The following is a 57,671-nucleotide window of genomic DNA, read 5'->3' as shown; positions in this document are numbered from 1 at the left end:
ACGGTGAGGTGGGCGAGGTAGCCGTCGAGGGCGACGCGCAGCGCCGGCGGGACCTCGGGCGCGGGGCGGGCCGGGGCAGGACGGGCCGGCGCGGGCGCGGACGTGCCGCTCTCCCCCATGGCCGTCCTCCCGGTCCGCCGTCCGCCTACAGCGGGAGGAACACGTCCACGGCCACCGCGACGGACAGCAGCGACAGGTACGTGATCGACCCGTGGAACACCGACATCGCGCGCAGCCTGCCGCGGCTCGGGTCCTGCGCGCGACGGTACAGCGCGATGGTCGACCAGAGGAACCACCCGCCGAGCACCGTCGCGACGACGGCGTACACCCAGGTCATGCCGGCGACCGGCACCAGCAGCAGCGAGCACGCGATCATGGCCACGGTGTACGCGATCATCTCCCGCGCGACCTTCGCCTCGGCGGCGACGACCGGCAGCATCGGCACCCCGGCGGCGGCGTAGTCCTTGCGGAACTTCATGGACAGCGGCCAGTAGTGCGGCGGCGTCCAGAAGAAGATCACCCCGAACAGCAGCACCGCGGCCCACGACACGCCCCCGGTGACCGAGGACCACCCGATGAGCACGGGCATGCACCCGGCCGCGCCGCCCCACACGATGTTCTGCGGGGTCCGGCGCTTGAGGATCATCGTGTAGCCGACGACGTAGATGAGGATCGCGCCGCCGGTGAGCAGCGCGGAGGGCACGTTCACCAGCAGCGCCAGCCACGTCAGCGACGCCACGCCGAGCGCGAGGCCGAACACCAGCGCAGCGCGCGGCGTGATCTCCCCGGTCACGAGCGGCCGGCGCTTCGTGCGGTTCATGACCTGGTCGATGTCGCGGTCCAGGTAGCAGTTGAGGACGTTCGCCGAGCCCGCGGCCGCCGCCCCGCCGACGAGCGTCGCGAGCACGAGGCCGATCGGGGGGAACGTGCCCTGGGCGAGGATCATCGTCGGCAGCGTGGTGACGAGCAGCAGCTCGATCACGCGCGGCTTCGTCAGCGCGACGTACGCGCCGACGCGGCGACGCAGCGTGCGGGGAGCGGCGCCGGCGCCGGCCGGCCGCACCGGCGGGCGGGAGGACCCGGCGGGAGCGGCTGGGCTCATCGTGCGCACGCTCCGGTCCTCCGCCCCTGTCGCTCGGCCCCGCGGCGGTCCGCCTGCGGATGGTTCCGGCCATCGTACGGCCCTTTCGGCAGCAGAGGGGGCCGTCACGCGCATGGGACCTCGGTCCCAGAGGTGTGACGTCCGTCGCCCTGGCCCCCTCCCTGCTGTGGACGGACCGGCGATCGCCCGTGCGCGGGTCTAGGCTCGAAACCGCACGCCAGGCGCGGGTGACCACCGCCCGGCGTGAGCGGCGCCCGGCCCCCCGACCGGGCACCCGTCCGTCGACGTCCCGCGGTCCGTGCGGGACGAGAAACGAGGTGGCACGACGATGACTCAGGGCACCACGCCGCTCGACCAGGTGGCCGACGCGGGCGTCGCCGTCTGGCTGGACGACCTCTCCCGGGAGCGGCTGCGCACCGGCAACCTCGAGCAGCTCGTGGCCGAGCGCCGCGTCGTGGGGGTGACGACCAACCCGACGATCTTCGCCGGCGCCCTCGCGAAGGGCGACGCCTACGACGAGCAGCTCCGGCAGCTCGCCGCGCAGGGCACCGACGTGGACGGCGCGGTCTTCGCGATCACCACCGACGACGTGCGGGACGCCGCGGACGTGCTGCGCCCGGTGCACGACCGGACGGACGGCGTGGACGGCCGCGTCTCCATCGAGGTCGACCCGCGGCTGGCGCACGACGCGCAGGCCACCGCCGACTCCGCCCGGGCGCTGTGGTCGACCATCGACCGCCCGAACGTCTTCATCAAGATCCCGGCGACGCTGGACGGGCTGCAGGCGATCTCCGACGTGCTCGCCGACGGCATCAGCGTCAACGTCACGCTGATCTTCTCGCTCGATCGCTACCGGGCGGTGCTCGACGCGTTCCTCGACGGCATGGAGCGCGCCCGCGCGAACGGGCACGACCTGGCCCCGATCGCCTCGGTGGCGTCGTTCTTCGTCTCGCGCGTGGACGCCGCGATCGACCCGCGCCTCGACGAGATCGGCTCCCCGGAGGCGGCGGCGCTGCGCGGGCAGGCCGCCATCGCCAACGCCCGCCTCGCCTACGGCGTGTACCAGGAGGTCGTGGCGGGCGAGCGCTGGCAGTCGCTCGCCGCCGCCGGCGCGAGGCCGCAGCGGCCGCTCTGGGCGTCCACCGGCGTCAAGGACAAGGCGTACCCCGACACGCGCTACGTCGACGAGCTGGTCGTCGCGGGCGTCGTCAACACGATGCCGGAGGCCACCCTCCACGCGGTCGCCGACCACGGGAACTTCCGCGGTGACACGGTCACCGGCACGCAGGCCGAGGCGCAGCGCGTCGTCGAGGGCCTCGCCGCGCTGGGCATCTCGATCGACGAGGTCACCGACCAGCTCGAGCGCGAGGGCGTCGAGAAGTTCGAGAAGTCCTGGACGGAGCTCCTCGAGACGGTGCAGGACGGCCTGGGCCAGGTGACCGCGTGAGGCCCGCGAAGGTCACGCCCGAGCACAACCCCCTGCGCGACCCGCGGGACCGCCGGCTCCCCCGGATCGCCGGCCCGTCCGGCCTCGTGATCTTCGGCGTCACCGGCGACCTCGCCCGCAAGAAGCTCATGCCCGCGGTGTACGACCTGACGAACCGCGGCCTGCTGCCGCCCGGCTTCGCGCTCACCGGGTTCGCCCGGCGCGACTGGGAGGACCAGGACTTCGCGCAGATCGTCCACGACTCCGTCAAGGAGCACGCCCGCACCCCGTTCCGCGAGGCGACGTGGCGGCAGCTCTCCGAGGGCATCCGGTTCGTCCAGGGCTCCTTCGACGACGACGACGCGTTCGACCGGCTCCGCACGACGGTGGAGGACCTGGACGTCTCGCGGGGCACGGCGGGCAACCACGCGTTCTACCTGTCGGTGCCGCCCAGCGCGTTCCCGGTGGTCTGCAAGCAGCTCGCCCGCTCCGGCCTGTCGCAGCCGGTCGAGGGCGCGTGGCGGCGCGTGGTCATCGAGAAGCCGTTCGGGCACGACCTGCAGTCCGCCCGCGAGCTCAACGACGTGGTGTCCCAGGTGTTCAGCCCGGACGACGTGTTCCGCATCGACCACTACCTGGGCAAGGAGACCGTCCAGAACCTGCTGGCGCTGCGGTTCGCGAACCAGATGTTCGAGCCGATCTGGAACGCCAACTACGTCGACCACGTGCAGATCACGATGGCCGAGGACATCGGCGTCGGCGGTCGCGCCGGGTACTACGACGGCATCGGCGCGGCCCGCGACGTCATCCAGAACCACCTGCTGCAGCTCCTCGCCCTCACGGCGATGGAGGAGCCCGTCACGTTCGACGCCAAGGACCTCACCGCCGAGAAGATCAAGGTCCTGTCCGCGGTCCGGCTCCCCAAGGACCTCGGCAAGCACACCGCGCGCGGGCAGTACGCCGCGGGCTGGCAGGGCGGCGAGCGCGTGGTCGGCTACCTCGACGAGGGCGGCTTCGACCCGAACTCGACCACCGAGACGTTCGCCGCCATCCGCGTCGACGTCGACACCCGCCGCTGGGCGGGCGTGCCGTTCTACCTGCGCACCGGCAAGCGCCTGGGCCGGCGCGTCACGGAGATCGCGGTCGTGTTCAAGAAGGCGCCGCACCTGCCGTTCGAGTCCACCGCGACCGAGGAGCTCGGCAAGAACGCGCTCGTCATCCGCGTGCAGCCGGACGAGGGCGTGACCCTGCGGTTCGGCGCGAAGGTCCCGGGCACCGCGATGGAGGTCCGCGACGTCACGATGGACTTCGGCTACGGCCACTCGTTCACCGAGGCGTCGCCCGAGGCGTACGAGCGCCTCATCCTCGACGTGCTGCTCGGCGACCCGCCGCTGTTCCCGCGCCACGAGGAGGTCGAGCTCTCCTGGAAGATCCTCGACCCCATCACGTCCTACTGGGCGGGCAGGGGCCGGCCGGACGCGTACCGCGCCGGGACCTGGGGGCCGGAGTCGGCCGACCGCATGATGGAGCGCGACGGACGAGCCTGGAGGCGACCGTGATCATCGACCTGCCGAAGACGACCACCCGCGACATCAACAAGCGGCTGGTGCAGGAGCGGGACGAGGGCGGCGCCGTCGCGCTGGGCCGGGTCCTGACGCTCATCATCGACGTCGGCCCGCACGACCCGGAGGACGCGATCGCCGCCGCGAACGACGCCTCCCGCGAGCACCCGTGCCGCGTCATCGTCCTGACCGAGGAGGGGCCGGGCGAGGACTCCGAGCTCGACGCCCAGATCCGGCTCGGCGGCGACGCCGGGGCCTCCGAGGTCGTCATCCTGCAGCCCTCGCAGGCGCAGGCACGGCACCTCGACACGCTCGTCCTGCCGCTGCTCCTGCCCGACGCGCCGATCGTGGCGTGGTGGCCGTACGACGTCCCGGAGGACCCGTCGCAGCACCCGATCGGCCAGCTCGCCCGCCGCCGGATCACGGACTCCACGGAGTGCGCGAACCCGTCCCGGACGCTGCACCGGCTGGCGGAGACCTACGCCGAGGGCGACACCGACCTGGCGTGGACGCGCACCACCCTGTGGCGCGGCCTCATCGCCGCGACGCTCGACCAGCCGCCGTTCGAGTCCGTGCAGCGCGCCGTCGTCGCCGGTGAGAGCACGCACCCGTCCGTCGACCTCATGGCCGCGTGGCTCGGGTGGGCGCTGAACTGCCCGGTGGAGATCGAGCGCCAGGCCGACGCCCCGGCGATCACCCAGGTGCGGCTCGAGCGCCGGTCCGGGCCCATCGTGCTGGACCGGCCCGACGGCAAGACCGCCGCGCTGCGCCAGCCCGACCAGCCCGAGCACCGCATCGCCCTGCCCATCCGGCAGCTGCGCGAGTGCCTGGCCGAGGAGCTCCGGCGCCTCGACGCCGACGAGGTCTACGGCGAGGTGCTCCGCAAGGGCCTGACGAAGGTGGGCGCGTGACGGCCGGCGCGGGCGCCCCGCGCACCGTGCTGGTCCACCCGGACGCCACCGTCCTCGCCGAGGCCACCGCCGCGCGGCTCATCACCCGGCTGGTCGACCTGCAGTCCGCGGCCGCCCCCGTGCACGTGGTCCTCACCGGCGGCACGGTCGGCATCCGGACGCTCGCGGCCGTCGCCGCGTCACCGGCCCGCGACGCCGTGGACTGGTCCGGCGTGCACCTGTGGTGGGGCGACGAGCGGTTCCTGCCCGACGGCGACGCCGACCGCAACGAGACCCAGGCGCGTGACGCGCTGCTCGACGCGCTCGGCGACGCCCTGCCCGCGGCGAACGTCCACCCCGTGCGCCCGCTGGACGAGGCCGCCGGCGTCGCGACCCCGGAGGACGCCGCCGCCGCGTACGCCGCCGAGCTCGCCGCCTTCGCCCCCGAGGGCGCCGACGTGCCGGCGTTCGACGTGCTCATGCTCGGCATGGGCCCGGACGGGCACGTCGCGTCGCTGTTCCCCGGCCACGAGGCGCTCGACGTCACCGGCGTCCCCACGGTGGGCGTGCACGGCTCCCCCAAGCCGCCGCCGCTGCGCGTGTCGCTGACGTTCGAGGCCCTGCGGGCGGCCCGCGAGGTGTGGGTCGTCGCGGCCGGCGCCGAGAAGGCGGGCGCCGTCGCGTCCGCCCTGTCGGACGCCCCCGTGGAGCGGACCCCCGCCGCCGGTGCACGGGGCACCGACCGCACGCTGTGGCTCGTCGACGCCGCCGCCGTGTCGGAGGTCGGCGCGGGCTGAGCCCCGCCGCGCACGAGGTCGTCCCCCTCGCGCCCTGCCGTCGGCGCACGAGGTCGTCGCCTCTGGCCGAAGTCGTCACGTCTGGCCGAGGTCGTCAGCTCCACGGGACGACCTCGGCCGGAAGTGACGATCTCGCAAGGACCGGGCGCCGCGCCGGGTCACCGGGCGCCCCGCTGGACCGGGCGCCGTGCCCGGTCAGCAGGGCGCCTCCCCGCGCCGTGGACGGGAACGGCCCCGCAGCATCACGCTGCGGGGCCGTTCTCCTCGGTCGTGCGGTGCCGGCTGCCTCAGCGCAGCCGGCCGCCGCGCCGCGCGCGCAGGGCGGCGAGGGCCTCGTCGAGGATCGCCTCGCCGTCCTCGGCGGACCGGCGCTCCTTCACGTACGCGAGGTGCGTCTTGTACGGCTCGTTCCGGACGGGCGACGGCGGGTTCGCCTGGTCCTGCCCGGCGGGGAACCCGCAGCGCGGGCAGTCCCAGGTCTCGGGTGCCTCCTCGGCGGCCTCCTCGGCGAACGAGGGCCGCGTCTCGTGGCCGTTCGCGCACCAGTAGGAGATCCAGATCCGAGGGGCGGCGTCGCCGCGCTCGGCCTCGCCCATGGGGCCCGCACCGACGCGGGACCCCCGGATCGCGCTTCCGCTCGCCATGTCCGCCCCCTCAGCTCACGCGCTCGACGAGGCCGAGCAGCACGATGGCGACCGCCCACACCAGGCTGACGCCCACGGTGATGCGGTTCAGGTTCCGCTCCGCGACGCCCGAGCTGCCGGCGCTGGACGTGATGCCGCCGCCGAACATGTCCGACAGGCCACCGCCCTTGCCCTTGTGCAGCAGGACGAGCGGGACGAGCAGCAGGCTCGTGACCACCAGGAGGACCTGGAGGGCGATGGTGAGGGCTGTCACGACGGTGTCTGACTTCCTTGCTCGGGATGCCGGGCCGCGGGACGGCCTGGTCGGGTGTGGACCGCGGTCCAGGGTAGGCGACGCGCAGCCGGGGAATCCAGCGACGCGGTGCCGGGCCGGGGGTGTGTCCCCCGGTCGGTGCCGGGGCGGACGGGGTGACGACCCCGTCCGCCCCGCCACCGGGTGGCTCAGGCGCCGGCGTGCGCCTTGAACCGGGCGATCTTCGCGAACTCCTCGGCGTCCAGCGAGGCGCCGCCCACGAGGGCGCCGTCCACGTCGGGCTTGCCGATGATCTGCGCGGCGTTGCCCGACTTCACGGAGCCGCCGTACAGCACGCGCACGGCGTCGGCGACCTCGGCGGAGTACAGCTCGGCGAGCTTGCCGCGGATGGCCTCGCAGACCTCCTGCGCGTCCTCCGGGGTGGCGACCTCGCCGGTGCCGATGGCCCACACCGGCTCGTAGGCGATGACGACCGTCTTCGCCTGCTCCTCGGTGACGCCCGCGAGCGAGCCCTCGAGCTGCGCCAGCGTGTAGGGCACGTGCTCGCCGGCCTTGCGGATGTCGAGGCCCTCGCCGACGCAGACGATCGGGACGAGGCCCGCCCCGAACGCGGCGACGGCCTTCGCGGCCACGGTCGCGTCGGACTCGGCGTGGTACTCGCGCCGCTCCGAGTGGCCGACGGCCACGTAGGTCACGCCGAGCTTCGCGAGCTGCGCGGCGGAGACCTCACCGGTGTACGCGCCGGACGCGTGCTGCGACACGTCCTGCGCGCCGTAGCGGATGTCGAGCTTGTCGGCGTCGACCAGCGTCTGCACGGAGCGGATGTTGGTGAACGACGGCAGGACCGCGACCTCGACGTCGGAGAAGTCGTGCTTGGCGTCCTTGAGGGTCCACGCGAGCTTCTGCACCAGGTGCACGGCCTCGTGGTGGTCGAGGTTGAGCTTCCAGTTGCCCGCGATCAGGGGGGTGCGTGCCATGGGTTCAGTCCTCCAGGACCGCGATGCCGGGGAGGGTCTTGCCCTCCAGGAGCTCCAGCGACGCGCCGCCGCCGGTCGAGATGTGGCCGAAGCCCGCCTCGTCGAAGCCGAGCAGGCGCACGGCCGCGGCCGAGTCGCCGCCGCCGACGATGGAGAAGCCCTCGGTGTCGACGAGCGCCTGCGCGACGGCCTTGGTGCCGCCGGCGTAGGCCGCGCGCTCGAACACGCCCATCGGGCCGTTCCAGGCGATCGTCCTGGCGCCGAGGATCGCGTCGCGGAACAGCTCGCCGGACTTCGGGCCGATGTCGAGGCCCATCTTGTCGGCGGGGATCGCGTCGACGGCGACGACCTCGAAGTCGTCCGAGCCGAACTCGGGCGCGACCAGGGTGTCGACGGGCAGGACGATCTCGACGCCGGCCTCCTGGGCCTGGGCGAGGTAGCCCTTGACGGTCTCGACCTGGTCCTCCTCGAGCAGTGAGGAGCCGACCTCGTGGCCCTGGGCCTTGAGGAAGGTGAACATCATGCCGCCGCCGATGAGGAGCTTGTCGGCCTTGGTGATGAGGTTGCCGATGACGCCGAGCTTGTCGGAGACCTTCGCGCCGCCGAGCACGACGACGTAGGGGCGCTCCGGGTCCTCGACGGCCTTGCGCAGCGCCTCGACCTCGGTGAGGACGAGCGTGCCCGCGGCGTGCGGCAGGCGCAGCGCGACGTCGTAGACCGACGCCTGCTTGCGGTGCACGACGCCGAAGCCGTCGGAGACGAACGCGTCGGCCAGCTGGGCCAGCTCGTCGGCGAGCTCGCCGCGGACGGCGTCGTCCTTCGAGGTCTCGCGGGCGTCGAAGCGGATGTTCTCGAGCAGGGCGATCTGGCCGTCCTCGAGCGCCGCGACGGTGGCCTTGGCGGAGTCGCCCACGACGTCCTCGGCGAGCGCGACGGGCCGGCCGAGCAGCTCGCCCAGGCGGGCCGCGACGGGCGCCAGCGAGTACTTCGGGTCCGGCTCGCCCTTCGGGCGGCCGAGGTGCGCGGTCACGACGACCCGGGCGCCCGCGTCCAGCAGGGTGGTCAGGGTCGGGAGCGCGGCGCGGATGCGGCCGTCGTCGGTGATGGTCGTGCCGTCGAGCGGCACGTTGAAGTCGGAGCGGACGAGCACGCGCTTGCCGCGCAGGTCGCCGAGGTCCTCGATGGTCTTCATGCTCTCCTACCTTGCTGGGGAGGCCACCGCGGCGCGGCGACCGAGGGGGGCCGGCAGGGCCCGGTCACAGCAGCGTCCGCGTACGCCGGGGCCGTAGGACCCGGGCGTACGCGGACGCATGACCGTTGCTACCGGTGCGGGGCTGACGTCAGAGACGCGCGCCGACGTACTCGGTGAGCTTGACGAGCGACGAGCTGTAGCCCCACTCGTTGTCGTACCAGGCGATGATCTTGACCTGGTCGCCGATCACCTTGGTGAGCTTCGCGTCGAAGATGCTCTGGTGCGGGTTGGTGACGATGTCCGAGGAGACGATCTCGTCCTCGGTGTACTCCAGCGTCCCCTTGAGCGGGCCCTCGGCGGCGGCCTTGACCGCGGCGTTGACCTCCTCGACCGTGACCTCGCGCGAGGCGGTGAAGGTCAGGTCGGTGGCGGAGCCGGTGATGGTCGGCACGCGGAGCGCGAAGCCGTCCAGCTTGCCCTTGAGCTCCGGCAGCACGAGCGCGACGGCCTTGGCGGCGCCGGTCGTGGTCGGGACGATGTTCTGCGCGGCGGCGCGGGCGCGACGCAGGTCGCGGTGCGGGCCGTCCTGCAGGTTCTGGTCACCCGTGTAGGCGTGGATCGTGGTCATGAGGCCACGCTCGATGCCGATCGCGTCGTTGAGCGCCTTCGCCACCGGGGCGAGGCAGTTCGTGGTGCAGGACGCGTTCGAGATGATGTGCTGCGTCGCCGGGTCGTAGTCGGTGTGGTTCACGCCGACGACGAAGGTGCCGTCCTCGTTCTTCGCCGGGGCGGAGATGATGACCTTCTTGGCGCCGGCCTCGATGTGCGCCTTGGCCTTGGTGGCGTCCGTGAAGAAGCCGGTCGACTCGATGACGATGTCGGCGCCCAGCTCGGCCCACGGGAGGTTCGCCGGCTCGCGCTCCGCGAGGGCGCGGATCTTCTTGCCGTCGACGATGAGGTTCTCGTCGTCGAAGTCGACGCTCTGCGGGAAGCGGCCCAGCACGGTGTCGTACTTGAGCAGGTGAGCCAGCGTCTTGTTGTCCGTCAGGTCGTTGACGCCGACGATCTCGATGTCGGCGCCCGACGCCACGATGGCACGGTAGAAGTTGCGCCCGATGCGGCCGAAGCCGTTGATGCCGACCTTGATGGTCACTTGCCCTCCTCGGCACGCGCCGGCAAGCGCCGGCACACACTGTTGCGGTGATGGACTGCGCACGCCGGTGTGCGCCGCCCGGAAACCCCGTGGTCACACGAACTTGACCCGCGCGAGGCCTCCGGATGGGTAAGAGCCTATACCCGCGCGCGCACGGGCGCAGGGACCTAGGTCTGCCGGTGCCGTCGCGCGGGCGTGGTTCCCGCGGCCCCGGTCCGCGGCTCCCGCGCGCCCCGGACGGTGGGGGTCAGAGATCCAGCAGGTCGGGGCTCAGACCCGACTCGGTGTCCGGGATCCCGAGGTCGGACGCCCGCTTGTCGGCCGTCGCCAGCAGGCGGCGGATCCGGCCGGCGACGGCGTCCTTGGTCAGCACCGGGTCCGCGAGCTTGCCGAGCTCCTCCAGCGACGCCTCCTTGTGCGCCAGCCGCAGCTCGCCGGCCTCCCGCAGGTGCTCCGGGACGTCGGCCCCGAGGATCTCGAACGCCCGCTCGACCCGGGCCCCGGCGGCCACCGCCGCCCGCGCGGAGCGCCGCAGGTTCGCGTCGTCGAAGTTGGCGAGCCGGTTCGCGGTGCCCCGGACCTCGCGCCGGACCCGCCGCTCCTCCCACACCAGCAGCGTGTCGTGGGCGCCGAGCCGGGCCAGCATCGCGGCGATCGCGTCCCCGTCCCGGATCACGACCCGGTCGATGCCCCGGACCTCGCGCGCCTTGGCGGGGATCTGCAGCCGGCGCGCCGCGCCGACGAGGGCCAGCGCGGCCTCCGGGCCGGGGCACGTGACCTCGAGGGCCGAGGACCGGCCGGGCTCCGTGAGCGAGCCGTGCGCGAGGAACGCACCGCGCCACGCCGCCTCCGCCTCCTGGGCGCCCGCCGCGACGATCTGCGGGGGCAGCCCGCGGACCGGCCGGCCGCGGTTGTCCAGCAGGCCGGTCTGGCGGGCGAGCGACTCCCCGTCCTTGACCACCCGCACGACGTACCGGTTGCCGCGGCGCAGGCCACCGCCCTGCACGACGATGACGTCCGACGTGTGCCCGTAGACCTCGGAGATGGCCGCCCGCAGGCGACGTGCGGCCGCGCCGGTGTCCAGCTCGGCCTCGATGACGATGCGCCCCGAGATGATGTGCAGACCGCCCGCGAACCGCAGCGTGGCCGACACCTCCGCCTTCCGGCAGGACGTCTTGTCGACCTGGAGCCGCGCAAGCTCGTCCTTCACCTGTGCCGTCAGAGCCATGCGGGCCATCCTGCCATCCCGGGCGCGCCGGGACGCCCGGACCGGGAGGTGCCCTCGCTCACGACCGGGTCACGGCCGGGTCGCCGGGGGCGGCGTGCGGCGGCGCGCGGCGCCCACGTCGCCGAGGTACCCCTCCACCACGTCGCTGATCGCCGCGGCCAGGCGCAGGGCGTCGTGGCGCGGCGTGCCATCGCCCCGCCGCACCTGCCGCATGAGCAGCCGCCCGCCGGCCGCGCGGGTGCGCTCCTCCAGCTCGTCGACGTCGTCGACCGAGCCCGGGTCCGCGATGACGGCGTCCACCCGCAGGTCCGGCGCGTGCTGCCGCAGCGCGTCCAGGTGCTCGCACGGCCCCATGCCCGCGGTCTCGGCGTCGGGGCTGAGGTTCAGCACGAGGATGCGCCGGGCGGGCGTCCGGTGCAGCGCCGCCGCGAGGTCGGGCACGAGCAGGTGCGGGATGACCGAGGTGTACCAGGACCCCGGCCCGAGGACGACCCAGTCGGCCTCGTCGACGGCCGTGACCGCCTCCGGCAGCGCCGGGGGCTCCTCCGGGAGCAGCCGCACGTGCGTGATGCGGTCCCGGGAGGACGCGACGTGGCTCTGGCCGCGCACCACGCCCACGGACCCGTCCGGGCGCTCGACGTCGGCCTCGATCTCCAGCGGCACCGCCGCCATCGGCAGGACCCGCCCGCGGGCGCCGAGCAGCCGCCCCACCCAGTCCAGGCCGTCCACGGTGTCGCCCAGCAGCTCCCAGAGCGCGACGATCAGCAGGTTGCCGACCGCGTGCCGGTCCAGGTCGCCGCTGGACGTGAACCGGTGCTGCAGGACGTCGCGCCACGTGCGGCCCCAGTCGGAGTCGTCGCACAGCGCCGACAGCGCCATGCGCAGGTCCCCGGGCGGGAGCACGCCGAGCTCGTCGCGCAGCCGGCCCGACGAGCCGCCGTCGTCGGCCACCGTGACCACGGCGGTCAGCCGGTCGGTGACGCGGCGCAGCGCCGACAGCGTCGCGGACAGGCCGTGGCCCCCGCCGAGCGCGACGAAGGCCGGCTGCCCGTCGCGGACGGGGCTCACCGGCTCACTCCTTGCCGAGGTCGCGCGCGGCGACGGTCACCCGCTGCCCCCGCGCGCGCAGCCGCTCCGCGATGGCCTCGCTGATCGCGACCGAGCGGTGCTTGCCGCCCGTGCAGCCGACCGCGACGGTGACGTACCGCTTCTCTTCCGCCAGGTACCCCGCGAGGACGGGCTCGAGCGCGTCGACGTAGCGCTCCACGAACTCGCGCGCGCCCGGCAGGCCCAGCACGTAGTCCCGCACCGGGGCGTCCCGGCCGGACAGGTGGCGCAGCTCGGTGATCCAGTACGGGTTCGCGAGGAACCGCACGTCCACCACGTGGTCGGCGTCGAGCGGGATGCCGTACTTGAAGCCGAACGAGACCACGTTGACCCGCAGCACGTCGTCCTGCTCGCCGGACGTCACGGCGGACCGCACGATGCGGCCGAGCTCGTGGACGTTCGTCTCCGACGAGTCGATGAGCACGTCCGCCCGCTCGCGGATGTCCGACAGCAGGGTCCGCTCGGCGGCGATGCCGTCGAGGATGCGCCCCTCGCCCTGCAGCGGGTGCGGCCGGCGGACCTGCTCGTACCGCCGCACCAGCACCTCGTCGGAGGCGTCGAGGAACAGGATCCGGTAGTCCACGCCGGACTCCCGCAGCTGCGCGAGCACGGCCAGCAGGTCGGCGAAGAACTCCCGGCCCCGCACGTCGACGACCGCCGCGAGGCGCAGGTCCGCGCTCGGCGGCCCGCCGTGCGTGAGCATCCCCACGAGGTGCGTCAGCATCTGCGCGGGCAGGTTGTCCACGACGTACCAGCCCATGTCCTCGAGGACGGCGCCGGCGCGGGTGCGCCCGGCGCCGGACATGCCGGTGATGATCAGCAGGTGGGGCTGGCGGACGCGCGGCGCCTCCGCCGCCGCCTCGATGGCCGGGATGCCGCTGGGGACCGTGATCGGCGAGGTCTCGTCGCTCATGACCCCAGCATGCCAGCCGGGTCGGTCCCGGCAGCGGGGGCGGGCACCTGCGGCGCGGCGCCGTCGGCGGCATCGGGCGCGGCGCCGTCGGCGGCGGCACCCTCCGGGGTGGCACCGCGCCCGGCCCCCGCCTCCGCCTGCGCGACGGCGCCCGGTCCGGACGGTGCCGCCCCACCGAGCGCGGCCACGACGGCGGCGGCGGTGCGCGCGCCCATCCCCGGGACGGACGCGATCTCCTCGACGCTCGCCGCCCGCAGCCGCTTGAGGGACCCGAAGTGCTTGAGCAGCGCGGCCGACCGGGCGGGCCCGAGACCCGGCACGTCGTCCAGCGCCGACGTCGTCATGCCCTTGCTGCGCTTCTTGCGGTGCGCGTTGATGGCGAACCGGTGGGCCTCGTCGCGAACCCGCTGCAGCAGGTACAGCCCCTCGGAGGACCGCTGGAGGATCACCGGGTACTCCTCCCCCGGCAGCCACACCTCCTCGAGCCGCTTCGCCAGGCCGCAGAGCGCGACGTCGTCGATGCCGAGCTCGGCCAGCGCCGCCGCGGCCGCGGCGACCTGCGGCGGACCGCCGTCGACCACGACCAGGTTCGGGGGGTACGCGAACCGCTGCGGCCGGCCGGTGGTCGCGTCGACCGGGCCCGAGCGCACGGGCCCGGCGTCCGTGTCGGCCAGTGCCTCCGCGACCTGGTCCTCCCCCAGCCCCAGCTCGAGGTCGCCGGACTGCTCGCGCTCCGCCAGGTAGCGCCGGAACCGCCGCGTGATGACCTCGTGCATCGCCGCGGTGTCGTCGCGCGCGCCGTCGCCCTCCGGGCCGCGGATGCTGAACTGCCGGTACTCGGGCTTGCGCGCGAGGCCGTCCTCGAACACGACCATCGACGCCACCTGGTAGGTGCCCTGGTTGTGCGAGACGTCGTAGCACTCGATGCGCAGCGGCGCGGACTCCAGGCCCAGCGCCTCCTGGATCTCCCGCAGCGCCTGGCTCCGGGTGGTGAGGTCGCCCGCGCGGCGGGTGCGGTGCAGGGCGAGGGCGTGCTCGGCGTTCTTCCGGACGGTGCCCGCGAGCTCGTGCTTCTCCCCGCGCTGCGGCACCCGCACGTGCACCCGCGACCCGCGCAGGCCGGACAGCCAGACCTGCACCTGGTCGAGGTCCGGCGGCAGCACCGGGACGAGCACCTCGCGCGGCACGGCGCCCGCGGTCGCGCCCGCCTCGCCGCCCGGCGCGTCGCCGTAGACCTGCTGGAGCAGGTGCTCGACGAGCTCGGCGTCGGTGACGTCCTCGACCTTCTCGACCACCCAGCCGCGCTGACCCCGGATCCGCCCGTCCCGCACGTGGAACACCTGCACCGCGGCCTCGAGCTCGTCGCCGGCGAGCGCGAAGATGTCCGCGTCGGTGCCGTCCGACAGCACGACGGCGTTCTTCTCGGTCGCCCGCTCGAGCGCCGCGATGTCGTCCCGCAGGCGCGCCGCGCGCTCGAAGTCGAGGTCCGCCGCGGCCTCCTTCATCCGCGCGGTGAGCCGCCGCGTGAACCGCGCGGTGTCGCCCGCCATGAAGTCGGCGAACTCCTCCGCCAGCACGTGGTGGTCCTCCTGCGAGATCCGTCCCACGCACGGCGCCGAGCACTTCTCGATGTACCCCAGCAGGCACGGGCGGCCCTGCTGGTGCGCGCGCTTGAACACGCCCGCCGAGCAGGTCCGCACCGGGAACACGCGCAGCAGCAGGTCGACCGTCTCCCGGATCGCCCACGCGTGCGCGTACGGGCCGAAGTACCGGGTGCCGGGCCGCTTCGCGCCCCGCATCACCTGCACCCGGGGGAACTGGTCCGCGAGCGTGACCGCCAGGTACGGGTACGACTTGTCGTCGCGGTACTTCACGTTGAACCGGGGGTCGAACTCCTTGATCCAGGAGTACTCCAGCGCGAGCGCCTCGACCTCCGTGCCGACGACGGTCCACTGCACCGACGCGGCCGTGGTGACCATCTGCTGCGTGCGGGGGTGCAGGCCGGCGACGTCCTGGAAGTAGCTGTTCAGCCGCTGCCGCAGGCTCTTGGCCTTGCCCACGTAGATGACCCGGCCGTGCTCGTCGCGGAACCGGTAGACGCCCGGCGAGTCCGGGATCTCGCCCGGGGCGGGGCGGTAGGTCGCGGGATCAGCCATATGCAGCAGCCTAGTTCGGCCCACCGACACGAACCGCCCCCGGCCGGACCCCGCGGGGCGCCACCCCCGCGCCGGCCCGGGACCTGCTGTGGGCCGGCTGCAGCGCAGCGATGGCGGGCGTCACCTGGTGGCGGAGGCGCCGGGGCTCTCGCCTACGCTGAGGCATGGGCCTGCTGCACACGTACACCGCCGACGTCGTCTGGACGGGGGCCGGCGCGACCGGCACCACGGGGTACGGCGCCTACGCGCGCGACCACGAGGTGCGGGTCGACGGCAAGGCGCCGATCCTCGGCTCGTCGGACCCGGCGTTCCGCGGCGACCCCGCCCGCCACAACCCCGAGGAGCTGCTGGTCGCGGCGCTCGCGCAGTGCCACATGCTGTGGTTCCTGCACCTGGCGTCGGCGGCCGGCGTCGTCGTGGTCGCCTACACGGACCGCGCCGGCGGCACGATGCGCGTGGAGGCGGCCGGGCACGGCCAGTTCACCGAGGTGGTGCTGCGGCCGCAGGTGACGATCCGGCCCGGGGGCGCCGTGCCCGCGGACGAGGACCCGTCCGGCCTGGACGCGCAGCTCGCGGACCTCCACCGGCGCGCGCACGAGCACTGCTTCATCGCGCGGTCCGTGAGCTTCCCGGTGCGCACCGACCCGGCGCCGGCGGTCCTGGAGGCCGCCGGCGCCGCGGACGTCACGCGCTGACGGCCTCGCGCGCCGGCTCGAGCACCTCGGCCAGGAACCGGCCGGTGTGGCTGGCCGGCACGGTCGCCACGTGCTCCGGGGTGCCCTCGGCGACGACGGTGCCGCCGCCGGACCCGCCCTCGGGGCCCATGTCGATGATCCAGTCGGCGTTCTTGATGACGTCGAGGTTGTGCTCGATGACGATCACCGAGTTGCCCTTGTCGACGAGGCCCTGCAGCACGCCCAGCAGCTTGCGGATGTCCTCGAAGTGCAGGCCGGTCGTCGGCTCGTCCAGGACGTACGCGGTGCGGCCGGTCGACCGGCGCTGGAGCTCGGTCGCGAGCTTGACGCGCTGCGCCTCGCCGCCGGACAGGGTGGGCGCCGGCTGGCCGAGGCGGACGTAGCCGAGCCCGACGTCGACCAGCGTGCTCAGGTGGCGGCTGATCGCCGGCACCGCGGCGAAGAACTCCGCGGCCTCCTCGATCGGCATGTCGAGCACGTCGGCGACGGTCTTGCCCTTGAAGTGCACCTCGAGCGTCTCGCGGTTGTACCGGGCACCGTGGCAGACCTCGCACGGGACGTACACGTCCGGGAGGAAGTTCATCTCGATCTTGAGGGTGCCGTCCCCGGAGCACGCCTCGCAGCGGCCGCCCTTGACGTTGAACGAGAACCGCCCGGCCGTGTAGCCGCGCACCTTCGCCTCGGTGGTCTCGGCGAACAGCTTGCGGATCCGGTCCCAGACGCCGGTGTACGTCGCGGGGTTCGACCGCGGCGTGCGTCCGATCGGGCCCTGGTCGACGTGCACGACCTTGTCGAGGTGCTCGAGACCGGAGACGCGCTTGTGGCGCCCGGCCACCCGGCGCGCGCCGTTCAGCTCGTTGGCCATGACCGTGTAGAGGATCGAGTTGACCAGCGTCGACTTGCCGGAGCCGGACACGCCGGTCACCGCCGTGAGCGTCCCGAGCGGGAACGTCACGTCGACGTTCTGCAGGTTGTGCTCGCGCGCGCCGTGCACGGTCACCTGGCGCTTCTTGTCGACCTTCCGGCGCGTGGCGGGCATCGGGATCGACCGCCGGCCGGACAGGTACGCCCCCGTGACCGACTCGCGCGACGCGAGCAGGCCCTTCAGGTCGCCCGAGTGCACGACGCGGCCGCCGTGCTCCCCCGCGCCCGGGCCGACGTCGACGATCCAGTCCGCGGTGCGGATGGTGTCCTCGTCGTGCTCGACCACGATGAGCGTGTTGCCGAGGTCGCGCAGCCGGGTGAGCGTGTCGATGAGGCGGCGGTTGTCCCGCTGGTGCAGGCCGATCGACGGCTCGTCCAGGACGTACAGCACGCCCACCAGGCCGGAGCCGATCTGGGTGGCCAGCCGGATGCGCTGCGCCTCGCCGCCGGACAGCGTGGCGGCGGCGCGCATGAGCGAGAGGTAGTCGAGGCCGACGTCGAGCAGGAAGCCGAGCCGCGCCTGGATCTCCTTGAGCACCTGCTCGGCGATCTGCCGCTCGCGCACCCCGAGCTCGAGGGCGTCGAGGAACTCCTTGGCCTCCCGGATCGGCAGGGCGCACACGTCGGCGATGGACTTGCCGCCGACGAGCACCGCGAGCACCTCGGGCTTGAGGCGCGCGCCCTCGCACACGGGGCACGGCACCTCCCGCATGAAGGCCTCGTACTTCTCCTTGCTCCACTCCGACTCGGTCTCGGAGTGGCGGCGCTCCAGGAACGTCACGACGCCCTCGAAGCCGGTGGAGTACTGCCGCTCGCGCCCCCAGCGGTTGCGGTACTTCACGTGCACCTGGTGGTTCTCGCCGTACAGCACGGCCTTGCGCGCACGCTCCGGCAGGGCGCGCCACGGCTTGTCCATCGAGAACCCGAGGTCGTCCGCCAGCGCGGAGAGCACCCGCTCGAAGTACTCCGAGGAGATCTGCGCCCACGGCGCCACCGCCCCGTCGCGCAGCGAGAGGTCCTCGTCCGGGACCACGAGCTCCGGGTCGACCTCCAGGCGCGAGCCGATGCCGGTGCACTCCGGGCACGCGCCGTACGGCGCGTTGAAGGAGAACGTCCGCGGCTCGATCTCCTCCAGCGTGAGCTGGTGGTCGTTGGGGCAGGCGCGGTTCTCGGAGAACCGCCGCTCGCGCTCCGGGTCGTCCGGGTCCAGGTCCACCATCTCGGCCACGAGCAGCCCGCCGGCGAGCCCGAGGGCCGTCTCCACGGAGTCGGTCAGCCGGCGCTGCACGCCCTCGCGGGCGACGAGGCGGTCGACCACCACCTCGATGTCGTGCTTGAGCTTCTTCTCGAGCGTCGGCGGCGACGCGAGCTGGACCACCTCGCCGTCCACGCGCGCACGGGCGAAGCCCTTCGCCTGCAGCTCCTTGAACAGGTCCGCGTACTCGCCCTTGCGGCCGCGGACCACCGGCGCCAGGACCTGGTACCGCGTGCCCTCGGGCAGCTCGAGCAGCCGGTCGACGATCTGCTGCGGGGTCTGGGCGGTCACCCGCTCCCCGCAGACCGGGCAGTGCTGCGTCCCGGCGCGCGCGAACAGCAGGCGCAGGTAGTCGTAGACCTCGGTGATGGTGCCGACGGTCGACCGCGGGTTGCGGTTGGTCGACTTCTGGTCGATCGACACCGCGGGCGACAGCCCTTCGATGAAGTCGACGTCGGGCTTGTCCATCTGCCCGAGGAACTGCCGGGCGTACGCGGACAGCGACTCGACGTACCGCCGCTGGCCCTCCGCGAAGATCGTGTCGAACGCCAGCGACGACTTGCCCGACCCCGACAGCCCGGTGAAGACGATGAGCCTGTCGCGCGGGAGGTCCAGGTCGACGTTGCGCAGGTTGTGCTCGCGGGCCCCCTGGACCACCAGTCGATCGTTCACGCGCGCCATGCTACGGCGGACCTCCGACAACCGCACATGTGTTCGAACGGTGTGCGACGGCGTGCTCGCGCGACGTCGCAGGTCGCCGCATGATGGGGCGGTGCCCGCGCAGCCCCCCGCCGTGACCGACGCCACGCCCGAGCCGACACCCCGGGCCCCCCTCGCCGCCGGCGCGCCGCCGGACCCGGCGACCCCCCTCGCGGAGTACGCCGTCCTGGGCGACGGCCGCACCGCGGCGCTGGTCTCCCGCTCCGGGTCGGTCGACTGGTGGTGCGCCCCGCGGTTCGACTCCCCCGCCGGGTTCGCGGCGCTGCTCGGCGGCCCGGAGCACGGGCGCTGGCTGCTCACGGCACCGGACGCGACGTCGGTGCGGCGCCGCTACCTCGGCGACTCGTTCGTCCTCGAGACGACGTTCCGGACGCCGACGGGGACGGCGGTGCTGCTCGACGCGATGCCGCTGGGAGACGGCCGGTGCGACCTGGTGCGCCACCTGACCGTGACGGAGGGCACCGTGCGGGTGCGCCACGAGTGGGTGGTCCGCTACGGCTACGGGGCGGTCACGCCGTGGGTGCACCGCGTCACCGACCCCGACGGGCGCGAGGCCGTCCAGGCGGTGGCGGGCCCCGACAGCCTGCTGCTGCGCGGCGACCGGCTGCCCCGGCCGCAGCGCACGGCGGGCGGCCACCGCGCGCACGTCGACGAGGTGGACATGTCCGAGGGCGAGAGCCTCGAGCTGTCGCTCACGTGGGCGCCGTCGTGGCTGCCCGTGCCGCGCGCGCCCCGCCTCGAGCACCGCGTCGAGGCGACCGAGCACCGCTGGGGTGCGTGGGCGCGCGCCGCCCGGTACGAGGGGCGCTACCGGGCCGCGGTGGTCCGGTCCCTGCTCGTGCTGCGCCTGCTGACCGACGCGCAGACCGGCGGCATCGTGGCCGCCGCGACGACGTCCCTGCCGGAGGACCTGGGCGGCGAGCGCAACTGGGACTACCGGTACTGCTGGCTGCGCGACGCCGCGATGACGCTCGAGGCCCTGCTCGAGCACGGGTACCGCTCCGAGGCCCAGGCGTGGCGGCAGTGGCTGCTGCGCGCCGTCGCGGGCGACCCCGAGGACGTGCAGATCATGTACGGGGTGGACGGCTCGCGGGAGCTGCCCGAGCGGACGCTCGACCACCTGCCGGGCTACGCCGGCTCGCGTCCCGTGCGCGTGGGCAACGCGGCCGTCGGCCAGGTGCAGAACGACGTGCTCGGGGAGGTGATGTGCGCGCTGCACCTCGCCCGGGCCGCGGGGGTCGAGGAGAGCGCCGACTCGTGGTCGCTCCAGGTCCGCCTGGTCGACCACCTGTGCGGCGCGTGGCGCCGACCCGACTCCGGGATCTGGGAGGTGCGCGGCGCGCCGCGGCACTTCACGCACTCCAAGGTCATGGCGTGGGCGGCGCTCGACCGGGCGGTCCGCGCCGTCGAGGAGCACGGGCTCCCGGGGCCGGTGGAGCGCTGGCGGCGCGAGCGCGACGCGGTGCACGCCGACGTGCTGGCCCACGGGTGGCACGCCGGCCGCGGCACGTTCGTGCAGCACTACGGCGCCGAGCACACGGACGCCTCCCTGCTCCAGCTCGTCCAGGTCGGGTTCCTGCCGCCCGACGACCCGCGGCTGCTCGCCACGGTCGCCGCCGTCCGCGACGAGCTCGAGGTCGCACCCGGCCTCCTGCACCGGTACCGGACGGACCGCACGGACGACGGCCTGCGCGGCGGCGAGCACCCGTTCCTCGCCTGCTCCGGCTGGCTCGCCGACGCCCTCGCGCGGCAGGGCGACGTGGCGGGGGCGACGGCGGTCCTCGACGTGCTGACCTCGCTGCCGGGGGACCTCGGGCTGCTCGCCGAGGAGTTAGACCCGGGGACCGGGCGGATGATGGGCAACCTCCCCCAGGCCCTGTCGCACCTCGCGCTCGTCCGCGCCGCGCACAGCCTGGACGAGGCGCTCGTCCGGGGCGCGTCCGCGCAGCCGTCCGGGACGGCGGACCGGCCGTGACCGGGCCCGTGGCGGCGTCCGGCTACACGGGCGACGTCGTGACCGGCGGGCCGGCGGACGTGCGGGTGCTCGACGAGGTCGTGCTGCGGAAGGTGTCGGTCGGGCCGATGGACAACGCGGCCTACACGCTGGTCTGCCGCCGCACGGGCGCCCAGCTGCTCGTGGACGCGGCCGCGGAGCCCGGGCGGCTGCTCGCGCTCGTGTGGGACGGCTCGCCCGCGGGACGGCTCGACCTCGTGGTGACGACCCACCGTCACGCCGACCACCTCGGGGCCCTCGCCGCCGTGCTGGACGCCACGGGCGCGGCGCACGCCGCCGGCGCGGACGACGCCGCCGCCGTGGCCGCCGGGGCGGGCACGACGCCCCCGCGGCCGCTGCGGCACGGCGACGCGCTGGAGGTCGGAGCCGTCGCGCTGGAGGTGGTGGCCCTGCGCGGCCACACGCCCGGCGCGGTGGCGCTGGCCTACCGGGAGCCGGACCGGGTGCGCGCGGACGGTGCGGTGCCGGGCCGCGTGCACCTCCTCACCGGCGACTCGCTCTTCCCGGGCGGCCCCGGGCGCACGGCGGACCCGGCGGCGTTCGCGGCGCTCATGACGGACCTCGAGCAGCGGGTGTTCGGCCGCTTCGGGGACGACACGTGGGTGTACCCGGGCCACGGGCGCGACACCACGCTCGGCGCCGAGCGACCCCACCTGGCGGCCTGGCGCGCACGCGGCTGGTGAGCGCGGCGGCCGGTTCACGGCCCGACCCGCGGAAGCCCTGCCGGGAGCGGGGACCACGGTGCACAATCGGTACGAACCCGGCGTCCCGGCCGCGTCGTGGTCTGCGATAGTGACCGACGGCATCGTCAGCAGCACCGGAGGGACACCCATGTCGAACGACGGCACCGCCACGCCCGGCCAGGAGGGCCCCGAGCCGTCCCCGTGGTCCGCACCGGGGGCGGGTGACGAGCGCCCTGCGGCGCCCGCCCCCTCCGGCTACGAGGCGGACGCCGCCGCCGGACCGGCCCCCTCCGGCTACGAGGCCCCGACGGCGTCCTGGCCCTCCGCCCCCGGGACTCCGCCCGCCGGGGACCCGGCCGCCGAGCAGCCGGGCTCCGGCCCCGCCGGCGGGTACGGCCCGCCCGCGTACGGCGCGCCCGCGTACGGCGCGCCCGGGTACGGGCAGCCCGGCTCCCCGCAGGCGGGGTACCCGCAGGCGGGGTACCCGCAGCCCGGCGGCGAGCAGCCCGCGGCACCGCAGCCCGGGTACGGCCCGGCCGGCCAGCCCGGGTACGGCGGGTACCCGCAGCCGACCGGTCCCTCGCAGCCCGCAGGCGGGTTCCCGGCCGGCCCGGGGGCGGGCGGCTACCCGCCGCCCCCCGGTGGCGGCTACCCGCAGGCCCCGTACGGCGGCGGGCAGTACCCCGCGCCGCAGGCCCGCGGGACGGACGGCGTCTCCATCGCGGCGCTCGTCACCGGCGTGCTCATGATGGGCGTCGTACCGATCGTCCTGGGCATCCTCGGCCTGAACCGCACCAAGAAGAACGGCACGCAGGGCCGCGGGCTCGCCATCGCCGGCATCGTCCTGGGCGCGCTGGAGATCCTCGGCGCGATCGCGATCGCGATCATCGTGCTCGTGGCGGTCCGCTCCTACGACGCCCGCATGGACGACCTGCGCACCGACTGCGCGGCGGGCGACATGGCGGCGTGCGACGACCTGTACGACGAGTCGAACTTCGGCACCGACGAGGAGGACTTCGGCTGGACGTGCGGCGGCCGGACGCAGGGCGGTGGCGGCTGCACGGACATCGGCGCGTTCACGTACGGCGACGACCCCGACCTGGACGCACTGTGGGACGCCTGCGACGGCGGCGACATGGCCGCGTGCGACGAGCTGTACTTCTCGTCCGGCTCGGGCACCGACTACCAGGAGTTCGGGGACACGTGCGGCGGGGAGACCACCGGCGGCGACCTGTGCGACACCGGTACGGGCGGCACGGTCGACGGGGCCCAGTCGTACGGGGACGACCCGGACCTCGACGCCCTGTGGGACGCGTGCGAGGCCGGCGACGCCGGGGCGTGCGACGACCTCTACTGGTCCGCACCGAGCGGGTCCGAGTACGAGGACTTCGGCGGCACCTGCGGCAACCGGTCCGACTCCTACGCGATCTGCGAGGACCTGATGGCGACGTCCTGACGACGGGACGGCCGTGACCGAGGGCCTGGGGCGTCACGCCCCGGGCCCTCGTCCGTCCGGCACCTCAGCGCTCGACCGGCCCCAGCCACGCGGTCGCCACGGTCGCGTGCGCCGACTCGTCGTCGGAGGGGTGGAACATCCCGGCCAGCACGTCGCGGTACAGCCGCCCGAGCTCGTCGCCGCTGACGTACGTGCCGCCGCCGGACACCCGCACCGCCCGGTCCACGACCTCGCGGGCCGTCTCCGTCGCCCGGACCTTGAGGCCGACGACCTTGGCGAACCACAGCGAGCCGTGGTCCACCCGCTCGTCGACGTCCCGGGCGAGCGCCCACACCTGCGGCTCGATGCCGTCCTGCGCGATGGCGGCGTCGGCGACGCGCCACCGGATGTCCGGGTCCTGCGCGTAGCTGCGGCCGTCGTGCTTCATCGACGTCCGGCGGTGCGCCGCCGCGACGGCGAGCTCCAGCGCCCGCCGACCGATGCCCGTGTACACGGCGGCCAGCAGGATCTCGAACACCGCGAACAGCGCGAACACGTACGGGTCCGCGCTCGGTCCCGGCGGGAGCGCGCGGACGACCCGGCCGGGTGCCGCGTACGCGCCGGCGAGCACCGTCGTGCAGGACTGCGTCGCCCGCATCCCGAGGGTGTCCCAGTCGTCCCGGGTCTCGACGCCGCCGTCCTCGCGCGCCACGACCGCGTGCACCAGGCGCGGGCCCTCGGGGTGGGCCTCGTCCAGCCCGAACGTGGCGAGCCGGGTCCACACCGGCGCCAGGGACGTGAAGATCTTCGTCCCGGTGAACCGGTAGCCGCCGTCCGGCTGGCGCTCCGCGCGCGTCCGCGAGCCGAACATCACCAGGTCGTTGCCGGCCTCCGAGTTCCCGAACGCGAACACCTCCCCCGCCGCGGCCTCGCGCAGCACGAACGCGAGCGAGTCGTCGCCGCGGTCGGCGAGCACCTTCGCCATGCCGGTGACCACCAGGTGCATGTTCACGGCGAGGGCGGTCGCCGGCGCGGCCGCCGCGAGACGGGTCTGCTCCCGGGCGACCTCCTCGAGGGCCAGGCCGGCGCCGCCGAGCCGCTCGGGGACGAACGCCGCGAGGTACCCGGCCGCGCGGAGCTCGGCGAGGTCCTCGTGCGGGAACGTGTTCTGGCGGTCGTGGACCGGGGCGCGCTCGGCCACCCCGGCGAGCAGCGCGTCCGTCAGCAGGCTGCGCGCGACCATCACGCACCACCCGCTCGCCGGCCGGGGACGTTCGGGACGGGGAGGCACCACGTGCGGCTCATGGCCCCACTGTGGCACGGCCGCGCCGCGGGGTGGACGCCGGTCCCCGACCGTGGGGCGCTCGGGCAGGATGGTCCCATGACCGTCTTCGCCGTCCGGTACACCTACGACTCGCGCACCGACGTCCAGGACGAGGTGCGTCCGCGGCACCGCGGCTACCTCCAGCAGGTCGCGGACCGCGGGGAGCTGCTCGGCTCCGGACCGTTCACGGACGGCGCGCCCGGGGCGCTGCTCGTGCTCCGCGTCGCCGACCGCGCCGCGCTGGACGCCGTGCTCGCCGACGACCCGTTCGCGGCGGCCGGCGTGATCGCCGACGTGGAGGTCCGGGTGTGGAACCCGGTCATCGGGCCGTGGGCGGCCGGCCTGGCGGGCTGAGCACCTCCCCGGGCGCGGGCCGCCGCGGCGGGCCGCCCGCGCCGGTCCGCCGGGTCAGTCCGCCGGGTCAGTCCGCCCGGACGGCCTCGCGCCGCTCGTCCCGCCGGGAGGCCGCGATGCTCGTCACGGCCGTCACCCCGAGCGTCACCACGATGACCGCCAGCGACACCCACGTCGGCAGCTCGGGCGCCCACGGCACCGGCTCCCCGCCGTTGACGAACGGCAGCGCGTTCTCGTGCAGCGCCTGGAGCACCAGCTTCACGCCGATGAACCCGAGCAGCACCCCCAGGCCGATGTTGAGGTACCGCAGCCGCGTGAGCAGCCCGCCGAGCAGGAAGTAGAGCTGGCGCAGCCCCATGAGGGCGAACACGTTCGCCATGAGCACCAGGTACGGCTCCTGCGTGAGGCCGAACACCGCCGGGATCGAGTCGAAGGCGAACAGCAGGTCGGTCGCGCCGATCGCCACGAGCACCAGGAGCATCGGCGTGACGTGCCGGCGGCCGTCGACCTTCGCCGTGAGCCGCACGCCGTGGTACTCGCTGCTCGTCGGGAGGACGCGCTGCACGAGGCGCACGAGCGCCGGCGGCCGGTAGTCCTCCGCCTCCTCCTCGTCGCCCACGCCCTCCCGGGCGACCTTGACGGCCGTCCACACCAGGAACGCCCCGAACAGGTAGAACACCCACGAGAACGACGCGATGGCCGCCGCCCCGATGCCGATGAAGATCCCCCGGAACACCAGGGCGAGGATGATCCCGACGAGCAGCGCGGTCTGCTGGTACTGCCGGGGCACGGCGAACCGGGACATGATCAGCAGGAACACGAACAGGTTGTCGACCGACAGCGAGTACTCCGTCAGCCACCCGGCGACGAACTCCCCGGCGGGGTCGGCGCCCCACACGGCCCACACGAGGACGGCGAACGCCACCGCCAGCCCCACGTACACACCGAGGTAGCGCAGGCACTCGGCCGTGGACGGGATGTGCGGCCGCCGGCCCACCACCGCGACGTCCACGATCAGGACGGCGGCGGCGAGGCCGAGCGACACGCACCAGACGAGCGGCGAGACGTCCAACGGGTCAGTGCTCCTTGCTGGCGGGCTCCTGCGCGGCGGTCACGGCGGCCGGCGCGTCGTCGCGGTCGCGCCGGGTCTTGGCGAGGCTCGCGATCGTGGCGACGGTGAGCGTACCGAGGATCACGAGCAGCGAGAGCCACGTGGGGATCTCCGGAGCCCAGTCGATGTGCTCGCCGCCGTTGATGAAGGGCAGCTCGTTGACGTGCATCGCGTGCAGCACGAGCTTCACGCCGATGAACGCCAGGATGAACGCGAGGCCCTTGTTGAGGTACACGAGGCGCTCGAGCAGGCCGCCGATGAGGAAGTACAGCTGCCGCAGGCCCAGCAGCGCGAACGCGTTGGCCGTGAACACGATGTACGGCTCCTGCGTGAGGCCGTAGATCGCGGGGATCGAGTCGAGCGCGAACAGCACGTCGGTGGCGCCGATCGCGACCATGACGAGCAGCATCGGGGTGATGAGGCGCTTGCCGTCGATGCGCGTGGTCAGCCGGTCGCCGTGGTACTCCTCGGTGGTCGGCAGGACCCGCTTGAGCAGCGTGACCGCCAGGCCGTCCTTGCGCTCGCCGGCGTGGGACAGCTCGTCCTCGTCGTGCTTCTCCCGGGCGAGCTTGATGCCGGTGTAGACCAGGAAAGCGCCGAACAGGTAGAAGACCCAGGACCACTGCTCGATCGCGGCGGCACCCACGAGGATGAAGACGGTGCGCAGCACGAGCGCGATGGCGACGCCGACCAGCAGCACCTTCTGCTGGAACTCCCGCGGCACCGCGAACTTCGTCATGATGATGAGGAAGACGAAGAGGTTGTCGACCGAGAGGCTCTTCTCGGTCACGTACCCGGCGAAGTACTCGGTGCCGTGGTCCCAGCCCCACACGATGCCGAGCCCGATGCCGAACACGATCGCCAGCACGATGTAGACCGTCGACCACGTCGCGGCCTCACGGAACGACGGCGCGTGCGGCGTGCGGACGTGCGCGAAGAAGTCGAACACGAGCATCCCGACGATCGCGACACCTGTCGCGATCCAGACCCACAGGTCCACGGACATGGATCACCCTCCGGTACAGACGACTGAGTACCGGAGGTCTCTCCCACCCGGTGCTGACCGGGCCGACGGCCCCGGGCCGGCTACGGAGGCGACCGTGATGACGGGGGCGTCGTGTCGGGATACTCCCCTCCACTGCGTGCGCCAGCATAGGTCATCAGTCCCACACGCACAGCACGGGACGGGGGTGCGGCGCGTCACGCCACGCAGAACTCGTTCCCCTCGGGGTCCGCCATGACCACCCACGCGCCCTCGCGCGGGTCGTCGACCTCGCGCAGCACCGTCCCGCCGGCGGCCTCCAGCGCCTCCGCGTGCTGCCGCGCCGCGGCGAGCTTCGCCGCCCGGTCCTGCCGGTCCACGCCCTGCGCGTCGGACCAGCGCACGTCCAGGTGCACGCGGTTCTTGACGACCTTGTCCTCCGGGACCTTCTGGAAGAACACCCGGGGTCCGGCCCCGGCGGGGTCGACGATCGCGTAGGCGGGGTCCCGGTCGTCGTCCGGGCCGATCCCCCACGCGTCCATCGCCTCGTCCCAGCTCGCGAACGGCGGCGGGGGCGGCTCCTCGACGTAGTCGAGCGCGGCGATCCAGAACCGGCCGAGCGCGCTGGGGTGGTGGCAGTCGATCACGACCTGGACCTGCAGGGACATGGCGGCCTCCGAGGACGGGCGGGTGGGGCGGACGGGGTCAGGCCGTCGCGGCGTGCATCTGCCGGAGCTCCTTCTTGAGCCCCGAGATCTCGTCCCGCAGCCGGGCCGCCAGCTCGAACTGCAGCTCCCCCGCCGCGGCGTGCATCTGGTCCGACAGCTCCTGGATGAGGTCCGCGAGCTCGCCCGCGGCGGCACCGGCGAGCTTCGTGCGCTCGGTGGCCGGCTGCGCCTTGGAGCCGAGCCCGGGGACGGGCGCCTTGCCGCGGCTGGACTGCCGGCCGTTGCCGCCGAGCAGCTCGGCGGTGTCGGCGTCCTCGCGCGCGAGCAGGTCGGTGATGTCGCCGATGCGCTTGCGCAGCGGCTGCGGGTCGATGCCGTGCGCGGTGTTGTACGCGATCTGCTTCTCGCGCCGGCGCTCGGTCTCCTCGATGGCGAGGGCCATGCCGGGCGTGATCTTGTCGGCGTACATGTGCACCTGGCCGGACACGTTGCGCGCCGCTCGGCCGATGGTCTGGATCAGCGACTTGCCGGAGCGCAGGAAGCCCTCCTTGTCGGCGTCGAGGATCGCGACGAGCGACACCTCGGGCAGGTCCAGGCCCTCGCGCAGCAGGTTGATGCCGACCAGCACGTCGTACTCGCCCATCCGCAGCTCGCGGAGCAGCTCGACGCGCCGCAGCGTGTCCACCTCGGAGTGCAGGTACCGCACCCGGACGCCCTTCTCCAGGAAGTAGTCCGTGAGGTCCTCGGCCATCTTCTTGGTGAGCGTCGTGACCAGCACGCGCTCGTCCTTCTCGACGCGCTGGCGGATCTCGTCGAGCAGGTCGTCGATCTGGCCCTTGGTCGGCTTGACGACGACCTCGGGGTCGACCAGCCCGGTGGGCCGGATGATCTGCTCGACGACCCCGTCGGACTGGGCGAGCTCGTAGTCGCCCGGGGTGGCGGACAGGTAGACGGTCTGGCCGATGCGCTCGACGAACTCCTCCCACCGCAGGGGGCGGTTGTCCATCGCGCTCGGCAGCCGGAAGCCGAAGTCGACGAGGTTCCGCTTGCGCGACATGTCGCCCTCGTACATCGCGCCGATCTGCGGGACGGTCACGTGCGACTCGTCGATGACGAGCAGGAAGTCCTCGGGGAAGTAGTCCAGGAGGGTGTTCGGCGCGGTGCCGGCGGCGCGGCCGTCGATGTGCCGCGAGTAGTTCTCGATGCCGGAGCACGACCCGATCTGCCGCATCATCTCGATGTCGTAGGTCGTGCGCATGCGCAGGCGCTGGGCCTCGAGCAGCTTGTTCTGCCGCTCGAGCTCCGCCAGCCGCTGCTCGAGCTCGAGCTCGATGCCGCTGATCGCCCGCTCCATGCGCTCCGGACCCGCGACGTAGTGCGTCGCGGGGAACACGTGGACCTGCCGCTCCTCGCGCACCACGTCGCCGGTCAGCGGGTGCAGCGTCTGGATGGCCTCGATCTCGTCGCCGAAGAACTCGATGCGGATCGCGAGCTCCTCGTACACCGGGATGATCTCCACGGTGTCGCCGCGCACGCGGAACGTGCCGCGCGTGAAGGCCATGTCGTTGCGCGCGTACTGCATCGACACGAACTGCCGCAGCAGCTGGTCGCGGTCCACCTGGTCACCGACGTCGAGCGTGACCATGCGGTCGACGTACTCCTGCGGGGTGCCGAGGCCGTAGATGCAGGACACCGACGCGACGACCACGACGTCGCGCCGGGTCAGCAGGGACGACGTCGCGGAGTGCCGGAGCCGCTCGACCTCGTCGTTGATGGACGAGTCCTTCTCGATGTAGGTGTCCGTCTGCGCGATGTACGCCTCGGGCTGGTAGTAGTCGTAGTACGAGACGAAGTACTCGACCGCGTTGTTCGGCAGCAGCTCCCGGAACTCGTTCGCGAGCTGGGCGGCGAGCGTCTTGTTGGGCGCCATCACGAGCGTCGGGCGCTGGAGCCGCTCGATCAGCCAGGCCGTCGTGGCGGACTTGCCGGTACCCGTGGCGCCGAGCAGGGTGACGTCCTTCTCCCCCGCCCGGATGCGGCGCGCGAGCTCGTCGATCGCGGCCGGCTGGTCGCCGGAGGGACGGTAGTCGGACACCACCTCGAAGGGGGCGACGGTGCGCTGCAGGTCGGTCACGGGACGCATGCGTCCACCGTACGTCCGGGGTCCGACACGCGCCCCGGCCGGGGCGCCGGGTTCGCGCAGGGCGTGCGGTCGCGACGCACCCCGCACGACCGCGCCGGACGGCTCAGGCCAGCGTGCCCGCCGCGATCGGGACGTCCTGCGTCGTCCGCAGCGCGGCCCGCACCACGGCCGCGAGGCCCGTCGCGGCGCTGCCCGCGGCGAGCGACGCGCTCCCGGCGGGCACCTGCTCGGGCAGCCGGGGCACGTGCACGAAGCCGCCGCGCGCCCCGGGCACCCGGCCCCCGGCGAGCTGGTCGGCCAGCGCGTACGCGACCGTGTTGCAGACGTACGTCCCCGCGGTGTTCGACACCTCGCCCGGCACCCCGGCCTCCAGCACCGCCGCGAGGCACGCCTTCACCGGCAGCGACGACAGGTGCGCGACCGGCCCGCCGGGCACGACCGGCACGTCCACCGGCTGGTCGCCGTCCTCGTCGGGGATCCGCGCGTCCTGCACGTTGACGGCGACGCGCTCCACCCCGACGGCCGACCGCCCGCCGGCCTCCCCCACGCACACGACGAGGTCCGGCCGGACCTGCGCGAGCAGCTCGGAGAGCCGCCGCGGCGCCCGGGCGAACGACACCGGCAGCAGCGCCGTGACCAGCACGGCCCCCTCGTCGCCCTCGGACCAGCCGTCCGCGACCGCGCGGACCGCCGCCCAGGACGCGTTCACCGGCTGCCCCTCGAAGGGCTCGAACCCGGTCAGCAGGACCGTCGCGGTCACGGGGCGTCGACCTCGCGCTCGTCCCGGCGCTCCGCGGCGAGCCGGTCCCACAGGGCGTCGACCTGGGACTCCAGGTCCGCCGGGGCGCCCGAGCCGTCGAGCACGACGTCCGCGGCGGCCTCGCGCTCGGCGTCCGTCGCCTGGGCGGCGATGCGCCGCTCGGCCTCCGCCCGGTCCATGCCCCGCGTCCGCACGAGCCGCTCCGCCCGCAGCAGCGCGGGCGCCTGCACGAGGACGACCAGGTGGAACGACCCCGCGTACCCCGACTCCACGAGCAGCGGGATGTCGTGCACGACCACGGCGCCGGCGTCCGCGGCTGCGGCCGCCGCCTCGCGCTCCGCCGCGAGCCGCCGCACCACGGGGTGCACGACGGCGTTGAGCCGCTCCCGGGCCTCCGGGTCGGCGAACACGACCGTCGCGAGGGCGGGGCGGTCGAGCGTGCCGTCCGGCGCCAGGACGCCGTCGCCGAAGGCCTCCACGACCTCGACGAGGCCGGGCGTGCCCGGCGCCACCGCCTCCCGGGCCAGGACGTCGTAGTCGATCACGACCGCCCCGCGCTGCTCGAGCCGCGTCGCGGCGACGGACTTGCCCGCGGCGATCCCTCCGGTCAGGCCGATGCGCTGCATGACCCCATCGTGCCGTGCCGCGACGCCTCGCCGCACCCGGGGTCGGCCCCGGCGTCCGGGCGGCCGGGCGTCAGCGGACCTCGAAGCCCCGTTCCCGCAGGTGCGCCTTGACCGCGCCGACCGTCAGCGTGCCGAAGTGGAACACGCTGGCCGCGAGGACGGCGTCGGCGCCCGTCGCGGCCGCCTCCGCGAAGTGCTCGACGGTCCCCGCGCCGCCGCTGGCGATGAGCGGCACCCGCACCTCCCGCCGGACCGCCCGGAGCATCTCCAGGTCGAAGCCCGCGGTGGTGCCGTCGGCGTCCATCGAGTTGAGCAGGATCTCCCCGGCGCCCAGCTCCGCGGCCCGGGCGGCCCAGGCCACGGCGTCGATGCCCGTGCCGCGGCGCCCGCCGTGCGTGGTGACCTCGTACCCCGAGTCGGTGCGGACGTCCCCGGTCACGCGCCGCGCGTCCACCGAGAGCGTGAGCACCTGGGAGCCGAACCGCTCGGCGATCTCGGCGATCAGCTCCGGCCGCGCGATCGCCGCGGTGTTGACCCCCACCTTGTCGGCGCCGGCGCGCAGCAGCCGGTCGACGTCGTCCGCGGAGCGCACGCCGCCGCCGACGGTCAGCGGCACGAACACCTGCTCGGCGGTGCGGCGCACCACGTCGTACGTCGTCTCGCGGTCCGAGGACGACGCGGACACGTCGAGGAACGTCACCTCGTCGGCGCCCTCGCGGTCGTACCGGCGGGCGAGCTCGACGGGGTCGCCCGCGTCCCGCAGGTTCTCGAAGTTGACGCCCTTGACCACCCGGCCGGCGTCGACGTCCAGGCACGGGACCACCCGCAGCGCGACGGACACGGCTCACTCCCCCCCGGTCGCGTCGTCGCCGGCGTCGTCGGACGCGGGCGCGCGGGTCGCGAGCAGGTCGATGACGAAGACGATGGTCTGCCCGGCGAGCTCCTCGCTCTGCGTCGCGCCGAGCGCGTACGCCGGCGGCACGACGAGCATCACCTGGCTGCCGACGGTCTGCTCGACCAGCGCCTCCGACCACGCCGGGACGTCGTCCAGCGAGAACGTCGAGGGGCTGCCCGTGGTCCACGTCGAGTCGAACGGCTCGCCGGTCGCCCAGACGAACCCGGTGAACTGCACCGTCACGACGTCACCCTCGGACACCTGGGGGCCGGTCCCGCGGAGCAGCGGCTGGACGACCAGGTCGGGCGGCGGCTCCGTCCCGGTCGGCGTGATCGACGGCGCGCCGTCGGCGTCGAGCTGCACGGCGGGGACACCCTCGCGCGGCTCGACGGGCTCGCCGTCCGCCCGCACCGGCAGGACGTCCAGCACGGTCACCGTCGGGTAGGACGAGGAGCCGGTGTCGGACGCGGGGCTGATCTGCAGCAGCCGCGCACCCACGCGCTGGCCGGACAGCGTGGCGTACAGGTCCTTGCCGAGGTCCTCCTCGGTCAGGAGCCGCGGGGTGGGGCTGGAGCTGTAGGACTCCTTGACGAGCGTGGCGTCGGAGGCGTCCTCGAGCCAGAAGTCCAGCAGCACCGGACGGCCGTCCTCGAGCGCCGGGCCCGTGCCCTCCCAGACCACCTCGTGCAGGGGCTCCGCCACCCGCAGCGGCGTCCGGTAGGTGACGGTCGGCGCCTGCCCGGCGTCACCGGACACGACCACCTCGGGGGGCTCGGGCTCCTGCGAGGCGCACCCCGCGAGCAGCAGTGCTGCAGCGGCGCACGCGGCCACGAGACGTCGCACGTCGTTCCTTCCCAGCGTCCTGCACGATCCGCCGCCCACTGTACGGGTCCGCGGACCGCCTCCCGGACGGTCACATCGACTCGATGAGCCTCTCGACGCGGTCGTCGACGCTGCGGAACGGGTCCTTGCACAGGACGGTGCGCTGCGCCTGGTCGTTGAGCTTGAGGTGCACCCAGTCGACCGTGTAGTCCCGCCGGGCCTCCTGCGCGGCCTGCACGAACTCCCCGCGCAGCTTGGCGCGGGTGGTCTGCGGCGGCACCGAGGTCGCCTCGAACACCTCGACGTCCGTGGTGACGCGCTCGACCAGCCCGCGCTGCGCGAGCAGGTTGTACAGGCCCTCCGTGCGGGAGATGTCGTGGTACGCGAGGTCCATCCGCGCGACCCGGACGTCCGAGAGGTCGAGGCCGTGCTTCGCCCGGTACCGCTCGATGAGGCGGTACTTGATGACCCAGTCCAGCTCCCGCTCCACCAGCGAGAGGTCCCCGGTGCGCAGCGCCCGCAGCCCGCGCTCCCACAGGTCGAGCACCTGCTTGACCTCGGGTGTCGGGTCGGACTCGGACGTCACCCAGTCCTGCACCCGGCCCAGGTACTCCTCCTGCAGGTCGACGGCGGTGACCGTCCGGCCGTTCGCGAGCGTCACCGGGTGCATGCCCGTGACGTCGTGGCTGATCTCCCGAATCGCGCGGATCGGGTTCTCCAGCGTGAGGTCCCGCATCGGCAGGCCGGCCTCGACCAGGCGCAGCACCAGGTCGGTCGACCCCACCTTGAGCATCGTGGTCGTCTCGGACATCGAGGAGTCCCCGACGATGACGTGCAGCCGGCGGTAGTGCTCGGCGTCGGCGTGCGGCTCGTCGCGGGTGTTGATGATCGGCCGCGACCGCGTGGTGGCCGACGACACGGACTCCCAGATGTGGTCCGCCCGCTGCGACAGGCAGAACACCGCGCCGCGCGGGGTGGTCAGGACCTTGCCCGCGCCCGTCAGGACCTGCCGGGTGATGAGGAACGGCACGAGCACGTCGGACAGCCGGGAGAAGTCGCCCTGCCGCCGCACCAGGTAGTTCTCGTGGCAGCCGTAGGAGTTGCCCGCGGAGTCGGTGTTGTTCTTGAACAGGTGGATCCGGCCCGACAGGCCCTCGTGCTCCAGGCGCTGCTGCGCGTCGGCGACCAGCCCCTCGAGGATCCGCTCCCCCGCCCGGTCGTGCGTGACGAGCTGGCGCCAGTCGTCGCACTCCGCCGTGGCGTACTCGGGGTGGGAGCCGACGTCGAGGTACAGCCGCGAGCCGTTGCGCAGGAACACGTTCGACGACCGGCCCCACGCCACGACCTTGCGGAACAGGTAGCGGGCGACCTCGTCGGCGGACAGGCCCCGCCCGTCGTCGGCGGCGCACGTCACGCCGTACTCGGTCTCCAGGCCGAAGATCCGTCGGTCCACGTTCGCCTCCCGGCCTCAGGCCCCGCCGGCGGACGCCAGCAGGTCCTCCAGCACGACGCCGGACAGGCGCCGGAACGCCCGCCGCGGCCGGGTGCGGTCGAGCACCGCGACCTCCAGCTGCGCGGCGGGGATGACGCGGCGGTCGTCCTCGTCCGCCCCGTCGGACGGCGTGCCGAGCACGCGCACCGCGAGACCGAGCACGTCGGCGAGCGGCATGCCCGGCACCCACGCGCCGGCCACCTCGTCGCGCAGCCGCTCGGCCTGGCCGCCCATGACCACGAACCCGCGCTCGTCCGCCACCGACCCGTCGTACGACAGCCGGTAGATCTGGTCCGTGGCGGCGTCGGCGCCCACCTCCGCGACGACGAGCTCGACCTCCAGCGGCTTGGACTCCGTGGTGAAGACCGTGCCGAGCGTCTGGGCGTACGCGTTCGCGAGCCCGCGGGCGTTGACGTCCCGGCGGTCGTAGGAGTAGCCGCGCAGGTCGGCGTACCGCACGCCGGCCACCCGCAGGTTCTCGAACTCGTTGTACTTGCCGACCGCCGCGAAGGCGATGCGGTCGTAGATCTCCGACACCTTGTGCAGCGCCCGGGACGGGTTCTCGGTCGCGAACGCGATGCCGTCCTCGTAGGCGAGGACCACGACGGACCGGCCGCGGGCGATGCCCTTGCGCGCGTAGTCCGCCCGGTCCTTCATGAGCTGCTCGGGCGAGACGTAGAACGGCATGCTCATGCGGGGTCACCCTCCTGCCGGGCCCGGGCGTGCTGCTCGGCGCGGTCGGCCAGCACCCGGGCCACCACCTCGCCGAGCGCGTCCTGCGGCACCCGCAGGTAGCCCGCGGCGGTCACGGTCGCCACGACCGGCCAGATGCGGCGCGCCTGGTCCGGTCCCCCGGTCGCCGAGTCGTCGTCGGCGGCGTCCACCAGGGCCTCCACCGCCACGCGGACCGCCGCGTCGGCGTCGAGCCCCGGCTGCCAGAGCTTCTTGAGCGAGCCGCGCGCGAACACGGACCCCGAGCCCACGCTGTGGTGCTGGTGCTCCTCGTAGCGCCCGCCGGTGACGTCGTACGAGAAGATCCGTCCGCTGCCGCGGTCCAGGTCGAACCCGGCGAACAGCGGCACCACCGCGAGCCCCTGCATCGCGAGACCGAGGTTCCCCCGGATCATCGTGGCGAGCCGGTTCGCCTTGCCGTCGAGCGAGAGCAGCGTGCCCTCGATCTTCTCGTAGTGCTCGAGCTCGAGCTGGAACAGCCGGACCAGCTCGACGGCCAGCCCGGCGGTGCCGGCGATCCCGACGGCCGAGTAGTCGTCGGCCGGGAAGACCTTCTCGATGTCCCGCGAGGCGATCTGCGAGCCCATCGTGGCGCGCCGGTCGCCCGCCATGACCACCCCGCCGTCGAACGTCAGCGCGACGATCGTGGTGGCGTGCGGGGCGGGCACCTCACCGACCGGCAGCGCCGGGCGCCGGCCCGGCAGCAGGTCCGGGGCGTGCTGGGACAGGAAGTCGACGAAGGACGACGACCCGGGCGTCGTGAAGGCGCCGGGCAGCCGCCCCGCGGGGCTCAGCGGGTCGGTCGGCACGCGTCACTGCCCGCCCTTCTGCACGAACCCGCGCACGAACTGCTCGGCGTTGGTCTCCAGGACGTCGTCGATCTCCTCGAGGAGCGCGTCAACCTCCGCGTCGCGCTGCTGCGCCGCCGCGGTCGCCTGCTCGACGTCCGGGCCGTCGACCGGCTCGTCGTCCTCGCGGCGGTCCCGAGCGCGTTCCTGACCTGATCGGTCGGCCATCGTCCACCTCCGGCGGTAGTCCGGACGGGGCCCGGAGAGCTGGACCGGGCACCGCAGTGGCACCACCCTAGGCCCTGGTCGGCGCGGGTTCGCGTGCGCCACGGGGCCGCCGCCCCGCACCGGCCGGCGGGGGCGTCAGGAGCCGAGCGCCTCCAGCAGGCTGGCGACGTCCGGCGAGCCCGCCAGCAGGCCCTCGACGTGCGCCCGCGTGCCGCGCAGCGGGTCGCGCATCGGGACGCGCCGGAGCGTCGGCGCCCCGGGGACGTCGAAGACGACCGAGTCCCAGGACGCCGCCGAGACGTGCGTGCCGAAGCGGGCGATCGTCTCGCCGCGGAAGTACGCGCGCGTGTCCTCCGGCGGGTGCGACACGGCCGACGCGACCGCCTCGTCCGTCACGAGGCGCTCGACCGCTCCCGCGCCGACGAGCCGGTGGTACAGCCCGCGCTCGGGTCGCACGTCGGACCACTGCAGGTCGACGGCGGCGAGGCGCGGGTGGTCCCAGTCCAGGTGGTCGCGCCGGCGGAGCCCCTCGAGCAGCCGCATCTTGGCGAGCCACTCCACCTCCCGGGCGCACGACGCGGGGTCGGACCCCAGCCGCTCCAGCAGCGAGCCCCAGCGCGCGACGACGTCCGCGGTCTGCGCGTCGACCTCCGCGGCGCCCCGCCCGAGCGCGGTGCGGACGGCCGCGAGGTACTCCCGCTGCACCTCGAGCGCGGTCAGCCGGCGCCCGTCGGCGAGCGGCAGGCGCGCGGTCAGCGTGAGGTCGTGGCTGACGGTGTGCACGGCACGCACGGGGTCGGCGAGCGCCAGGCGGTCCAGCGCGGTCGCCAGGTCGGCGGCGGCGCCGGACGCGATGCGCTCGACCAGCCACAGCACCAGGGACGTCGTGCCGAGCTTGAGGTACGTCGGCACCTCGAGCAGGTTCGCGTCCCCGATGATGACGTGCAGCCGGCGCCAGCGGTCCGGGTCGGCGTGCGGCTCGTCACGGGTGTTGACGATCGGGCGGCGCAGGGTCGTCTCGAGGCCGACCTCCGCCTCGATGTAGTCCGCCCGCTGGGAGAGCTGGAACCCGGCCTCCTCGCCCCGCTGGCCCAGGCCGACGCGGCCGGCGCCCGTGAAGACCTGGCGGGTCACCAGGAACGGCATCACCCGCGCGGCGAGGTCCGCGAACGGCACCGCGCGGTCGACGAGGAAGTTCTCGTGGGTGCCGTAGGTCGCGCCTTTGCCGTCGACGTTGTTCTTGTAGAGCGCCACGTCGGGCAGCGCGGCGGTCGACGCCAGGGCGCGCACCGAGGCCAGCATGACGAGCTCGCCCGCCCGGTCCCAGCGCACGGCGTCGAGCGGGTTGGTCACCTCCGGCGACGAGTACTCGGGGTGGGCGTGGTCGACGTACAAGCGCGCGCCGTTGGTGAGGATGACGTTCGCCGCACCGGGGTCCTCGTACTCCTCCACCAGCGAGCGGGCGACCTCCTGGGGGCCGTCGCCCGACGGTGCGGGCCGGGCCGGGTCGTCCGTCAGCAGCGACGGGTGCGCCGCCGCGCGCTGCAGGTGGAAGCCGCGCGCGTCCTGCAGCGGGTCCTCGTCGTCGTAGTCCCACCGGGCCTTGGTGCGGCCGGCCCCGCGGGCGGCGGCGTGCACCGCCACCACGTGGCTGGACAGCAGCATCGGGTTGGCGGTGGGGCGGCCGGGCTGCAGCACGCCGTACTCGGTCTCGATCCCCATCACGCGGCGCACGGTCACGCCGGCCAGCCTACGGGCCCGGAGCCGTCGGCCCCGGGCCCGCGGGCCGGCCGGTCCCCTCAGGCGTCGGCGCCGCCGCCGGGCATCCCGCCGCCGCGGGTGCCGCCGTCGCCGCCGGGCCCCCCGCCCATCGCCCCGCCGCCCCTGCCGGCGGTGTGCTCGCCGGCCGTGACGGTCAGCAGCTCCGTGGCGCCCGAGGCGTCCCCGCTCTCGCTGTACCCCGCGACCACGTCGCCCGAGGACTGCGCCCCGGAGACGACCGTGTACGTCTCGCCGGCGGTGATCGCCGAGGACGAGACCACCAGGGAGCTGAGGGTCTTGGTCGGGGTGAAGGTCGCGACGACCGTGCCGTCCGCGTCGACGACCGCCAGCGTGGTGCCCGCGGGCTGCGCGCTGTCGAAGGTCGCGGACACCCAGCCCTGGCCGTCCGCGTCGGGGGCCTCCGCCATGCCCGACGAGCCGGCCGCCACGAGCGTGCCGCCCGTCACCGCGAGCGTGCCGTTGGAGTCCAGGGCGCCGTTGCCGTCGTTCGTGGGCCCGTTCACGACCACGACGCCGCCCGACATCGTCAGCGAGCCGTTCGAGTCGAGCCCGTCACCACCCGCGTCGACGGCGAGCGTGCCGCCGGTGATGGTGAGGGTCGCGGCGCCCGCGGCCTCGCCCTGCGGACCGCCCGCGGCTCCCCCACCGCCCTCGGCGGTGCTGCTGCCGGCCTCCGAGGCGTTGAGCCCGTCGTCCGATGCCGTGACGGCCAGGTCGCCGCCCGCGATCGTGATCGCCTCGGCCTCCAGGCCCTCGGACGACGTGACGACCTCGAGCGTGCCGCCGCTGACGTCGAGCGCCAGGTCGGCGTGCACGCCGTCGTCACCCGTGGACAGCGTGAGGTCGCCGTCGGTGACCGACACGATGCCGTCGGAGTGCAGGGCGTCGTCGGAGGAGTCGACGGTCACGGTGCCGCCGCCGACGACGACCGACGCGCCGCCCTTGAGGCCCTTGGTCGACGTCTCGTCGGTCGGCTCGGTGCCGCTGCCGCCGCCGGCCTCGACCGTGACGGTGCCACCGGTGACGACCACGTCCGTCGCCGCGTCCACGCCGTCGCCCCCGGTGGTGAGCGTGACGTCGCCGCCCGCCAGGACGACGAAGCCCTTCGCGGCGTCGGAGTCCTGGTCGGACGTCAGCCCGTCGCCGCCGGCCGTGACGTCGAGCGTGCCGCCGTCCACGACCAGGTAGTCCTTGCCGCGGATGCCGTCGTCCACGGCGTCGACGGTGATCGTGCCGCCCTCGACCACCAGGCCGTCCTTCGAGGTGATGCCGTCGTTCGCGTTGCCGGCGACCGTGAGCGAGCCGTCGCCGGTGATCGTGAGGTCGGCGCTGCTGAACAGCGCCGCGTTCGGGGCGTCGTCCGACGTGTCGGCGTACGTGGCGGCGTCGGTCAGCGCGTTCTGCGAGCCGTCCGCGAGCTCGACCACCACGGAGCCGGCGGACACGACCGCCAGCGCGGAGCCGGTCGTGGACGTGACGTCGACGTCGTCCAGCACCACGTGCACGACCTCGTCGCCGGCATCGACGACCACCTGGCCGTCGGACAGCGAGCCGCTCAGGGTGTAGGTGCCGCCCGCGGTGATCGTCACCGTCGAGTCGTCGACGGTGACGCCGTCCGAGTCGCCGTCGACGCTCGCGGAGCTGCCGTCCAGCGTGATCGAGGCCGCGGCGGTCCCCGCGTCGGCCACCTCGTGCACCTCGGCGTCCGCGGCCAGCACCTGCTCGGCGGTCGCGCCGGCTGCGACGTCCGTGACCGTCGTCGTGGTGCCGTCCTCGGCGGTGGTCGTGGTCGTCGAGGTGCCCGAGCCGGCCAGCGCGTCCACGGAGCAGCCCGCGAGGAGCAGGCTCACGAGGACGGCCGGGGCGGCGAGGGCGAGGACGCGGTGGTGGGGTCGGCGCATGGGAACCTCCGGGGTCGGGTGGGGACGGCGGACGCGGGCAGCCGGTCGGGCCGGCGCAGGTCGCCGCGGGTCGGGTCAGGGGGTGAGGGTGCGGCGCAGCGTGCGGCGCCAGGGGCGTCCGGCGAGCGTGGGGTCCAGGACCACCAGCCCGGTCGCGTACTTGGAGATGCGGGAAGGCCGGTGCCCGAGCGACCAGAGCGCGCGGTCCGCGGCGGAGGCCCCGGCGACGCTCTTGGTCTCGACGACGACGTGCTCCGGCACGGCGGCCGAGGCGCCCGCGGCCCGGTGCAGCTCGAGCCCGTGCCACTCCAGGCCGGTGTCGACCGTGGTCCGGGCACCGTCCGGGAGCAGCAGCGTCCGGCGGCGGTAGCGGGTGGTCAGGGTCGGGTGCAGGTCGAGCCCGTCGGCCCGCAGACCCTGCCGACGCAGCGTGTCCTCGACGAAGCCGAGGGCGTCGCCGACCGCGCCGGCGGCCGCCGCGTCGTGCTCGCGACGCTCCTTGACGGTCGTGCCGCGCGGGCCGCGGGTCTTCACCTCGAGCCAGCAGCCGCCGGTGTCCCGGTAGGTGCGGGTCCGTACCTTGTACCGCCGGCGCCGGCGCCCGGCCGCCAGGTGGAACGCGTCGAGCTCCGGGGTGTCGAAGTACACCGACTCGTACCCGAACGCGTCGCGGCCGTCGATGACGAGCCGCCGGGTGCCGGCGGGGAGCGCGCCGAGCAGGTCGGGCAGCGCCGCGACCGGGAGCACGTACTTGCGGTCGACCCGCGTCTGCAGCGCGGCGGTGAGCTGGAGCTCGTCGAGCCCCACGCCGGGCAGGTGGTCGAGGGTCGTCGGGTCCGCGGTCGTCAGGTCCGTGGTCACCGGGCCACCTCCGACAGGCTCGAGGCACCGGAGGCACCGGCGGAGTCGGAGGCGGCGGACCAGGCCTGCTGCGGGGCGGGCTGCGGCTGTGCGCCGCCCTCCGACGCGGAGCCGCGCCGCACCGCCCAGGACGCCGCGCCGCCCGACGCACCGGCCGCGCGCGCCCGGTTCTCGGAGAACCGCACGTCGACCACCGTGGTGTCGTCGACCAGGTCGAGCCGCTGCACGGTCACGCCGTGCACCCGTGCACCGAGCAGCCCCTCCAGGTGCGCCACCAGCGCGTCGTGGTCCGGGACCGCCCGGTCCAGCACGACGACCTGCTGCCGGTAGCGCCGCAGCAGCCGCGGGTGGTCGCCGACGACGAGCGCCAGCACCACGAGCGCCATGAGCACCAGGGCGGTCCCGCCGAGCGAGCCGCCCAGCCCGCCGATCAGCCCGAGCGCCAGGGACGCGAAGTAGTAAGCGACCTCGCGCTGGTCGATCTCGGAGGACCGGAGCCGGATGATCGACAGCACGCCGAACAGGCCGAGACCCAGACCGGCTCCGACGGTCGCCCCGGACAGCGCACCGGCGACCGCCAGCACGCCGACGTTCACGCCGAGGAACGCGACCACCAGGTCGCGCCGGCGGTGCCGGGGGAAGTAGACGGCGAAGGTCAGCAGGCCGATCGCGACGAGGTCGGCCACGAACAGGACGGCGACGGGCAGTGTCTCGGGGAGCACAGGCACCTCACGGGTCGGGGGTGAACACCCGGTGAACCGGGTACGACCATCCAGCAGCGCGGTGCTGTGCCGCTGCTGTGGACGGCGCCAGGACGCCGTGTGGATCCTGGCCCCTGGGTCCGGGAGCCGATCGGGGCGACTGCTCAGCCGCTCGCTCGCACGAGCGCCCGGTCCCGCCGCGTGCGCCACCCGGTCACGACCGCCCGACCACTCAGCGGAGCCGCGCGCTCCACCCCATCGCGACGACCAGGCCACTCACCGGAACCGCGCGCCCCACCCCATCGCGACGACCGGACCACTCAGCGGAAGCGCAGGCCCCTATCGTCGCCCACCGGGGGGTCCGGCAGGAGGACGGAGCAGGAGATGCTGCGCACGAGCACTGTCCGCACGACGATCCTCGAGCAGACGAACGACCGCGACCCGGATCTGCGCAACGGCGCCGGCGACAAGCCGGGAGTCTCGTTCGACGACAACATCGACGCGACGCGTTTCACGGGCTGCTGACGGGACCCGCGGGGCGGCGGGCGCGTGCGCGCGCCGCCGCCCCTCGAGCCGTCCCGATCGATCACGAACAGGAGAGGGAGCCCGCCGTGCCGGACTCGCGCAGATCACCTGGTCGGTACCTGACGGCGACGAGCCTCGTGCTGGCGCTCGCCGCCTGCGCCGGTGCGCCGGACGCGACGAGCGAGGACGTCGCGGCGCTCGGGATCGACCTCACCGTGGACCTCGACCCCGCGTCGGGTGCCGTCGTCCTCCCCTTCGACCGCCTGGTCCCGGACTTCTACGAGAACGACATCCTGGCGACAGGCGCGTCCGCTGCCGTGGCGCTGTGCGCCGCGGGTTCCGGCGTCACCTTCGACCCGCCGCCCCTGAGCGACGACCCGGTCTACGCGTCGGAGCACTACTTCGGACCGTGGACGGCCGACCAGGCCGCGCGGTTCGCCTTCGTGCCACCGATGTCGCTGCGTGACATGGCGGCGAACGAGATCGCCGGCGCGCCCGAGCCCGCCGGCGCCACCGAGGTCGCGCCCGGGGCCGGAGCGGACGACGAGCTGACCGACGACGACTGGGCCGTCATCGACGCCTGCAACGCGGACGACGACGTGGCGGCCCTGCTGGATGCCACGATCGTCACCGGTCCCTGGACGGACGCCGTCGAGGCGGTCCGGGACGGTCTGCCGGACGAGGACGGGGCCCGCGCGCTCATCGACGAGCTCGCGCGCTGCTACGTCGCCGAGGGCCTCGAACCGGCGGACGACGCACCGTGGCTGCCGGAGGGGGCGAACGGGAGAGAGATCACGCAGGCGCAGATCGCGCTCGCCGTCTCCGTGGTGCGCTGCAAGGACTCCGTCGACTTCACCCGCCGCATGGCCGACGTCGAGGCGGGCCTCCAGGCGCCGATCATCCGCCGGTACGCGCACGAGCTCGCGGAGCAGCGGGGATCGGTCGACGAGGCGCTCGACCTCGCGGCCGCCCTGCTGTCGGAGGCGTCCCGGTGAGGATGCCGGGCCGTCCCTCCGCCTCCGACGGAGCGCCGCCACGCCGCGGGTGGCTGCTGTGGTGGCTGGTGTGCTCGCTCACCGTCACGCTGTGCGCCTTCGTCGTCGGCTCGCTGGTGCGGTCGCCGTGGGAGGCCGCCTCGGCGAACTCCGAGCGCGCCTCGACCACCACGCTGGAGGTCGAGTGGCGGGAGTTCCCGGTCGATCGTCCGCAGGCGGTGGGGACGCTCGAGGTCGGCGCGATCGTGGACGCACCGTCCGGCCACGGGGACTCCGTCGCCGTCGTGACCGCGGCACCGGTCGAGGCCGGCCAGGTGGTGCCGGCAGGCGCGCGCGTCGCCGAGGTCTCGGGCAGACCCGTCCTCGTGCTCGAGCTGCCGTTCCGCCTCTACCGTGACCTCGTCCCGGGCGACACCGGGGCGGACGTCGCCGCGCTCCAGCAGTCGCTGACGGGCCTCGGCCTGTACTCCGGGGGAGCCGACGGCCAGTTCGGGCCCCGGACGTCCGCCGCCGTCCGGGACCTGTACCGGCAGGCCGGGGCCGACCCGCCCGGTGCCGCCGACGACCTGGTGCTGGCCGCGCAGGACGCCCGGATCGCGCTCGAGGCGGCCGTCGCGGCCGAACGACGAGCCAGGCAGATCCGGGACGACGTCGTCCGAGAGGCGGGGACGAGCGGGGCCACGTCCGAGGCCGAGGCCGACCTGTCTGCCGCTGCCGCCCTCGTCGCCTCGGCGCGGCAGGAGGCCGCCGACACGGCCGCCGCCGCGGACACGCCGCTGCCCGCGGCCGAGATCGTCCGCATCCCCACCGGGACGGCGACCGTGGTGCACGCCGCGGCGCCCGACACGCTCGTGGACACCACCACCCCCGCCGTGCGGCTGCGCGCCGGGGCACCGTCCGCGGTGCTGCGCGTCGGCGTCGAGCACGACGACGCCTTCCCGGTCGGGACGAGCGTGGAGGTGCAGGCCGCCGACGACCCCGGAGCGAGCATGCCCGCCACGGTCGTCGCGCGGGGCGAGTTCACCTCCGACCAGGACGACGACCGGGTGCCCGGGTTCGACGTCACCCTGGCCTTCCCGGTAGACGCCCCGGTCACGATCGACTCGGGAGCCGCCGTGGTCGCGGTGCCGGACGGCGCCCCCGAGATCGAGTCCGGCCTGGCGGTGCCGATCGTGGCGGTCCGCAGCGAGGGCGACGGGTCGTTCGTGCTCCTGGTCGAGCCGCGTCCCGCCGATCCCGACGTGCCCGAGACCCGGGCGGTGCCCGTCGTCGTCAGCCGGACGGCTGACGGGTTCGCGCTGCTCGAGCTCCCGGAGGACGGCGCGCTGGAGGTCGGCGACCACGTCCTGCTCGGTCGGGCACCGTGACGGCACCCGCCCTGCACGCGGCCGGCCTGGCCAAGACCTACGACGCCTCACCTCCCGTCCCCGTGCTCACGGGCGTCGACCTCGCGGTGCACCACGGCGAGCGGGTCGCGATCACCGGGCGATCCGGTGCCGGCAAGTCGACCCTCCTGAACCTGCTGGGACTGCTCGACGAGCCGACCGCCGGGCGTCTCTCGCTGCTCGGTCGCGAGACGACCTCGCTCTCCCGGCGGGAGCGCGACACATTCCGCGCCGTCCACCTCGGCTTCGTCTTCCAGGACCACCACGTGCTCGGCCGCCGCTCGTGCGCCGCGAACGTCGCGCTCAAGCTGGCCGTCCTCGGCACGGACCGCTCCGGTCGCCGGCAGCAGGTGGCCGCGGCGCTCGAGCGGGTGGGCCTCTCCGCTCGCGCGCACGCCGAGGGACGCCTGCTCTCCGGAGGAGAGAAGCAGCGCCTCGCCTGCGCCCGCGCGATCGTCTCCCGACCGGCGGTGATCCTGGCGGACGAGCCGACCGGAAACCTCGACCCGGACAACGCCTCGTCCGTGCTGGACCTGTTCGACAGCCAGGCGCAGGACGGTGTCGCCGTCGTCGTCATCACCCACGACGACCGCGTCGCGCGCTGGGCGGACCGCGCGCTGCGGCTCCGTGACGGGGAGCTGCTCCCGTCGGACGACACGGACCCAGGTGACCGCCGGTGAGCCGGCTGCGGACCTCCTGGACCGACCTGGTGGACGACGTCACGGCCGAGCTTGTGGTCGCGAGGTCGCGGGCGGTGACGATCCTGGTCGGTGTCGCGCTGTCGACCGGCGCGCTGGTGTCGTCGGCAGGCATCTCGGCGACCGCGCGGGACCAGATCGCCGCCGACCTCGCCGCCTCGACCGTCGACTCGCTCACCGTTTCCGCCGCGGCGTCGGCGCGCGCCGGTGGAGCCGAGGACGTCTTCCCGGACGACACCGAGGCCCGGGTCCGGGAGCTCACGCTCGTCCGGGAGGCAGGGCGCGTCCTCGAGCTCGACGGCCTCGTCGACGGGCTCGTCACGCGGCTGCCCGGGACCGGACCCGTGGACGTCCCGGTCCTCGCCGCGACGTCGGGGTACCTCGCAGCACGCGACAGCGGCGCGGGCCAGGCCCCCGTCTGGCTCCTCGACGGCTCCGAGCCCGTGGCCCTGCTCGGACTGGCTGCCGCCGACGCGCTCGGCGTCCCCGTGGTCGATGACCCGACCGGCCTCACGGTGCAGATCGACGGGGCCACCGTGCAGGTCGTGGGCTACCTCACCACCCGGGACGAGGCCCTCGCCGCGAGCATCGTCGTGCCGTACCTCCAGGGGGTCGAGCGCCTGGGCTCGGACGCGCGCGCCACGCTCCTGGTCCGCTCGGAGGTCGGCGGCGGCCCGTCCGTGGCGGAGGTCGTCCGGGCCGTCGTGCGACCGGACCGACCCGACCTGCTCGTGACGTCACCGGTGGTCGCGCTCGAGTCCCTCCGGCAGGGCGTGTCGGCCCAGTTCGCCCGTCTCGTCGCCTGGATCGGGGCCCTCCTGCTCGCGATCACGGCGCTGCTCATCTCCAACTCGACGGCCAGCGCCGTCACCGCCCGGACGCCGGAGATCGGGCTCCGTCGCGCGCTCGGTGCCTCCCGCGGCCAGGTCACCCGCGTCGTCGTCGCCGAGGGCGCCCTGACGGGACTGCTCGGCGGCGCGGCCGGCACGGCGGTCGGGCTCTCCGTCGTCGTGGTCGTCGCGGCCGCGAGCTCGTGGTCCGTCGACCTGGATCCCACGTGGGCGCTCCCCGCGCCGGCGCTCGGGCTCGCCGTCGGGGTCGTCGCCTCCCTGCACCCCGCGTCCCGCGCGTCGCGCATCAGCCCCGCGCTCGCCGTCCGGCACGACTGACACCAGCGCCGGGCGAGGCCGGGCCGGATGAACACGATGCGCTGCCTCGTCGTGCGGCGACACCACGCGCGACACCACATGACCCTTGCATGACACCACCGATGGTGTCATGCTGACGTCATGCACCTCGACCCGTACGTCCAGGACCTCCGGGACCGCCTCGCCACCGCCGCCGGGACCGCCGGCGACGACGCCCGCCGGCTCGCCGAGCAGCTCACCGCACCGCTCGACGCCGCCGTGCGCCTCGTGCTGCTCGACGCGCTGTCGACCGCCGCCGGTGAGATCTCGGCGGAGCTCGCGCCTGGCTCCGTGGACGTCCGGCTGCGCGGCGGCGACCCGGAGTTCGTCGTGGACTCCCCCGCCGCGCCGGCACCGTCCGTGCCGGCGCCGGCGGTCCCGCCGGCCGCCGCGCCGGGCCCCGTGGCCCCCGAGGCCGACGAGGGCACCACCACCCGCACCACGCTGCGCCTGCCCGACCACCTCAAGGCGCAGGTCGAGGTCGCCGCCGCCCGCGACGGCCTCTCCGTCAACTCCTGGCTCGTGCGGGCGGTCGCCGCCGCTCTCGAGCCGCAGCCCGACCGACCCTCCCTGCGACCCCGGTCCGACCCGGCAGGCAGCACCCGGCTGACCGGCTGGGTGCGCTGACCGGCGGACCCCCGCCCACCCGCTCCCTCGCCCCACCGCGAGGCCGGCCCGTCAGGCCCGGCCGTCGCGCCCGTCGTCGTCCCCGCACACCGCCCCTGGAGCCGTCATGCCCACGTTCCCCGCACCCGCCCCGGTCGTCCTCGCCGTCGACGTCCCGGTCGCCGCCCTGCACGTCGTCGCCGGCGAGCGCGACGACGTCGTCGTGACCGTCCTGCCCGCCGACCCGTCGTCCTCCGGCAGCCGCCGCGCGGCCGCCGAGGTCCGGGTCCAGCACGACGACGGCACCGTCACCGTGGACTGGCCCGGCGCCTGGAAGCAGTACCTGCTGCCGTTCAGCGCGGGCACCGCGTCCGTCACCGTCGAGCTCCCGGAGGGCTCCGACGTGCGCGGCAAGGCAGGCAGCGTCCTGACCGAGGGCCGCCTCGGCGCCGTGGAGCTGGCGCTGAGCGCCGGCGACGCGCGCGTCGACGAGGCGCACCGGGTCGACCTGCGCGCCGCCGCGGGCACCGTCGTCCTGCGCCGGGTGACCGGCCCGGTCGCGGTCCGCGCGAGCGCGGGCTCGGTCCGCCTGGCCGACGTCGCCGGCGAGGGCACCGTACGGGCGAGCAACGGCACCACCACCGTCGACGCCGTGACCGGCACGCTGCAGGTCGTCGGCGCGCACGGCGACATCGCGGTCGGCCGCGTCACCGGGACGCTCACCGCCCGCTCCGCCCACGCCGGCATCCGCGTCGAGCGCGTGGAGTCGGGCAGCGTCGACCTCAGCACCTCCTACGGGTCGATCGAGGTCGGGGTCCCCCACGGGACGGCCGCCTGGCTCGACGTCGCGTCCCAGCACGGGGCCGTCCGCAACCAGCTCACCCCCGCGGCCGGCCCCGTCGAGGACGAGGCCACCGCCGAGGTCCACGCGTCCACCGGCTACGGCGACGTCGTCGTCCGCCGTCCGTGACGGGCGCGACCCGCGACCGCTCACCGCACCACCCGACCCGGAAGGAGACCGCCGTGCACACCGACCTCGCCGTGGACGTCCGCGGCCTGCGCAAGTCCTACGGCGACCACGTCGTCCTGGACGGCGTGGACCTGGCCGTCCCCGCCGGCACCGTGACCGCCCTGCTCGGGCCCAACGGCGCCGGCAAGACCACCACCGTCGGCGTCCTCGCGACGCTGCTCGCGCCGGACGCCGGCACCGTCCGCGTCGCCGGCCACGACGTCGTCGCCGAGCCGCAGGCCGTCCGTGCCGCCATCGGCGTGACGGGGCAGGTCTCCGCCGTCGACGACCTGCTGACCGGGACCGAGAACCTGCGGCTGATGACCGCCCTGCACCACCTCGGGCGCCGCGAGGGCCGGGAGCGCGCCGGGGCGCTGCTGACCCGGTTCGGGCTGACGGACGCCGCGCGCAAGCCCGTGTCCACCTGGTCGGGCGGCATGCGCCGCAAGCTCGACCTGGCGATGACCCTCGTCGGCGACCCCGCCGTGGTGTTCCTCGACGAGCCGACGACCGGCCTCGACCCGCGCAGCCGCCGGGCGCTGTGGGACGAGGTCCGCGCGCTCGTGGCCGGCGGGACGACCATCCTCCTGACGACGCAGTACCTCGAGGAGGCCGACCTGCTCGCCGACCGCGTCGCCGTCCTGGACGGCGGGCGCGTCGTCGCCGAGGGCACGCCGGCCGAGCTCAAGTCCGCCCACGACGCCGGGTCGCTCGACGACGTGTTCCTGCGGCTGACCGAGCCGACCGCCGCGACGGAGGTGGCGTGATGACCGCGGCGACCGCTGCGGCCCAGGCGCCGCGCCCGTCCGTCGCCCCCACCACCCGGCCCGTGGCCGACACCCTGACGATGCTGCGCCGCAACCTGCTCCGCGCGGTGCGCTACCCGGGCCTGACCGGGTTCACCGTCGCGATCCCGGTCGCCCTGCTCCTGCTGTTCGTCTACGTGTTCGGCGGGGCGTTCGGCGCGGGCGTCGTCCCGGGCGCGGCGCCGGGCGCCGACGGCCGCGCGGCGTACCTCGACTACATCACCCCGGCGATCCTGCTGTTCGCCGTCGTCGGGGCGGCCCAGAGCGTCGCCATCACCTCCGCCATGGACGCGACCAGCGGCATCATGGCGCGCTTCAGGACGATGGTCGTGTCCCCCGGCGCCGTGCTCGGCGGGCCGGTGCTCGGCACGGTCGTCCAGGGCCTGCTCGCCGTCGCGCTCGTGCTCGGCATCGCGGTCGCGATCGGCTACCGCCCGCACGCCGGGCCGCTCGGCTGGCTCGCGCTGGCCGGCCTGCTGACGGTGGCGACCGCCGCCTTCACGTGGCTGTGCGTGGCGCTCGGCCTGTCCGCCCGCTCGGTCGAGACCGCGTCGAACACGCCCATGCTGCTGACGGTGCTCCCGTTCTTCGGCAGCGGGTTCGTCCCGGTCGACACCATGCCGGCGGCCGTCCGCTGGTTCGCGGAGTACCAGCCGTTCACCCCCGTCATCGAGACCACGCGCGCCCTGCTCACCGGCACCGCGCCCGACACCTCCACCACGCTGCTGGCCCTCGGGTGGTGCGTCATCGTCGGTGCGGCCGGGTACGCCTGGTCGCGGGCGCTCTACCGGCGCGAGCGGGCCTGACACGCGGAACGGCGCCGGTCGAGGACCCCTCGACCGGCGCCGTCCGGCGTCCCGCGCGAGCCGCTACAGGTACTGCCCCGTGCTCGTCACGTTCTCGATGCGGCGCGACGCCTCCTCGCCCTTCTTGTCCTGGACGATCGTGCGGATGAACACGATGCGCTCCCCCTTCTTGCCGGAGATGCGCGCCCAGTCGTCGGGGTTCGTGGTGTTCGGCAGGTCCTCGTTCTCCTTGAACTCGTCCACGCAGGCCGTCAGCAGGTGCTCGACGCGCAGGCCGCGCTGGCCGGTGGCGAGCAGGTCCTTGATCGCGGACTTCTTGGCGCGATCCACGACGTTCTGGATCATCGCGCCGGAGTTGAAGTCCTTGAAGTACAGGATCTCCTTGTCGCCGCTGGCGTAGGTGACCTCGAGGAACCGGTTCTCCTCGTTCTCGGAGTACATGCGCTCGACGGCCCGCGAGATCATCGCCTCGACGGCGTCCGTGGCCGAGCCGTGGTGCTCGCGCAGGTCGTCCGCGTGGATCGGCAGGTCCGGGGTGAGGTACTTCGCGAAGATCTCCCGGGCGCCCTCGGCGTCGGGGCGCTCGATCTTGATCTTCACGTCGAGCCGGCCGGGCCGCAGGATCGCCGGGTCGATCATGTCCTCGCGGTTGGACGCGCCGATGACGATGACGTTCTCCAGGCGCTCCACGCCGTCGATCTCCGCGAGGAGCTGCGGCACGATCGTCGTCTCCACGTCGCTGGAGACGCCGGTGCCGCGGGTGCGGAACAGCGACTCCATCTCGTCGAAGAACACGACGACCGGGTGCCCCTGCGACGCCTTCTCGCGGGCCCGGGAGAAGATCAGCCGGATGTGCCGCTCCGTCTCGCCGACGTACTTGTTGAGCAGCTCGGGGCCCTTGACGTTGAGGAAGTACGACTTCGCCTCCGTGACCTGCTCGCCGCGCGCGACCGCCGCCGTCGCCGCCAGGGAGTGGGCGACGGCCTTGGCGATGAGCGTCTTGCCGCACCCGGGCGGGCCGTACAGCAGCACGCCCTTCGGCGGCTTGAGGCCGTGCTCGCGGAACAGCTCCGGGTGCAGGAACGGCAGCTCGACGGCGTCGCGGATCTGCTCGATCTGCGGCCCGAGGCCCCCGATGTCGGCGTAGTCGATGTCCGGGACCTCCTCGAGCACCAGGTCCTCGACCTCCGCCCGGGGCACCCGCTCGAACACGAACCCGCTGCGCGCCTCGACGGTCAGTGCGTCGCCGACCCGCACGGAGCCGTCCATGACCTGGCCCGCGAGCCGGACGACGCGCTCCTCGTCTCCCCGTCCGACCACCAGCGCGCGGTCCCGACCGAGCAGCTCCTTGACCGTCACGAGCTCGCCGACCTGCTCGTAGCCGCCGGCCTCGACGACCGTGAGCGCCTCGTTGAGCATGACCTCCTGGCCCGGCCGCAGCCGGTGGACGTCCAGCGCCGGGCTGACGCCGACGTGCATCTTGCGGCCCGCGGACACGACGTCGACCGTGCCGTCCTCGCGGGCGGTCAGGAACGTCGCGAACGTCCCCGGGGGCTTCGCGAGGTCGTCGATCTGGCGCTTGAGCTCGATGATCTGGTCGCGCGCGGCGACGAGCGCGTCGGACAGCCGCTCGTTCTTCGCGCCCAGCAGGGCGAGCTCGCGCTGCAGGTCGCGAGCTGTCGGTTCGGTCATCGCGGTGCCTCCGATCCGTGTCGACCCCACGGCGCTGTGCGGCATTCGTGGACCGACCCTAACCACCCGTGTCAATCGCTGGGCGGACGCCTCGCCGGGGGCGCCCGGGTCGGGAAGGTTGGGGAGGTCGGGCACGTCGGGCCGGGCGGGTCAGTCCGCCTCGGGCGCCTGGCCCACGTCGCGGCGCACCCGGCGCACCTTCTTGTCGGACACCGCCCGCTCGCCCAGGGCCTCGGGCGTCCACTGCGCGTCGGGCACGTCCTGGAACGACCGGCTGCTGACCACGTCCCCCACCTCGTCGACCAGGGCGGCCTCGCCGGGCTGCGAGCCCTTGGCGGGCCGGCGCCTGCGCAGCGGCGGCTCGACGCCGTCGGCCAGCCGGCGGGTGGTCAGCAGGAACCCGGTGTGGCCGATCATCCGGTGCTGCGGCCGCACGGCCAGCCCCTCGAGGTGCCAGCCCCGGACCATCGACTCCCACGCCTGCGGCTCGGTGTACCGGCCGTCGGCCCGCACGTCCTCCGCGAGGCGGGAGAGCTGCGTGGCCGTCGCGACGTAGGCGATGAGCACGCCGCCGGGCGCCAGCGCGGTCGCGACCGCGTCGAGGTTCTCCCACGGCGCGAGCATGTCGAGCACCACGCGGTCCACCTCGCCGGGCGCCTCCGCCGTCGGGAGCACGTCCGCCAGGTCGCCGACCGACAGCCGCCACGCGGGGTGCGGCCCGCCGAAGAACGTCTCGACGTTGCCCCGGGCGATGGCCGCGAAGTCCTCGCGCCGCTCGATGGAGTGCAGCCGCCCGCCGTCGCCGACCGCGCGCAGCAGCGACATCGTCAGCGCGCCGGACCCGACGCCCGCCTCGACCACCCGGGCGCCCGGGTAGATGTCCGCCATCTGCACGATCTGCCCGGCGTCCTTCGGGTAGACGACGGCGGCGCCGCGCGGCATCGACAGCACGTAGTCGGACAGCAGCGGCCGCAGGGCGAGGTACTCGACGCCGCCGCTGCTGGTGACGACGGTGCCCTCCGGCGCGTCGATCAGCTCCTCGTGGCGGAAGTAGCCCTTGTGGGTGTGGAACGTCGCGCCCGGCGCGAGCGTGATGGTGTGCAGCCGCCCGCGCGGGTCGGTGAGCTGGACGCGCTCCCCCACCCGGAGCAGGCCGCGGCGCTGGTCGGCGCCCGTCGGCTGGGGGGCGGTCGCGGGGGCGGTGTCGTCGGTCACGGGGGTCGAGTCTAGGAGCGCAGGGCGGCGGCGACGTCCGCGCTGCGCAGCAGGGCCACGACACGTCCCTCGTGGACGGCCACCATCACGGGCGCGAACCGCGACACCGCCGCGACGGCCTGCACCAGCGCGGGACCGTGCAGCCCGGCGTCGACGACGGCCCCGGCGGGCAGCGTGACCGCCACGGCCGTCAGCGGCACGCCCGCCCTCTCGGCGGGGGGCACCGCGTTCGCGGCCTGGGGGTCGACGTACGCGGCCGGTCGCCCGTCCGGTGCGAGCAGCACCACCGCGTTCGCGCCCGTCCGCCCGCGCGCCGCGTCGGCCTCGGCCAGCACCGCCGTCGCCGGCAGCGCGACGGCCGGCACCCCGACCGATCCGACGTGCAGCGCGTCGACCGCACGCCCCCGGCGCGCGCCGCGGATCGCCTCGGACGCGCCCGTCCACAGGAACGCGCCGATCAGCGCCCCCCACGCCACGGACCACAGGTCCGGGGTGGCGCCGCGCGTCAGCGGGAGCGCCACCACCCACACCGCGAACCCGACGGCGACGACGCGGCCCGACCAGCCGGCGACCAGCGCGCCCCGGCGGCGGTCGCCGCTCGCGCCCCACACGGCGGCCTCCAGCACCATGCCGCCGTCGAGCGGGAGGCCCGGCACGAGGTTGAACAGGCCGACGAAGGCGTTGGAGTACGCCGCCGCGTACAGCACGAGCGCGGCGAGCCCCCGCGGGTCGACCAGGCCGCCGGCGACCCAGAACAGCCCCGCGAGCAGCAGGTTCGCGATCGGACCGACCACCGCGACGAGGGCCTGCGTGCCCGGGGTGATCCGCCCGCCGAAGGCCGTGTGCCCGCCGATGAGCGTCAGGGCGTACTCGCGCACCTGCAGGCCGCGGGCCCGCGCCGTGAGGCCGTGGGCGAGCTCGTGCACCAGCACCGACAGCAGCAGGAGCAGGCCGACCAGGAGCGCGACGACGTAGGTCGACCCCGTGCCGAGACCCGGTGCGCGCATCCGCACGGAGGGCGCGAAGACCACCGCGATCACCGCCACGACCAGCAGGCTGCTCGGGCTCAGGACGACCGGCGACCCGGCGACCCGGCCGATCACCCAGCCCCGCGTTCTGTCTGCCACGGGCGACAGGTTACGGGGCGCGGCTGACCGGGGGTGTCGGTGGTCGGCCGTAGTCTCGTCCGCGTGACGACGACCGACCCGCAGCTGCTCGCGCCCGTGTCCGTCGACGGCTCCGACGCCGGCGACGTCGAGGTCGCGCCCGAGCCGCGCGTGCCCGGACTGTCGCCGTCGCGCGCCAACGACTTCCAGCAGTGCCCCCTGCTGTTCCGGCTCCGCGTCGTGGACAAGCGGCCCGAGCCGCCCAGCTCCGCGGCCGCCCGCGGGACGCTGGTGCACAGCGTGCTGGAGCGGCTGTACGACCTGCCGCTCGGCGAGCGGACGCCGGCGGCCGCGCACGCGCTGGTCCCCGAGGCGTGGGACCGGCTGCTGGAGCGCTCGCCCGAGGTCGTGACGCTGTTCGCGGACGAGCAGGAGCGGGAGGCGTGGCTCGGGAGCGCGCGGCTGCTGCTCGACACGTACTTCACCCTCGAGGACCCGAACCGGCTGCAGCCGGGTGACCGCGAGCTCGCCGTCACGACGCTGCTGGAGGACGGCCCGCAGCTCCGCGGCATCGTCGACCGGCTGGACGTCGCCCCCGACGGCGCGCTGCGGGTCGTCGACTACAAGACCGGCAAGTCGCCGAACCCGGGCTTCGAGGGCTCCGCGCTGTTCCAGATGCGGTTCTACGCCTACGTGCTCTGGCGCGAGCGGGGCGTCCTGCCCGCGCTGCTGCAGCTCGTCTACCTCGGCGACGGCCAGATCCTGCGGCACGCGCCGTCCGAGGCGGAGATGCGCACCCTCGAGCAGCGGCTCCGGGCGCTGTGGGCGCAGATCGAGGAGTCGGCGCGCACCGGCGAGTGGCGGCCCCGCAAGTCCCGGCTCTGCGACTGGTGCGCGCACCAGGCCGTGTGCCCGGCGTTCGGCGGCACCCCGCCGGAGATCCCGGAGGGCGCCGTCGAGCGCGCGATCGGGATCACCCCGGTCGCCCGCGCCTCCTGACCGCGGGCGTCGCCGGGCAGCCCGGTCAGCGCAGCAGGTCGAGCACGCTGCCCTGCGCGATCCGCACCAGGTCGGCCACGGTCACGTCCTCGAGCGACGACGTCGTGCTCAGACCCGGCAGGTCCGGCAGCTCACGGAAGACCTCGACGGCCAGCACCCGGGCGCCGGACGCGACGCCCGACGTGATGCCCGCCGGGGAGTCCTCCACCACCACGCAGTCCGTCACCGCCAGGCCCAGCCGCTCGGCGGCCAGCAGGTACGGCTCGGGGTCCGGCTTCGGCCGCTGCACCTCGTCACCGGCCACGACCGCCGCGAACACCCCCGCCACCTGCGCGAAGGGCTCGGCGAGCTCGCGGTAGGACGACGTCACGAGCGCCTGCGGCACGCCGGCCTCGGCGAGCGCGGACAGCAGCTCCCGGGCCCCGGGCTGCCACGGAGTGCTCTCCGCGACCGCGGCGGCGACCCGCTTGTTGAGGAAGTCCACGATCTCGTCGACCGGCAGGCCCACGCCGCGGCCCTGGAGGATCTCCGCGGAGACCTTCATGGGGTTGCCGACCAGGGTGAGCCCGTCCTCATGCGTCCACGTGCCGCCCCACGACTCCACGAGCTCGGTCTCGGCGGCCATCCACAGCGGCTCGGTGTTGACGAGCGTGCCGTCCATGTCCCAGAGGACGGCGGCCGGGAGGTCGGTGTGGCGGGTCACGAGGTGCTCCTGTCGTCGAGGTGCCGGGCGGCAGTCCCTCGAGGCTAACCGGCCGGGGAGGCCGGGCGGTGAACGGCGGTCGTCCGGGCGCCTGTCCGCCGCGGTCCGTACGCGCGACCCGCGCCCGAACCGCGCCCGGATGACCCGTGCCCGGTCGGCCGCGTGCCGGCACGCAGTCAGCCCCGCGCGCCGGCACGCAGTCAGCCCCGCGAGCCGCGACTCCCCGGCCGCCGCACCAGCAGCCCTCCCGCGACGATCAGCGCCACCGCGACGGAGACGAATCCCCATCCGAGGACGGTCCCGCCGGTCACGGCGAGGCCCGGACCGCCGCGCGCTGCCGGGCCGTCGTCCGTCCCGCCGCCACCGGCGCCGGCTCCCCCGCCACCGCCGCCGGTCGTCCCGCCGTCTCCGGGGCCGCCGTCGGGCGGCACCTCGGCCACGCCCGGTCCGAGCGGGTCGATGATCGCGCCGTCGACGACGCCGTCCGCATCCCACGGCCCGCCGTCGGTGATCGTGTACGACAGCGTCGAGACGGTGCCGGTGGCGGCCGGCGTGGTGCCGGCGACCAGTGACGGCCCGTCGCCCCAGGCGTCGACGAGCTTGCGCGACGTCCAGCCGGAGGCATCCGCGACGGCCGCGAGGTACAGGGTGACGTCGACCGACTCCCCGGGGGTGACGCACGCGAGCCGGAAGTCGAACACTCCCACGGGGTAGGCGTACGCGGGGTCGTCGGTGCCGGTGCCCGCCTCCGTCGCGTGGCCCGCGCGATCGATCGTGCACGCGTCGACCGCCACCGCCACGACTCCGTCGCCCACCGCGTTCCGTGCCAGCGTCATCGTGTCGTCGAGCGCGTCGAGGGTGCCGTCCTGGTCGAGGTCGACGCTCTCCAGGGCGTCGGACGCGCCGTCACCGTCGGTGTCGGCGGAGCCCGGGTCGGTGCCGGCGGCGTGCTCCTCGACGTTCGTCAGGCCGTCACCGTCCGGGTCCAGCGCGGCATCGGCCGGGTCGAGCGGGTCCAGGCCGTTATCGCCCTCCCACCCGTCGGGCATCCCGTCGGCGTCGGTATCGCCGTCCTGCGGGTCCGTCCCCGCACCGTGCTCGGCGTAGTTCGTCAGGCCGTCACCGTCCGGGTCCAGCGCGGCATCGCCCGGGTCGAGCGGGTCCAGGCCGTTAGCGACCTCCCGCCCGTCGGGCATCCCGTCGGCGTCGGTATCGCCGTCCTGCGGGTCCGTGCCCGCGCCGTGCTCCTCGACGTTCGTCAGGCCGTCACCGTCCGGGTCGAGCGCACCGTCCGCGGGGTCGAGCGGGTCGAGGCCGTGGTCGACCTCCCACCCGTCCGGCATCCCGTCGCCGTCGGTGTCGGGCGCGCCCGGGTCCGAGCCGGCGGCGTGCTCCTCGGCGTTGGTCAGGCCGTCGCCGTCGGGGTCCAGCGCGGCGTCCGCGGGGTCGAGCAGGTCGAGGCCGTGGTCGACCTCCCACCCGTCCGGCATCCCGTCGCCGTCGGTGTCGGGCGAGCCCGGGTCCGAGCCGGCGGCGTGCTCCTCGGCGTTGGTCAGGCCGTCGCCGTCCGGGTCCAGCGCGGCGTCCGCGGGGTCGAGCAGGTCGAGGCCGTGGTCGACCTCTCACCCGACGGGCAGGCCGTCGCCATCGGTGTCCGCGGCCTGGGGGTCGGTGCCCGCAGCGTGCTCCTCGGCGTTGGTCAGGCCGTCGCCGTCCGGGTCCAGCGCGGCGTCCGCGGGGTCGAGCAGGTCGAGGCCGTGGTCGACCTCCCCCCCGTCGGGCAGGCCGTCGCCGTCGGTGTCCGCGGCCTGGGGGTCGGTGCCCGCGGCGTGCTCCTCGACGTTGGTCAGCCCGTCCCCGTCCGGGTCCAGTGCACCGTCCGCCGGGTCCAGCGGGTCGACGCCGTGGTCGACCTCCCAGCCGTCGGGCAGCCCGTCGCCGTCGGTGTCCGCGGCCTGGGGGTCGGTGCCCGCAGCGTGCTCCTCGACGTTGGTCAGCCCGTCCCCGTCGGTGTCCGCCGCCCGCGGGTCGGTCCCCGCAGCGTGCTCCTCGGCGTTGGTCAGACCGTCGCCGGCCGGGTCGAGCCCGCTGTCGTCCGTGAGCGGGTCGAGGCCGTGGTCGACCTCCCACCCGTCCGGCAGGCCGTCCCCGTCGGTGTCCGCGGCCTGCGGGTCGGTCCCCGCAGCGTGCTCCTCGGCGTTGGTCAGGCCGTCGCCGTCCGGGTCGAGCCCGCTGTCGGCCGTGAGCGGGTCGAGGCCGTGGTCGTCCTCCCAGCCGTCGGGCAGCCCGTCGCCGTCCGTGTCGGGCGAGCTCGGGTCGGTGCCGTGGACGGTGATCTCGTCGACGTCGGGAAGGCCGTCACCGTCGGTGTCCCCCGTGTTCGCGACGAGCGGGTCCGTCCCGGCGGCCACCTCGGCGCCGTCGCCGGCCCCGTCGCCGTCGGTGTCGGCGTCCTGCGGATCAGTCCCCAGGCCGAGCTCCTGCAGGTTCGTCAGGCCGTCGCCGTCGGGGTCCAGCGCGGCGTCCGCGGGGTCGAGCGGGTCGAGGCCGTGGTCGACCTCCCAGCCGTCCGGCCTCCCGTCGCCGTCGGTGTCGGCGTCCTGCGGATCGGTCCCCAGGCCGAGCTCCTGCAGGTTCGTCAGA

53 protein-coding genes and 1 pseudogene (1 of these 54 running past the window's edge) are annotated in these 57,671 nt (G+C 74.6%); 19 read left to right on the top strand and 35 right to left on the bottom strand.

Annotated elements, in window-relative coordinates; genetic code table 11:
• Positions 1-119, bottom strand: partial view of a site-specific tyrosine recombinase XerD gene (locus AAHH18_RS13685; protein ID WP_343301994.1) — the beginning only. It extends 1,033 nt beyond the left edge of the window; 119 of the gene's 1,152 nt are visible here — the first part of the coding sequence; its start codon is at positions 117-119; the stop codon falls past the left edge of the window.
• A 26-nt stretch (positions 120-145) separates the two neighbouring features.
• On the bottom strand, positions 146-1,102 hold the full coding sequence (locus AAHH18_RS13680) for a heme o synthase (protein ID WP_343301993.1): 957 nt from the start codon (positions 1,100-1,102) through the stop codon (positions 146-148).
• Positions 1,103-1,430: 328 nt separating this feature from the next.
• On the opposite strand from AAHH18_RS13680, the gene tal reads away from it, so the two are divergent.
• From tal to pgl, 4 genes are read left to right on the top strand one after another with little or no spacing between them, the layout of a single operon-like run.
• A complete protein-coding gene (gene tal, locus AAHH18_RS13675) occupies positions 1,431-2,549 on the top strand; it encodes a transaldolase (protein WP_343301992.1) in 1,119 nt (372 codons plus the stop codon).
• A complete protein-coding gene (zwf, locus tag AAHH18_RS13670) occupies positions 2,546-4,087 on the top strand; it encodes a glucose-6-phosphate dehydrogenase (protein WP_283320446.1) in 1,542 nt (513 codons plus the stop codon). The genes tal and zwf overlap by 4 nt, the downstream gene beginning before the upstream one ends.
• On the top strand, positions 4,084-5,001 hold the full coding sequence (locus tag AAHH18_RS13665) for a glucose-6-phosphate dehydrogenase assembly protein OpcA (RefSeq protein ID WP_283320447.1): 918 nt from the start codon (positions 4,084-4,086) through the stop codon (positions 4,999-5,001). The genes zwf and AAHH18_RS13665 overlap by 4 nt, the downstream gene beginning before the upstream one ends.
• The gene (pgl, locus tag AAHH18_RS13660) at positions 4,998-5,777 is read left to right on the top strand and encodes a 6-phosphogluconolactonase (RefSeq protein ID WP_283320448.1); all 780 of its coding nucleotides are present in this window, start codon (positions 4,998-5,000) and stop codon (positions 5,775-5,777) included. The genes AAHH18_RS13665 and pgl overlap by 4 nt, the downstream gene beginning before the upstream one ends.
• A 287-nt stretch (positions 5,778-6,064) precedes the next feature.
• Here pgl and AAHH18_RS13655 read toward each other — a convergent pair whose 3' ends face one another.
• The 9 genes from AAHH18_RS13655 to uvrC all read right to left on the bottom strand — a co-directional run bounded on the left by AAHH18_RS13655 (position 6,065) and on the right by uvrC (position 15,400).
• Entirely contained in the window at positions 6,065-6,421 is a 357-nt protein-coding gene (locus AAHH18_RS13655) for an RNA polymerase-binding protein RbpA (RefSeq protein ID WP_222172456.1), read from the bottom strand.
• A 10-nt stretch (positions 6,422-6,431) separates the two neighbouring features.
• Positions 6,432-6,674 carry a preprotein translocase subunit SecG gene (secG, locus tag AAHH18_RS13650; protein WP_222172455.1) on the bottom strand — a complete coding sequence of 81 codons (243 nt, stop codon included), beginning with the start codon at positions 6,672-6,674 and terminating at the stop codon, positions 6,432-6,434.
• Between the two features lie 188 nt (positions 6,675-6,862).
• Complete coding sequence (gene tpiA / locus AAHH18_RS13645; RefSeq protein ID WP_283320449.1) at positions 6,863-7,651, bottom strand: triose-phosphate isomerase; 789 nt, start codon at positions 7,649-7,651, stop codon at positions 6,863-6,865.
• A 4-nt stretch (positions 7,652-7,655) separates the two neighbouring features.
• Positions 7,656-8,843: a phosphoglycerate kinase gene (locus AAHH18_RS13640; RefSeq protein ID WP_283320450.1), complete on the bottom strand. Its 1,188-nt coding sequence runs from the start codon at positions 8,841-8,843 to the stop codon at positions 7,656-7,658.
• A gap of 148 nt (positions 8,844-8,991) precedes the next feature.
• The gene (gene gap / locus AAHH18_RS13635) at positions 8,992-9,996 is read right to left on the bottom strand and encodes a type I glyceraldehyde-3-phosphate dehydrogenase (RefSeq protein ID WP_222172452.1); all 1,005 of its coding nucleotides are present in this window, start codon (positions 9,994-9,996) and stop codon (positions 8,992-8,994) included.
• A 247-nt stretch (positions 9,997-10,243) separates the two neighbouring features.
• Entirely contained in the window at positions 10,244-11,224 is a 981-nt protein-coding gene (gene whiA, locus AAHH18_RS13630) for a DNA-binding protein WhiA (protein WP_283320451.1), read from the bottom strand.
• Positions 11,225-11,293: 69 nt separating this feature from the next.
• Positions 11,294-12,292, bottom strand: coding sequence for a gluconeogenesis factor YvcK family protein (locus AAHH18_RS13625; RefSeq protein ID WP_283320452.1), 999 nt, complete (start codon positions 12,290-12,292; stop codon positions 11,294-11,296).
• Positions 12,293-12,296: 4 nt separating this feature from the next.
• The gene (rapZ, locus tag AAHH18_RS13620) at positions 12,297-13,244 is read right to left on the bottom strand and encodes an RNase adapter RapZ (RefSeq protein ID WP_283320453.1); all 948 of its coding nucleotides are present in this window, start codon (positions 13,242-13,244) and stop codon (positions 12,297-12,299) included.
• The gene (uvrC, locus tag AAHH18_RS13615) at positions 13,241-15,400 is read right to left on the bottom strand and encodes an excinuclease ABC subunit UvrC (protein ID WP_343301991.1); all 2,160 of its coding nucleotides are present in this window, start codon (positions 15,398-15,400) and stop codon (positions 13,241-13,243) included. Before uvrC ends, rapZ begins: the two co-directional genes overlap by 4 nt.
• 164 nt (positions 15,401-15,564) lie before the next feature.
• On the opposite strand from uvrC, the gene AAHH18_RS13610 reads away from it, so the two are divergent.
• Positions 15,565-16,095 carry an OsmC family protein gene (locus tag AAHH18_RS13610; RefSeq protein ID WP_283320455.1) on the top strand — a complete coding sequence of 177 codons (531 nt, stop codon included), beginning with the start codon at positions 15,565-15,567 and terminating at the stop codon, positions 16,093-16,095.
• Here the strand turns inward: AAHH18_RS13610 and uvrA are convergent.
• A complete protein-coding gene (uvrA, locus tag AAHH18_RS13605) occupies positions 16,085-18,946 on the bottom strand; it encodes an excinuclease ABC subunit UvrA (RefSeq protein WP_459349135.1) in 2,862 nt (953 codons plus the stop codon). The genes AAHH18_RS13610 and uvrA overlap by 11 nt on opposite strands.
• Positions 18,947-19,046: 100 nt before the next feature.
• Here uvrA and AAHH18_RS13600 point away from each other — a divergent pair, with 100 nt between their 5' ends.
• From AAHH18_RS13600 to AAHH18_RS13590, 3 genes are all read left to right on the top strand, one after another.
• A complete protein-coding gene (locus tag AAHH18_RS13600) occupies positions 19,047-20,969 on the top strand; it encodes a glycoside hydrolase family 15 protein (RefSeq protein ID WP_343301989.1) in 1,923 nt (640 codons plus the stop codon).
• Positions 20,966-21,691, top strand: a complete 726-nt coding sequence (locus tag AAHH18_RS13595) for an MBL fold metallo-hydrolase (RefSeq protein ID WP_343301988.1) — start codon at positions 20,966-20,968, stop codon at positions 21,689-21,691. Before AAHH18_RS13600 ends, AAHH18_RS13595 begins: the two co-directional genes overlap by 4 nt.
• A gap of 148 nt (positions 21,692-21,839) precedes the next feature.
• Complete coding sequence (locus tag AAHH18_RS13590; protein ID WP_343301987.1) at positions 21,840-23,147, top strand: DUF4190 domain-containing protein; 1,308 nt, start codon at positions 21,840-21,842, stop codon at positions 23,145-23,147.
• Between the two features lie 64 nt (positions 23,148-23,211).
• Here the strand turns inward: AAHH18_RS13590 and AAHH18_RS13585 are convergent, their stop codons facing one another.
• On the bottom strand, positions 23,212-24,369 hold the full coding sequence (locus AAHH18_RS13585; protein ID WP_343301986.1) for an acyl-CoA dehydrogenase family protein: 1,158 nt from the start codon (positions 24,367-24,369) through the stop codon (positions 23,212-23,214).
• 138 nt (positions 24,370-24,507) lie between these two features.
• Here AAHH18_RS13585 and AAHH18_RS13580 point away from each other — a divergent pair, with 138 nt between their 5' ends.
• Complete coding sequence (locus AAHH18_RS13580; RefSeq protein WP_283320461.1) at positions 24,508-24,804, top strand: YciI family protein; 297 nt, start codon at positions 24,508-24,510, stop codon at positions 24,802-24,804.
• A gap of 67 nt (positions 24,805-24,871) precedes the next feature.
• Here AAHH18_RS13580 and AAHH18_RS13575 read toward each other — a convergent pair whose 3' ends face one another.
• From AAHH18_RS13575 to AAHH18_RS13500, 16 genes are all read right to left on the bottom strand, one after another.
• Entirely contained in the window at positions 24,872-25,876 is a 1,005-nt protein-coding gene (locus AAHH18_RS13575; RefSeq protein ID WP_283320462.1) for a TerC/Alx family metal homeostasis membrane protein, read from the bottom strand.
• A gap of 4 nt (positions 25,877-25,880) precedes the next feature.
• Positions 25,881-26,921: a TerC family protein gene (locus AAHH18_RS13570; protein ID WP_343301985.1), complete on the bottom strand. Its 1,041-nt coding sequence runs from the start codon at positions 26,919-26,921 to the stop codon at positions 25,881-25,883.
• Positions 26,922-27,115: 194 nt separating this feature from the next.
• Complete coding sequence (locus AAHH18_RS13565) at positions 27,116-27,565, bottom strand: VOC family protein (RefSeq protein ID WP_343301984.1); 450 nt, start codon at positions 27,563-27,565, stop codon at positions 27,116-27,118.
• A 37-nt stretch (positions 27,566-27,602) separates the two neighbouring features.
• On the bottom strand, positions 27,603-29,708 hold the full coding sequence (uvrB, locus tag AAHH18_RS13560) for an excinuclease ABC subunit UvrB (RefSeq protein WP_283320465.1): 2,106 nt from the start codon (positions 29,706-29,708) through the stop codon (positions 27,603-27,605).
• A gap of 103 nt (positions 29,709-29,811) precedes the next feature.
• The gene (gene pcp / locus AAHH18_RS13555; RefSeq protein ID WP_343301983.1) at positions 29,812-30,468 is read right to left on the bottom strand and encodes a pyroglutamyl-peptidase I; all 657 of its coding nucleotides are present in this window, start codon (positions 30,466-30,468) and stop codon (positions 29,812-29,814) included.
• Entirely contained in the window at positions 30,465-31,094 is a 630-nt protein-coding gene (gene coaE / locus AAHH18_RS13550; RefSeq protein ID WP_343301982.1) for a dephospho-CoA kinase, read from the bottom strand. The genes pcp and coaE overlap by 4 nt, the downstream gene beginning before the upstream one ends.
• A gap of 70 nt (positions 31,095-31,164) precedes the next feature.
• Positions 31,165-31,935, bottom strand: a complete 771-nt coding sequence (gene hisF / locus AAHH18_RS13545) for an imidazole glycerol phosphate synthase subunit HisF (RefSeq protein ID WP_283320468.1) — start codon at positions 31,933-31,935, stop codon at positions 31,165-31,167.
• Between the two features lie 3 nt (positions 31,936-31,938).
• A complete protein-coding gene (locus tag AAHH18_RS13540) occupies positions 31,939-32,832 on the bottom strand; it encodes an FKBP-type peptidyl-prolyl cis-trans isomerase (RefSeq protein ID WP_343301981.1) in 894 nt (297 codons plus the stop codon).
• A 70-nt stretch (positions 32,833-32,902) separates the two neighbouring features.
• On the bottom strand, positions 32,903-34,264 hold the full coding sequence (gene pafA / locus AAHH18_RS13535) for a Pup--protein ligase (protein WP_283320470.1): 1,362 nt from the start codon (positions 34,262-34,264) through the stop codon (positions 32,903-32,905).
• Positions 34,265-34,279: 15 nt separating this feature from the next.
• The gene (gene prcA / locus AAHH18_RS13530) at positions 34,280-34,996 is read right to left on the bottom strand and encodes a proteasome subunit alpha (RefSeq protein ID WP_283320471.1); all 717 of its coding nucleotides are present in this window, start codon (positions 34,994-34,996) and stop codon (positions 34,280-34,282) included.
• Positions 34,993-35,844, bottom strand: coding sequence for a proteasome subunit beta (gene prcB / locus AAHH18_RS13525; protein WP_283320472.1), 852 nt, complete (start codon positions 35,842-35,844; stop codon positions 34,993-34,995). The genes prcA and prcB overlap by 4 nt, the downstream gene beginning before the upstream one ends.
• 3 nt (positions 35,845-35,847) lie before the next feature.
• Positions 35,848-36,051 carry a ubiquitin-like protein Pup gene (locus AAHH18_RS13520; protein ID WP_222172431.1) on the bottom strand — a complete coding sequence of 68 codons (204 nt, stop codon included), beginning with the start codon at positions 36,049-36,051 and terminating at the stop codon, positions 35,848-35,850.
• A gap of 135 nt (positions 36,052-36,186) precedes the next feature.
• On the bottom strand, positions 36,187-37,791 hold the full coding sequence (gene dop, locus AAHH18_RS13515; protein ID WP_343301980.1) for a depupylase/deamidase Dop: 1,605 nt from the start codon (positions 37,789-37,791) through the stop codon (positions 36,187-36,189).
• Between the two features lie 59 nt (positions 37,792-37,850).
• Positions 37,851-39,734 (bottom strand): carbohydrate-binding domain-containing protein, encoded by a 1,884-nt coding sequence (locus AAHH18_RS13510; RefSeq protein WP_343301979.1) that lies wholly within the window; start codon positions 39,732-39,734, stop codon positions 37,851-37,853.
• Positions 39,735-39,809: 75 nt separating this feature from the next.
• Positions 39,810-40,595 (bottom strand): VTC domain-containing protein, encoded by a 786-nt coding sequence (locus AAHH18_RS13505; RefSeq protein WP_283320475.1) that lies wholly within the window; start codon positions 40,593-40,595, stop codon positions 39,810-39,812.
• Entirely contained in the window at positions 40,592-41,317 is a 726-nt protein-coding gene (locus tag AAHH18_RS13500) for a DUF4956 domain-containing protein (RefSeq protein ID WP_343301978.1), read from the bottom strand. The genes AAHH18_RS13505 and AAHH18_RS13500 overlap by 4 nt, the downstream gene beginning before the upstream one ends.
• 363 nt (positions 41,318-41,680) lie before the next feature.
• Between AAHH18_RS13500 and AAHH18_RS13495 the strand changes: the two genes are divergently transcribed.
• The 9 genes from AAHH18_RS13495 (at position 41,681) to AAHH18_RS13455 (ending at position 49,313) form a co-directional block, all read left to right on the top strand.
• Complete coding sequence (locus tag AAHH18_RS13495) at positions 41,681-41,821, top strand: hypothetical protein (protein WP_343301977.1); 141 nt, start codon at positions 41,681-41,683, stop codon at positions 41,819-41,821.
• 86 nt (positions 41,822-41,907) lie between these two features.
• Complete coding sequence (locus AAHH18_RS13490) at positions 41,908-42,816, top strand: hypothetical protein (protein WP_343301976.1); 909 nt, start codon at positions 41,908-41,910, stop codon at positions 42,814-42,816.
• Positions 42,817-42,818: 2 nt separating this feature from the next.
• Complete coding sequence (locus AAHH18_RS13485; RefSeq protein WP_343301975.1) at positions 42,819-44,183, top strand: peptidoglycan-binding domain-containing protein; 1,365 nt, start codon at positions 42,819-42,821, stop codon at positions 44,181-44,183.
• A complete protein-coding gene (locus AAHH18_RS13480; RefSeq protein WP_343301974.1) occupies positions 44,180-44,881 on the top strand; it encodes an ABC transporter ATP-binding protein in 702 nt (233 codons plus the stop codon). Before AAHH18_RS13485 ends, AAHH18_RS13480 begins: the two co-directional genes overlap by 4 nt.
• Positions 44,878-46,068, top strand: coding sequence for an ABC transporter permease (locus AAHH18_RS13475; protein ID WP_343301973.1), 1,191 nt, complete (start codon positions 44,878-44,880; stop codon positions 46,066-46,068). The genes AAHH18_RS13480 and AAHH18_RS13475 overlap by 4 nt, the downstream gene beginning before the upstream one ends.
• Before the next feature lie 120 nt (positions 46,069-46,188).
• The gene (locus tag AAHH18_RS13470; protein WP_343301972.1) at positions 46,189-46,713 is read left to right on the top strand and encodes a histidine kinase; all 525 of its coding nucleotides are present in this window, start codon (positions 46,189-46,191) and stop codon (positions 46,711-46,713) included.
• 106 nt (positions 46,714-46,819) lie between these two features.
• Positions 46,820-47,662: a DUF4097 family beta strand repeat-containing protein gene (locus AAHH18_RS13465; protein ID WP_343301971.1), complete on the top strand. Its 843-nt coding sequence runs from the start codon at positions 46,820-46,822 to the stop codon at positions 47,660-47,662.
• Between the two features lie 53 nt (positions 47,663-47,715).
• A complete protein-coding gene (locus AAHH18_RS13460) occupies positions 47,716-48,468 on the top strand; it encodes an ABC transporter ATP-binding protein (protein WP_459349134.1) in 753 nt (250 codons plus the stop codon).
• Positions 48,468-49,313 (top strand): ABC transporter permease, encoded by an 846-nt coding sequence (locus AAHH18_RS13455; RefSeq protein ID WP_343301970.1) that lies wholly within the window; start codon positions 48,468-48,470, stop codon positions 49,311-49,313. The genes AAHH18_RS13460 and AAHH18_RS13455 overlap by 1 nt, the downstream gene beginning before the upstream one ends.
• Before the next feature lie 63 nt (positions 49,314-49,376).
• Here the strand turns inward: AAHH18_RS13455 and arc are convergent, their stop codons facing one another.
• From arc to AAHH18_RS13440, 3 genes are all read right to left on the bottom strand, one after another.
• Positions 49,377-51,005 (bottom strand): proteasome ATPase, encoded by a 1,629-nt coding sequence (gene arc, locus AAHH18_RS13450; RefSeq protein ID WP_343301969.1) that lies wholly within the window; start codon positions 51,003-51,005, stop codon positions 49,377-49,379.
• A gap of 150 nt (positions 51,006-51,155) precedes the next feature.
• Positions 51,156-52,220: a tRNA (adenine-N1)-methyltransferase gene (locus tag AAHH18_RS13445; RefSeq protein ID WP_343301968.1), complete on the bottom strand. Its 1,065-nt coding sequence runs from the start codon at positions 52,218-52,220 to the stop codon at positions 51,156-51,158.
• 11 nt (positions 52,221-52,231) lie between these two features.
• Positions 52,232-53,347, bottom strand: coding sequence for a site-2 protease family protein (locus AAHH18_RS13440; RefSeq protein ID WP_343301967.1), 1,116 nt, complete (start codon positions 53,345-53,347; stop codon positions 52,232-52,234).
• A 63-nt stretch (positions 53,348-53,410) separates the two neighbouring features.
• Here AAHH18_RS13440 and AAHH18_RS13435 point away from each other — a divergent pair, with 63 nt between their 5' ends.
• Entirely contained in the window at positions 53,411-54,325 is a 915-nt protein-coding gene (locus AAHH18_RS13435) for a RecB family exonuclease (RefSeq protein ID WP_343301966.1), read from the top strand.
• A 25-nt stretch (positions 54,326-54,350) separates the two neighbouring features.
• Here AAHH18_RS13435 and AAHH18_RS13430 read toward each other — a convergent pair whose 3' ends face one another.
• The 3 genes and pseudogenes from AAHH18_RS13430 to AAHH18_RS13420 form a co-directional block, all read right to left on the bottom strand.
• Positions 54,351-55,028 (bottom strand): HAD family hydrolase, encoded by a 678-nt coding sequence (locus AAHH18_RS13430; protein ID WP_343301965.1) that lies wholly within the window; start codon positions 55,026-55,028, stop codon positions 54,351-54,353.
• Positions 55,029-55,228: 200 nt separating this feature from the next.
• Complete coding sequence (locus tag AAHH18_RS13425; RefSeq protein WP_459349136.1) at positions 55,229-56,605, bottom strand: choice-of-anchor U domain-containing protein; 1,377 nt, start codon at positions 56,603-56,605, stop codon at positions 55,229-55,231.
• 45 nt (positions 56,606-56,650) lie between these two features.
• Positions 56,651-57,671: pseudogene (locus tag AAHH18_RS13420) on the bottom strand (hypothetical protein); the annotation flags it as partial.

The organism is Cellulomonas olei (genome assembly GCF_039548315.1).
Taxonomy (GTDB): Bacteria; Actinomycetota; Actinomycetes; order Actinomycetales; family Cellulomonadaceae; genus Cellulomonas.
The sequence above is the reverse complement of the archived record's forward strand: the minus strand, read 5'-3'. Positions and strand labels throughout refer to the sequence as shown.

Bases quoted from the DNA above. Each gene is read 5' to 3' on its own strand.
- AAHH18_RS13580 (WP_283320461.1), top strand. From the start codon at position 24,508: ATGACCGTCTTCGCCGTCCGGTACACCTACGACTCGCGCACCGACGTC.
- AAHH18_RS13640 (WP_283320450.1), bottom strand. From the start codon at position 8,843: ATGAAGACCATCGAGGACCTCGGCGACCTGCGCGGCAAGCGCGTGCTC.
- AAHH18_RS13680 (WP_343301993.1), bottom strand. From the start codon at position 1,102: ATGAGCCCAGCCGCTCCCGCCGGGTCCTCCCGCCCGCCGGTGCGGCCG.
- AAHH18_RS13455 (WP_343301970.1), top strand. From the start codon at position 48,468: ATGACCGCGGCGACCGCTGCGGCCCAGGCGCCGCGCCCGTCCGTCGCC.
- AAHH18_RS13470 (WP_343301972.1), top strand. From the start codon at position 46,189: ATGCACCTCGACCCGTACGTCCAGGACCTCCGGGACCGCCTCGCCACC.
- uvrB (WP_283320465.1), bottom strand. From the start codon at position 29,708: ATGCGTCCCGTGACCGACCTGCAGCGCACCGTCGCCCCCTTCGAGGTG.
- arc (WP_343301969.1), bottom strand. From the start codon at position 51,005: ATGACCGAACCGACAGCTCGCGACCTGCAGCGCGAGCTCGCCCTGCTG.
- AAHH18_RS13585 (WP_343301986.1), bottom strand. From the start codon at position 24,369: ATGGTCGCGCGCAGCCTGCTGACGGACGCGCTGCTCGCCGGGGTGGCC.
- AAHH18_RS13610 (WP_283320455.1), top strand. From the start codon at position 15,565: ATGGGCCTGCTGCACACGTACACCGCCGACGTCGTCTGGACGGGGGCC.
- AAHH18_RS13655 (WP_222172456.1), bottom strand. From the start codon at position 6,421: ATGGCGAGCGGAAGCGCGATCCGGGGGTCCCGCGTCGGTGCGGGCCCC.
- AAHH18_RS13510 (WP_343301979.1), bottom strand. From the start codon at position 39,734: ATGCGCCGACCCCACCACCGCGTCCTCGCCCTCGCCGCCCCGGCCGTC.
- AAHH18_RS13485 (WP_343301975.1), top strand. From the start codon at position 42,819: ATGCCGGGCCGTCCCTCCGCCTCCGACGGAGCGCCGCCACGCCGCGGG.
- rapZ (WP_283320453.1), bottom strand. From the start codon at position 13,244: ATGAGCGACGAGACCTCGCCGATCACGGTCCCCAGCGGCATCCCGGCC.
- whiA (WP_283320451.1), bottom strand. From the start codon at position 11,224: ATGGCTCTGACGGCACAGGTGAAGGACGAGCTTGCGCGGCTCCAGGTC.
- AAHH18_RS13495 (WP_343301977.1), top strand. From the start codon at position 41,681: ATGCTGCGCACGAGCACTGTCCGCACGACGATCCTCGAGCAGACGAAC.
- AAHH18_RS13570 (WP_343301985.1), bottom strand. From the start codon at position 26,921: ATGTCCGTGGACCTGTGGGTCTGGATCGCGACAGGTGTCGCGATCGTC.
- uvrC (WP_343301991.1), bottom strand. From the start codon at position 15,400: ATGGCTGATCCCGCGACCTACCGCCCCGCCCCGGGCGAGATCCCGGAC.
- tpiA (WP_283320449.1), bottom strand. From the start codon at position 7,651: ATGGCACGCACCCCCCTGATCGCGGGCAACTGGAAGCTCAACCTCGAC.
- prcA (WP_283320471.1), bottom strand. From the start codon at position 34,996: ATGAGCATGCCGTTCTACGTCTCGCCCGAGCAGCTCATGAAGGACCGG.
- tal (WP_343301992.1), top strand. From the start codon at position 1,431: ATGACTCAGGGCACCACGCCGCTCGACCAGGTGGCCGACGCGGGCGTC.
- coaE (WP_343301982.1), bottom strand. From the start codon at position 31,094: ATGCAGCGCATCGGCCTGACCGGAGGGATCGCCGCGGGCAAGTCCGTC.
- AAHH18_RS13565 (WP_343301984.1), bottom strand. From the start codon at position 27,565: ATGTCCCTGCAGGTCCAGGTCGTGATCGACTGCCACCACCCCAGCGCG.
- AAHH18_RS13520 (WP_222172431.1), bottom strand. From the start codon at position 36,051: ATGGCCGACCGATCAGGTCAGGAACGCGCTCGGGACCGCCGCGAGGAC.
- AAHH18_RS13590 (WP_343301987.1), top strand. From the start codon at position 21,840: ATGTCGAACGACGGCACCGCCACGCCCGGCCAGGAGGGCCCCGAGCCG.
- AAHH18_RS13465 (WP_343301971.1), top strand. From the start codon at position 46,820: ATGCCCACGTTCCCCGCACCCGCCCCGGTCGTCCTCGCCGTCGACGTC.